Source organism: Shouchella oshimensis (assembly GCF_004375095.1).
Lineage (GTDB): Bacteria > Bacillota > Bacilli > Bacillales > Bacillaceae_D > Shouchella > Shouchella oshimensis.
The window spans coordinates 115344-173014 of sequence record NZ_SNUX01000001.1; the positions used below are offsets into that span (position 1 = coordinate 115344).

Genomic DNA, 57671 nt, shown 5'->3' on the forward strand with positions numbered 1-57671 from the left:
CTCATCATCAAGGTCTTTTACGTACTGATAAACTTGCTTTAGCATGTCATATGACGTAAAAAGTACAAGTGCTTTTTTATTCGTTGATTCAGTTAAGCGCCATAATTTAATCGCCACATCTTGAATAAACAACTGATCATTATGACCGCGTATGTCTGGTATGTCGGTTGGTATAAATACTTTCAACTGTTTTTCATAAGAAAATGGAGAGGGGATTTTTTTTGTCCGAACGCCAAAATCCTCTAATCCAAGTCGTTTTTGCGCATAGTCGAATGATTGATTAACGGTTAATGTTGCAGACGTCAACACCACACTCTGTTTCGTTGCAAAAAAGTCATCCGCTAACCTCTCGTTCACTCGTATAGGCTTTGCATATAAATAGATTGCATTTTTGGCGCCTTTTGGCTCAGCTTCTATCCAATAAACAAATTCTTCGTCATACTCTAGAAGTAATTCGTAGAGCTGTGTCACTTCCTCTTCAAATAAGGCGACCATTGATTTCACGTTTGCGATAAAGGAACGTTCTTCATAAGCAGGCTCATTGTCTTTTTCTTTATCGATTGCCGAATAAAGCTGTTCAATAACAGAAGAGCTATTCATTTGCACCCGCATGGCACATTCCAAAATACCTTGCCATAAAACGCCCTCTTCTTGAAAACTACGATACACATAGCTCATGCGCCCAACGTCTGTCGCTTCCGTTTGTCGTTCACTTACAAACGCATGAAGCATTCTAAATAATTCTTCCACATCTTCCTTTATCTCATTTAACACGCTAATAAACCCTTCTGACTCATTCATAAACGACTTATTCTGAGTAACAGATTGGACTAAGCGAGACAAAGAAAAGCCAATGGATAAATAATTCACTGCCAAGCCAAAATAATCAATGGCTGTTTCCTCTAAATGATGTGCTTCATCTATAACAGCATGGCTATACGTTGGAATAATGGCTCTACGTTGATGTACATCCGTCATTAATAAAGCATGATTGACAATAATAATATCTGCTTCTTTCGCTTGTTTACGCGATCGATGATAAAAACAGCGTGTAAACCAAGGATTAAATCGACCTAAATCCGATGAAGCATCACTCTGTATCGTTTGCCAGAATAATTGTCCTCCGCTAGATAAGTTTAATTCTTCTACGTCTCCCGTTTGCGTTTCCAACAACCAAATTAAAATTTGAGCTTTTGTTAGCTGTACATCGTATGAACCTTCTTCACTATACAATGCTGCCTCTTCAAATTTTCTTAAATCTAAATAATGTTGTCTTCCTTTTAATACTGCCACACGGACCTGTATACCTGACGCTTGCTTCATTAGCGCTAAATCTTTACGGAGTAATTGCTCTTGTAATGGTATAGAATACGTTGAAAGCACAACCTTTTGATTTGTTTGCTTCGCATAATACACACTGGGAATTAGATAGCCGAGGGTTTTCCCAGTACCTGTTCCTGCTTCTATAAGTGTATGGGCGTGATCGGAAAAGGCTTCATATACAGCTGAAGCCATTTCTTTTTGGCCTTCACGTATTTCATATTGCTCGAATTGAGACGCTAGTTTTCCTTTTTCAGAAAAATACGCTTGCTCAAAGACTGAATAGGTTTCAGGCAGCTCTTCTTCAATGAATTCTTCTTCCTCGTCTTCAATGCGCTTTAACGCGAGCTGTCGAAACACATCTATTGATGCATCCTCAAACTGTGATTTTTTAAGAGCTTGTTGAATCCCTTCTTCAATCAAGAAATCCCAGTCACTCTTTAACGATGCCGTAATTTTCTTTAGCGCTTGAAGAGTGGGCAACGGCAGTTGAAGGATTTTATTATGTAAATAAATAAACAGCTCAGCTGTCATTTCAGCATCACTGTCTGCTTGATGTGGTCGAGAATGATCCATATCAAAGTAAACAGTTAGATCTGAAAGCTTGTAGCTATCTAATGTAGGTAGCAAGCCTCGACTTAACTCTACCGTATCAAAAGAATAGCAGTTCGGAAACTGGTAGCCAGCAAGCGCTAACTGTTTCTTTAAGAAACCTTTATCAAATGGGACATTATGAGCCACAAAATGACTACCATCTAAAAAGGTCAATACCTCTTCAGCAACCTCTTCAAATAGTGGTGCGCCACTAACATCCTTTTCTGTTATACCGGTTAATTCTGTGATAAAAGGCGGAATCTCACATTGAGGATCGACAAATGTTGAAAATCGATCCGTTATTTTGTGACCTTCCACCTTAACCGCTCCAATTTGAATAATTCGCGCGCCTTGCTCTGGAGCGTTTCCTGTTGTCTCCAAATCAAGCACAACATAAGATTGTGACACACTGACACCCCGTTCTTACTTTACTGTTGCTTGTATCCATTCAAATGATTTTTTTGCTTCTGGATCCGTTTGACCAAGCTCCTCTAATAAGTGAATCGCTCTTTTGTCTCCCGCTAATGCTTTATTCCATGCAAATCCATGTAGCCAGCGTGGGGTTTTACCTGTTAGCAACATTAAATGCTCGTAGGCATAACAGGCGAGTTCATGTTCCCCAATCCACTCTACTAACTGGGCAACAGCTAGTAAATCAGCCTCTTGCTCAACGGATTCAATCACCTCTAAAAATGCGGCTCTAGCTTCTTCGATTTCACCCGTTTGCAAAAGCGCTAACCCTAATGCATAAAGACCATCACTGTCGTCTTTAACGTACGCATATCGCCTAAAACACGTAACCGCATACGTGTAATTTTCTAGTGTAAAATAACAGACACCTAAATTATACATGACTTCGTGGTTTTCTGCTAAGGGTTGTGCTTTTTCTAAATACTGAATCGCTAATTCCAATTTATTTTGAAGCATAGCAACTAAACCTAAACCTTGGTAAACAAGATGAAGAATCAACGGTTGCGTACTGATGAACTGTACATAGCGGAAGTATTCTTCACTTCCAATGAAATCATTTGTATAAAGTAAAGCATATCCAAGATATAAACAGCGAACGGCCTCTTGTTTTTCTTCACCCTGTTCTTGTTTTAATTGTAAACAAGCTTGATCAAATTCACCTTGATCAAATAAATACGTCCCTTGTGACTGGTATGCATAGGGACCATTTTCAGCTTTCAACTTCTTTTTCAACTGTTGAAGCGCCTCATCTAACGATCCCCACGTCATGAGTAATTCCTGTGTTTTATTCTCTAATACCTCTACCTGATTATCAAGCGGTAGTTCCCAAACAGCTTGGTAAAGGCTGTACCACTCATCTATCCATTCCTTCAAAAAATCCCCTCCCATTTTCATGCGTTACTAACAGTTTGCATGTTTCGAGGAGGGAATATTCGAATTAGTAAACGGTAGAAGCTGGTTCTGTTCCTAACATTTCTACAATCTGATTACGTTCGTCTAGAATGGCCACTTTTGGCGAATGTTCATGGGCTTCTTCGTTGCTAAGAAGAACATAGCTTAAAATAATGATGACATCACCAGGCTGTACTTTTCTAGCTGCAGCGCCATTCAAACAAATGGCGCCGCTTCCTCGCTCTCCTTTAATTATATATGTTTCAAACCGTTCACCATTATTGTTGTTAACAATTTGAACCTTTTCGTTTTCTAACAAGTCAACTGCATCAAGTAAATCTTCATCAATGGTAATACTACCAACATAATTTAAATTAGATTCGGTTACTCGAGCGCGATGTAATTTCGCTTTCATCATTGTTCTGAACATGGTGTTTCACCTCAGTTGTTAAAATCAATTACAATATGATCAATTAGTCGTGCTTTTTGAAACTGATACGCTAACGCCACAATCACAAGGGCATTGGCTTCATTTACTTTCTTTAGTGATGGGTATTCGTAGGCTTCCACATAATCAATCTCGCCAACCGGAATAGACGTAAGCGTAGCGAGAACATCGGATACGAGTACCGATGTATCTCTTTTCCTAGATGCTTTTGCTTTTTGTAATGCCTTATAAAGCACAGGCGCATAACGACGCTCTTCTGCTGTTAAGTTAACGTTTCGAGAACTTTTTGCCAACCCATCCTCTTCTCGGACTGTAGGGCAACCTGTTACGATTATTGGTAAGAAAAATTCTTTTACAAGTTGCTTAATAATGGCAAGCTGCTGGGCATCTTTTTCACCAAAAAATGCTTCATTCGGTTGGATAAGAGAAAACAATTTTAAAACAACCGTCGCTACTCCATCAAAATGACCAGGGCGACTTCTTCCGCACATCACGTCTGCTCCTTGCTTAACATGAACCACTTGTGGATAGCCACTAGGATACATTTCCTTAACAGTTGGGCAGAATAACACATCACAACCGCTCTCTTTTGCTACTTGTTCGTCAAGGGATTGCTGCCTTGGATACGTTTCATAATCTTCCCCTGGTCCAAATTGAAGCGGATTAACAAAGATGGACACAACCACAACATCATGACGCTCTCTAGCCGCAGAGAAGAGGGATTGGTGCCCTGCATGCAAAGCTCCCATCGTTGGAACAAAGCCAATCGTTTGATTGGTAGAACGATACCGAGCAAGTACTTGCGTTAATTCCTTTATGGTGGTCACAACAAGCATTACTTCGTTCCCCCATAGAGTGTTAACCAGGCATCATCTTTCATTGTGTACTGATGCTCTGGTGCCGGAAAATCTCTTCCTTTTACTTCACGTACGTACTGACTAAGTCCATCCTCAATAACCGATGATATAGACACATACTGTTTAACAAATTTCGGTACACGAGGTGATTCGTATCCAATGACGTCGTGATAAACGAGCACCTGTCCATCTGTTTGATTTCCAGCCCCGATACCAATAATTGGTGCTGTTACTTGTTTTGATAAAATTGTACCTAGCTGATGAGGAATACATTCTGCAACAATGGCAAAGGCACCTGCTTCAGCAATCGCTTTTGCGTCTTCCACTAACTGCTCTGCCGTTTCTTGATCTTTTCCTTGCACTTTGTAGCCGCCTAGTACACCAACCGATTGAGGCGTTAGGCCAATATGACCGACAACAGGCACACCAGCTTGCACAAGTAAGCGAACCGTCTCAACGATTTCTTTTCCACCTTCAAGTTTAACAGCATCTGCACCTGCTTCTTGCATTAATCTACGTACGTTGGCAGCTGTTTCTGAAAACGTACTATGGTACGCAAAGAACGGTAAATCAGTCACGACAAAGGTATCTTTCGCGCCCCTTTTAACCGCTTTTGTGTGTAGTACCATATCATCCATTGTCACTGGAACCGTAGAATCATAACCAAGCATTACCATGCCTAAGGAGTCACCAACTAAGATCATATCAACTCCAGCACGTTCAGCAAGCTTAGCAGAAGGAGCGTCATATGCCGTAAGCATCGCAATAGGTTCGTGATCTTTCTTCATCTGTAAAAAGTGTGTTGTTGTTTTCATGTCTCATCCTCCGGTTTCATGTGTTCAGATGTTGAACTGCATGAAACGGCGTAACCCCCCTTGCAATAGCAAGGGGGGTTAAAAAGCATCGTTATTGTCCCCGTTCTTAAAAGAATCGAAGCAACAGACGCTTTTTTGCCCATCCGTTATTGGGTGCCGTTCTCGCAGATACAGCCCTTGCTCCAACAGTATAACAAGGGTTAAGAGGTTGTGTCGAGTTCAATGTCTGCAGAATAGATCAAATGTTCTTGTCCATTTTCTTCCCGTAATCGTAACTGGCCTTCATCTGTAATACCGTAAGCAAATCCTGAAATCGTTCCTTTTGGGGTACGAGCAATCACTCGTTGCTGTAACGAAATGGCCCTTGCTTCCCATAATGTTTTTATCGCTTGAAAACCATCATCCACGTAGCTTTCATAAAGCCATTCAAATTCGTTCATCACTTCCGCAATCAATGTGGATCGGTTTATCTTTTGTTTGCTTTCCGCATAAATAGACGTTGCAACGTCTTTCACTTCATCGTGAAAATCCGTATCCCCTTGATGACAGTTTATTCCCATTCCAACAATAACATAATGAAGTTGATCTGGATCTGCTGCCATTTCCGTTAGAATACCAACAAGCTTTTTCCCATTCACCATTAAATCGTTCGGCCATTTTATTTCACACTCAAGAGGTGCTACCTTTTCAATAGCACGTGCAACAGCAACAGCAGCAACAAGAGTCAGTTGAGGAGCACGGGTAAGTGGAATTGTCGGTCGTAAAATAAGAGACATTGATATGCTCTGTCCTTTTTCGACTACCCATTCTCTTCCTAAGCGCCCTCTTCCTTCTGTCTGTTCATTTGCTACAATTAGCGTGCCTTCATGACGACCATTTGTTGCAGCTTGGTGTCCCTTAGGTTGAGTCGATGATACGGATTCGTACGCAATCACTTCTTTGCCAAAGGTTTTTGTCTGAACTCTTGCTTCAATATCGTGTGCTTTGACTGTGTCTGGGGCCTGCAGTAGTTTATAGCCTTTATTGGTAGTTGATTGAATCATGTACCCTTGTTCTTTTAATGCGTTAATTTGCTTCCAGACTGCCGTGCGACTTACATGTAACTGTTCACTAATGGCTTCGCCGGATACATAATCACCTGCTAATAGCAGTCGCAAAAGTAATGACTTCATTTTATTCACTCTCTCGCTTATAGTAATGGATTAGAGCGTCTTGTTCATTTGGAACAACTCGTTCAATTACAGCCTTTTCTAGCTGTTCTAAAGCTCTTTTTACCCAGGGACCTGGCTTTTTGTTTTCCACCTCAATTAAGTCTTTTCCTGTTAGTTGTAAATCTGATTTTGATTGAATAGGCAATTCTCGAAAGCGACTCTTTATGTTCTCCGTTGTTTCACATTCCATTTCTCGGTCTTCCCTAATCTTTTCGACTTCTATTGCCGAGCTTAGTCCAGCCTGATACAACGTCCAATTCGTCCAGTGTTGATTTAGACGATTATGATACAAACGATAAAGCTGCTTCACTTGTTTTTTAATCTGATTTGAAAACGGGAGAGCAGTTAGTACATCTACTGTTCCAGCAATTAAGCAATATTCCGTTAGCGCTCTTACGTCCGAATCCCATGAAATAGACTTATTTGATTTGAATACATGATAGACGAATGGAGAAAGGGTAAAAAAAGGCAGTACTTCTTCTAATCGAATCGCTTCCAAAAAGGAAAATGCTTTTTGTTTATAACGACCTTTTAATAATCCAATCCATTCCGTTACTATTCGCTCCTTTGCAACACTGCGAAGGCCATTGGCATACGTTTGACATGCTTGTAATGTTGCTTCTTCGACTTCAAAGCCAAATGTACTAATAAATCGTGCTGCTCGAAAAATGCGGAGCGGGTCAGACTGCATCGTCGCATCTGGACGATAGGAACGAATACAATGATTGGACAAGTCAGTTGTTCCATTTACCAAGTCTATTACGCCTTCTTCATGACTGTACGCTAAACTATTTATAGTAAAATCACGGGCTTCAACATCGTCGAGAAGAGTGTCTCCTTTAAACGTCGATACTTCTATTTGCCGATTGCTCTGATACACAAGCACCGTTTGAAATCGCTCATTGATTCGTGTCGTTTTTTGAAAACACGCTTCAATTTGTTCAGGTGAAGCATTAGTGGTAATATCAAAGTCTTTTGGCTCAAGCCCTAGTAGATGATCACGGACGGCTCCTCCAATGAGGTATGCCTCAAACCCCTTTTCATGTAGTTTTTGCAGGCATTGTTCAACATGCTTATTCATCCAAGGTTCCATCTTCCTGCAACATCTTTTCGTACAATCGCTCGTATTCACTAACAATTCGTTGCGAGTAAAATTCGTGCTTTACCCGCTTTAACCCACGCTCTCGAAAGCGTTGGTGCATTGTTTGATCTTGTAGCAACCGAAGCACTCGATCTGCAACAGCTTCTACGTCTCCTACAGGAACGAGGTAACCACTCTCTCCATCTTCAATAACTTCTGGAATACCACCTATTGCAGTTCCGACTACAGGGACACCACAAGCCATGGCTTCTAATGCCACAAGCCCAAAGCTTTCTTTTTCACTTAATAAAAGCATCACGTCACTCATTGATAAAAGCTCGGCGATATGTTTTTGATTACCTAACACAAGAACATGTTTCTCAAGTCCATGTTCTTTTATGTATTGTCTTGCAATTGGTAATTCTGGTCCGTTTCCAATGAGCAGTAATTTCGCTTTTGTTTTCTTTAGAATGAGGGAGAAGCTTTTTAACACATCGAGTATACGTTTAACTGGTCGAAAGTTTGAAATGTGAATAAGAACGCGTTCATCCTTTGAAATACCGTAATGAGCAGCGAGCCCTTCCACCGGTTTAGGATAATACACGTCTTCATCCACAAAATTGTATACCGTTTCAATGGTTTTCGTCGTTTCCACTAATTCTTTCGTTTGACGAACTAAATCATGCGAGACTGCAGTTACACAATCTGATTGTTCAATCCCAAAACGAATTAACGGTTGAAGAGACGGGTCAAAACCTAGTACGGTAATATCTGTGCCATGCAACGTCGTCATAATTTTAATCCCTCTTCCACTCATTTGTTTTGCCAAAATGGCGCAAACAGCGTGCGGAACAGCATAGTGAACATGTAAGAAGTCAAGTTCATGAGTGCGAATGACTTCTGCCAATTTACTTGCTGCCGATAAATCGTGAGGAGGATGCTTAAAAACAGCATATTGATTCACTTCAACTTCATGAAAAAAGATGTTTGGATAAACTTTATCGTCAAGACGAAACGGGATTTCTGTTGTTATAAAGTGAACTTCGTGTCCCCTTGAGGCGAGCTGCTTGCCTAATTCTGTTGCAACTACTCCTGAACCACCAACTGTAGGGTAACAGCTAATGCCAATTTTCTTTGGTTTCAATGTCCATTCACCTTTCAAATAAATTTGCCATTTTTAGAGGCTGATCCGTTTTGAACCCCTCTGCATAGGTTAAACCAACTTCTTTTGCAAACAAGCGATCTCGCGCCATGACTGATTCAAGATACTCATCGGTTAACGGTGTTAAAACGCCATCTTGTGGATGGAACTGACTTTGATAGGCTTGTAGAGCAGTCATTTTCTCTTCATAGACTGAGCCAACATCAATCACAAAATCCGGCTTAGCAAAGCCATTTATAAAATAGCTAAAGCAAGCATCAATTTTGTGCGGTTCGCTATCTGGTAAGCGATTTTTAATCCCAGCATCAAAAATAGCTTCCTTCATAATCGTTGCACACTCACCATGGTCCGGATGACGATCTGCTAAAGGAACAAAAATAAAGCGTGGTCTGCATGCTCGAATTAGTCTCACTAGCTCCTCTTTGTCTGCTTCAGTTATGCTTTTTAATCCCCGGTCCTTTACGTTCAATTGCAAGCGATGTTGAACACCAAGTATGCTTGCTGCTGCCTCTGCTTCCTTTTGCCTTGTATGAACATCACCATTGGAGGATAGTTCTGCTCGTGTTAACGTTAAAAAATGACACTGATAGCCTTTCTTTACATATGTTGCAATTGTCCCACCCATGCCAATTTCGATGTCGTCTGGATGAGCACCTACTGCTAATAAATCACAATGATACTCGGCCATGCTATTCTTCCTTTCTATCGTCATGAAAAAAAGGGAAGAGCGTATCTATCCCTTTTTCTTACAAATGGAAACATTACAATGTTGGTCGATTGTTTTTTTGAACAGATCGAAACTCAAAATCACCACGCTCAAGTCCTTTTATAAGTACTTCTGCTGTACCAATATTAGTTGCAAGCGGAACGGCTTTCACGTCACAAAGCCGAATCAGAGCGGTTACGTCTGGCTCGTGAGGCTGGGCCGTTAACGGGTCACGGAAAAAAAGGATTAGATCAAATTCATCTTCTGCGACAAGTGCTCCAATCTGCTGATCACCACCAAGGGGACCAGATTTAAAGCGCGTCACGTGTAGCTGTGTAGCTTCCATAATTCGTGTACCAGTTGTACCCGTTCCATAAAGCTCATGATTTCCTAGGATGGGTTCATACGCAACGCAAAAGTTAACCATGTCTTGCTTTTTTTTATCGTGAGCAATTAACGCAACTTTCAACTCTATCACCTCTTAGTCAATTAAATTTTCCAGTCCGTAAACAAGGGTATCTAGTTTGAGCACATGCTCGATGGAGAGCTTTACTCCAGGCATAAAGCTTCGACGATTTAACGAATCATGCTTAATAGACAATAGTTGACCCTCGCCGCCAAACAGCACTTCTTGGTGTGCGACTCTACCAGGAAGCCTAACGCTGTGTATTCGCATGCCTTCAAAATTTGCTCCACGAGCACCAGCTAGATCTTCTTTTTCGTCTTTATGCCCTTGCTGCTTCTCTTTTCTTTCAGTTGCAATCAGTTGAGCGGTTTTGATTGCTGTTCCAGAAGGGGCGTCTAATTTTTGATCGTGATGCTGTTCAATAATTTCAACATCGGTTAAGTAACGAGCAGCTAATTGAGAAAACTTCATCATTAAAATCGCTCCGATGGCAAAGTTTGGTGCAATGATCGCTCCCAACTCTTTCTCTTCAGCAAGCCGTGTTAATTCTTGAATGTCTTTGTCTGTAAATCCGGTTGTACCGACTACTGGTCGTACGCCGTGAGTAAGAGCAATCTCCATATGTTTTTTACCGAAAGCCGGGGTAGTTAGATCAACCAACACATCGACTTTATGATCGCTAAAGCACTCTTCCATATCGGAATAAATCGGTACCTCCTGATTACCAAAGCCTTCTAGCTCATTTAACGTTCTTCCATTATGTTTTGAATCAACGACTGCAACAAGATGTAAGTCTTGATCTCTTTCACAAAGCTGAACAGCCTCATAGCCCATTTTTCCTCTCGGTCCAGCTACAACAATATTAATCATTTTGTTGATCTCCTTCTTCTATCTTTGTCCAACGATCTGCATCGCGAGTCGTAAATTTATTCATGACACGTGTATGTGCTTCCTCTAAATCAATGTTCAACGAGTTGGCGAGGCAAATCAAAACAAACATCACGTCGCCTAACTCCTCTTCCATTGCTTTTTCTTTTTCTGTGTCTTTTTTCGGCTTCTCACCATATGTATGGTTTACTTCTCGTGCTAGTTCACCAAGTTCTTCTGTTAGCCTCGCCATCATAGCGAGTGGACTAAAATAACCTTCTTTAAATTGGCTAATATAGGCATCGACTTCTTGCTGCATGTGGGCCATTGTTTTTTGATTATCCATACGTCCACTTCCCTTCTACCTTATCCTAGCGAATTCGCGCTAAATCCGCAATTAAAATTCATTGCCTGCTATCTTTTTTTCCTTCGTTTGAGTACACTAGTAGAGCACCGATTGTAAAGGAGACTGTTTTATGGGTAAGCACATTAAGAACATTGTATTTATCTTGCTCGGCACAGCATTAATGGCGTTTGGACTCGTTTATTTTAATATGCAGTACAATTTAGCTGATGGAGGCGTTACAGGCATTACGCTTCTTCTTTACTTTTTGTTTCAGTTTAATCCCGCTATTTCAAACATACTTATTAACATCCCGTTGTTTTTTATTGGTTGGAAAATGCTTGGTCGGACAACATTCTTTTACACCCTCATTGGCACGTTTAGTTTATCGCTTTTTTTAGACTTATTTCAACGTATTTCTTTCTCCGTAGCACTAGCTGATGATCTCATGCTGGCTGCTTTATTTGCAGGCGCGATTGTTGGAGTTGGTCTTGGTATCGTTTTTCGTTTCGGTGGAACAACAGGTGGAGCTGATATTATTGCAAAGCTATGCTTGCGCTATTTTGGTTGGAGCATTGGCAGAACTTTCTTAGTATTTGATTCCTGTGTTATTGTCATTTCTCTTCTATATCTTGATCTTAGAGAAGCCATGTATACAATCGTTTATGTTTTTATCGCTGCTAAAGTGATTGACTTCATACAACAAGGGTCGTACTCCGCTAAGGCTGCTTTTATTATATCAGATGATTTAGAACAAATATCGGAAGCGATTCTGCGAGAGATGGGGAGAGGCGCTACCGCATTAAAAGGAAAAGGCTCGTTTACTGGGAACGATAAAGAAATCTTGTATTGTGTTGTTGCACGAAATGAAACCGTTCGCTTACGTACGATCGTTCATCGCATCGATCCTCATGCGTTTATGGCAATAAATGATGTAACGGAAGCAGCTGGTGAAGGGTTTACCCTCGACGATAACAAGATGCCTTTACGAGTGGACTAAAAGACGCTAGCGACAGTCGCTAGCGTCTTTTTCTTAGCATCTTTAAAATTAATCTCGCTGTGCCAAATAAATTAAAATGAGACGAGCAAGTTCCATAACTGCTACAAGTGCTGCAGCAACATACGTCATCGCTGCGGCATTTAATACTTTCTTTGTCTCCCGCTCTTCATCATTACGAATAATACCGCTTGATACCATTTGAGCCATTGCTTGGTTAGAAGCATTAAATTCAACTGGCAACGTCACAATTTGAAACAGCACAGCAGCTGAAAACATGACGATCCCTGCTAGTAAAATGGTTGGTGATGCTGATCCAAAAAGGGTGATGAGCAACCCAATCATAATAAGCCATTGTCCTAAGCTCGTTCCAAGTTGAGCTGCTGGTACGAGGGCGCTACGAAATTTCAAAAAAGCATACTCCTCGGCATCTTGGATAGCGTGTCCCACTTCATGAGCCGCTATTGCCGCTGCAGCAACAGAAGGTTTATGATAATTATTTGTAGACAATCGAACGGTTTTCGCTTTCGGATCATAATGATCAGAAAGTTCCCCTTTGGTTTCTTCAATGGCTACATCATGTAATCCGTTATCGTTCAAAATTTTTCTTGCTACTTCTGCCCCTGTCATTCCAGACGAATTACGAATTTTTGAATACTTATTGTATGCACTTTTCACTTTTCCTTGTGCGATCATCGGAATAATAAGAAGAAGAGCGAGGTATATTAAATAACCACCTAAACTCACTATGAAATCACCTCTTTAGCTTAATAAATATAGTTCTATCATAAAATGAACGTCAAAATAAGTCAAACTAGACGCTCACTCTATTCGTTCTGTTTTACTTTCTTACGTTGCCCCCTAAATTTCCGAAATCCAACATAGCTAAGTGTTAAGAATACCGGTGTGCCGATCATAAACATCACGACATATAAACCTGGGTCAACGGTTTCAACTGAGGAGAAAGCAAATAACGTTAAGTACTCATGGCGCATTGCATCGAGATGATTGTCAATTTCAACTTGAGACAGCTGTTGCTCTTGAAGCTTATAGTGCATGGCATCAAGCTCACTTACTTGCTCATACCCCTTCGAAATTAATACAGCAGGACGTACTGTTTCATATAGTTGCAACGTACGATTGACCTCATACATGTATTGTTGCGATTGAAATGGGTCATTCACTGCACTAATTCGATCTAAACTATCCAGCAATTGTCGATCCATTTGATTCCACAACGGTTGATTTACTTGTTGAACAGCATCGGTGCTAAGCCTGAGAGCCATTGCTAAGCGCACTTGCTCCTCCGTGGTGACATCCTCTGCAAACAGCGCCTCATAAGCAGATTCAAATGTCGTTACTAGTGTGCGCATTGATGAAAGAGTCCATTCTTCTTCAGAAAAAGGATAGACATTCATTTCATTTGACAGCACTAAAGCGGTTTGCTTCGCGTTATCTATATCTCCTTGCTTTAGTTGTTGAAGTAATTGACCGGCTAAGCCATCAAACTCATTCCAAGTTGGGTTCTTGTCCTCTACCGCATCACTAAATACAGGCACCAACAAGACGCTCAAGATCACTGCTACTAACATTCTTCGCCACATCGCTCGTTCCCTCCTCTGATTGTTAGTCTATGAGAAGAGGGACAAGAGTAGACCAGTTGTGTTAAGGCAAGTTTAACCGAAAGGCACCTTTGCGAACATTTAAAAAGTAAACAAGCATAACCGAAGCCAACCCTAATAAAAATGTAAATACACCAATTTGATCTATATAAGGCATAATGACACGGCTAATCCATGGATGCATCCCAAATACATAGTCAATCACGTCATTCCATACTGTCCAAGTAAGAGCAACTCCAAGGTGCCAAGCTTTAATCCGCATAAACGGTAAGAAAAGAAGTGCTTGAAGGGCCATACCAGCGTGAGAAAAATTGAGCATGATAATTTGCCAATGCATCGGTGCGCCTTCCATTACTTGAAACGTATTCATCGCAACCGCCCAAATCCCATATTTCAACAATGTAACTGCGGCTAACGCTTCTATGAGACCTACGTTCTTTTTCATTAGAAATGCAACTAGTACTACTACAAAAAACAGGCTGGCTGTTGGACTATCTGGTACAAATGGGATAAAGTGCCAAGGTGTTTGTGCCAGTTGATTCCCATACCAGTAAAAGCCGTAGATCGTCCCAAGAGCATTTACGACCAATAATAGTAGCAACGTGGATCTTTTTGTTAACCATCCAAATAAATACGCAAGCATCTTTACACCCCTATGTAAAAAGAGCCACCTCTAAGGTGGCTCTCTCTAATCTTATTCCTCAGAATCTTGTCCGTGGTTCGCAATGAATTCTGCTAAAATTTCGAGCTCTTCATCGGTTCCTTCAAACAAGTCACCTGGCATAGCGCCTTGACCATTTACAATAACGTCCATCACTTCTTCAGCAGATTTCTCTGTCTCTAAGAGGTTTGGAGCACCTGCACCACCAGTCATTTGATCACCATGACAACTGATACAAGATTCGTTATTTGTATAGATTTCATACCCTTCAGCCTCGGTATCAAAATCAACATCTTCCGCAATAACAAGCTGCCCTTGTTGTGCTGCTGTTTCCCAATCGTGCTGATCAACAGACTCCCACGTTAAAAAGATGACAGATGCAACACCAAGCAACATTAACGCTGTTGCAATTGGGCGTTTGTGCGGACGACGCTCTTTTGATGTGTCCAGCCATGGCGCAAGCATTAAGGCACCAAATGCAATACCAGGAATGACAACCGTTCCTAATGTATTAAAACTTCCAGAAGCAAATTCATATTTAAGTAATTGATACAAAAATAAGAAATACCAGTCCGGTAACGGTATGTATGCTTCTAACGGGTCGGCAATTGCCTCAAGAGGAGCTGGGTGGGCTAGGGTTAAACAAAGAAACCCCATGAGAAAAACAGCACCAACCATCCATTCTCGAAGTAAAAAGTTCGGCCAAAACGCTTCCGTCTTACCCGGATATTCCGAGTAATCCTTTGGCACATTCACTTTACGTCCGTCTGATTTTACACGAGAATCGCCGACAAATTTCATCCCTTTGCCTCGATGCATGAAATTCCCTCCTTTTTTATCAAATATGGGTTCTCTTATAGAGGTCCAGAGATTCCCTGTCTACGAATCATAATAAAGTGGGCACCTAATAGTCCAAGTAGTGCCGCTGGTAAGAAGAATACATGAATGGCAAAGAAACGCGTTAACGTCGCAGCACCAACGATGTCACCACCAGCAAGTAACGCTTTTGTGAAATCACCGATAATCGGTACACTTTCTGCAATTTCAAGTGTTACAACAGTTGCGAAGTATGCTTTCATATCCCAAGGTAACAAGTAACCTGTTAAACCAAGCGCAAGCATAACGAAGAAAATCAACACACCAACAACCCAGTTTAACTCACGTGGTTTTTTATACGAACCAGTGAAGAATACACGTAAAGTATGTAGAAACATCATGACAATAACTAAACTCGCACCCCAGTGATGCATACCGCGAACAATTTGCCCCATTGCTACATCATTTTGTAAGAAATATACGGATGCATGGGCATTAACAATATCTGGTACGTAATACATTGTCAGAAACATTCCTGACAAGATTTGAATGACCGTTACGAAGAATGTTAATCCACCGAAACAGTATATGAACGCCGAAAAGTGATGAGCCGGGTTAACGTGCTCAGGCACCTCGTGATCCGCAATATCACGCCACATAGGAGTAATATCTAGACGCTCGTCCACATAATCATAAATTTTTTGCAGCATTTTCGCGTCCCTCCTAGTCTCTTCGGTTTACCTCTCCAAGGTATACGGTTCCATTTTCAACACTAACTTCAAACACATCTAATGGTCGACGTGGTGGTGTACCAGGTACATTTGTACCATCCTCTGTAAATCGACCACCGTGGCATGGACATGCGAATTCGCTATCATCTTCATTATAAGCAATTGTACAACCTAAGTGTGTACAAACGGATGAAAGCGCAACAACGTCGTCACCATCTAAATAGATGTAAGCTTCTTGCTCAACAGTTGATTCATACCAAGAATCCTGTTGGTTAAAGCTCCATGTGAATCGCTGAGGCGTATCTGTTAAATCGTCCAGCTCGCATACCGCTTCTAACGAAGACTCAGCGCCTGCTTTTAATGCAGGATCAAGGGCAAAACGAACCATAGGCATTAACATACCTGCAGCCATAAATCCACCTACTCCTGTGAGCGTGTACGATAAAAATTGCCGTCTCGAAACTTTGTGCTCTCTTTCGCTCACTTCTAAACCTCCTAACAGTTCAAAATCGACCAAGTTTAGCTTGGTATCATACAGATTAATACTAGGACGTTACTATCATACTATAACCTCATACATTAAGCAATATGAGTTAGAATAGCGCTTTCAGCGTTTTTTTTGCCATAACCCTGTAATTAACGGCAAAATTTGTTGCATTTGATCATCCATGACTTTTTTTCTGTTTTTTTGTTCAATGTATTCAAGGGCAATGGATGGCACGTACACTAATTGCAACGGCTCTAATGCTTGTTCATCCTTCTTCCAATTCGCATCTGATGTTAACAAAACGATATAGTGAAATCCAGCATCCCCTAATTCGGTTTGCCAGATCTGTAGACGCTCTCTTTTTGCTTCAGCTGATTCGGTATCATTGTAGCTAAATGGCGGAAACAGCATGACCCGTCCTCGAAATTGACGTTCCATTTCCTCACTTAAAATTGTTGTAAATTCAGTCGCTTGAATAGTTGACTTAATGTCTGCCGTTAACGATACCTTTACAAGGGGTACAATGGCTGTGTCGACGTAATCTCGGGATTGTAAATATGTATCGGTGTCTTCGGTTCTAAAGCGCATCTGACCACTTCCTTCCTCTTTTTTAGTATACCAAAAAAAACAGAGCCTTCGGGCTCTGTTTTAGGAGTTTTTTAATAAATGATTTAGTTTTTCTGTTAAAGCGAGAAACGCTTCTTTATCATGTGCATCTAACGCTTGATTAATTTCATCATTTATTTTGTTCAACTGAAATTGGCGAATGCTCTCAGATAAGACAACGTTGGCCTCTGATTCAAAGCGTTGCTTTCGTTCTTTTGTTTCTGGTAAATATGGGTTGTCTTCGAGTACCGCTAGGTACTGCGCATGAAGTTCTTGATCCTTAAAATGAAGTTCAATGTAAATCTCTTCTGTATGATTTAAGCGAATATCGTGAAACGCTTTTTCACAGTCTGTTGTCACGTGGTGCTGCTTTCGAAACGAAAATGGAACGGTGTCGATTCCTTGAGTAGAAATGATAAGTGCCTTTGGCGTTTCATCGGAACGGTCTAAAAAATGCACTCGTTCCATTAAGCCATCATCGTTCATTAAATAATTTAGCAACCAAGCACACTCACGGCGTTTTAATTGATGTCGTTTGAGGAAACTACGCAAAAAAGACTTTTTATCCATTACAGGAATAATACTACCCAATTGCTTTCTCCCCTTTCCTTTTATAAAAGCACCAAATAAGATTCTCTTGTACATTTCGCCTTAAGATACAGCATTCCCTTTTCTATTGACTTGAATTCTTTTCAACAAATCTTGTCATTCCTCGTGTTGGAGCTGGTCAATCAGCTCAATTAAGTCTGTTCTTGTCGGATCAACGTGAAGCGCTTGTCCAAATAACTCAGCTGCTTTCGTTCGTTTCCCTTCTTCAAGGAGAAAATAGCCGTATTCAATTAAAAAGTCGGCATCCTCCTTAAAAAACGGTTCAGCTTCTTCATATAACAAACGAGCTTCTTCATAAGACTCCAATTGTGCTTTCGAAAAAGCGTGGTACCACGTTAGTACAGGGTCATGTTCTCCATACTCTTGAACGTGTTCAACAAGCTCTTGTAGTTCTTCAGCTCTCTCGTCTTCTTTTAACAGTGCAGCAAGTGCTTGAATACTAGTCATATTCGAGGGATTTAGTGCCAAAGCCTGACGAAAGTACTGCTCAGCACCGACAAGATCGTTCATTTTTGTCAGCACTTGACCAGCCATCATTGGGAGCTGGTCATTAAATTCATCCATTCGAATCCCATCTTTTAACGTCTCGAATGCCTCATCTAGACGATTTTCGGCTTCGTAAGCTTTTGCAAGTGGCATATAAACACTTGTAAAATCAGCGTCCAAACTTTTTACTGCACCGAGCTGTTCAATTACAACTGGGTAATCACCCTGTTGATAAGCAGTAAAGCCAAAGCTGAATAATTGGTCAGGGGTCATTTTATTTGTTTCTTGTTGATGGTATAAGTGTAATGCCTCTTCAAATTGTCCATTCCCACTATATGCTTCTGCCAGTGATAACCCAACGTTCACTTCACCTAATTGAGCGTGAAGAGATTGTTTTAAATACGGTATTGCCTTATTATATGCCCCTTGATTTAGATAAAATTCACCTAGCGCATAGATAAGGATCATTTCTTCAGGGTCTTTTTGTAATGCCGCAAGTAACTTTTGTTCGGCGACTTCATCAAGAGCTTGTAATTGATACAAATCGGCAAGTAAAAGTTGCGCTTGTACAAAGCTGTCATCCTTTGCGCCAACTTCTAGTAATAATTCAATTGCTTCATCCTCTTGATCTTCATCAATCATCATTTCCGCTGAAAGAATGGCTAAGGAGCCTTCATCTGGATAAAGGGAACGAAGCTCTTCAACAATGGTTCGTGCTTCTCGAATATGCCCAAGTTCGTAATAGAGCTCAGCCGCTTCAAACCGAATTTGATGGTTATCTGATAAAGCATGTTCGGCTATATACGCTAAGGCAGCTTCAATGTTTCCAGCCTCTATTTTAGAAAAAACATGTTCTTTCAACATAAATGTTCTTGCTCCTTTTCATAACAAACGGTATACGTATATTTTATATGATCATTCGTCATACGGGCAACCTTTCTGTTTCAGAAAAAAAACAAAAGATTTTTATGAATAGTATTGACTTTGTAAGCGTTTTCTTTTATTATCTAATTAGCGTATGGTTTCTCTCCACTCCTATCCATACATTTTAGCTTTAATAGCTAAACCCCCTTGAAAAGCGTAAGCGTTTTCAAGGGGGTTTTTTTATACAAACGCCTGACCTGTTCAATCAGACGCTTCTTACTATTGTTCGTAAATTTGGTAATGGCGTTCTATTAAAACTGTTCGAGCGTGCGTTCGATCTTCTTCTGAGCGGAAGCTTAACCGTAAAACACCCATAATGTCTTCTCTTGCTTCGAGAATGCGAATGTTGGTCAAATGAATTTTATTTTCTGCAAGAACATAGGTCACGTCTGATACTACTCCGAGGTGATCGGGAACATCAACATATAAGTCATAAAACGCTGGAATTGCTCCACGAGATTTCTGCGGTAACCCCTCACGAATTTGACGAGCTCCTGCAAAAAATGAATAAATGCTCTCATGATCTTCTTCTTCAATGAATTCACGGATTTCATCCATCTCTCGCTGCCACTCATTCATTAATCGAATCATTTCTTCTTTATTATGTACTAAAATATCACGCCACATAATAGGACTTGCTGAAGCAATTCTTGTAATGTCTTTAAAGCCGCCAGCAGCAAGCGCGGTCACTTGATCATCTGTTGCTTGCATCTTTTCAAGTTGATGAACGAGTCCGGCTGCTACAATATGTGGAAAATGACTGACAACACCAACAAGTCGATCGTGTCGCTTTGCATCAAGTTCAATAAAGCGCGCTTTCGTCAATTTCAAAATATTTTTTAACGATATCATTTGGTCCCTAGGTGTCTTTGCCGTTGGTGTTAAGAGGTAGAACGCATTTTCAAATAAATGTTCTTGTGCTGCCGTCACTCCTGATTTATGTGAACCAGCCATTGGATGCCCACCAATAAAGCACACAGATGGTAAAAGCTGCTCAGCTTGCTCAACGATCGTTCGTTTCGTCGAGCCTACATCTGTTAAAATAACACCCTTTTTCAAGGACATTGTGCTTAGCTGCTCTATGATCTTTATGGTCACACCTACTGGCGTGGCAATAATAATAACGTCAGCACGTTCAGCCCCATCCTCTAAACGTGTTACACGCTCATCAATAATCCCTAACTGATGAGCCATATTCGTTTCATCCTCTGAAATATCAAAGCCTATTCGATGAAAAGTTAAATCCTGTTTCAAAGCAAGGGACAATGACCCCCCAATTAGGCCCATACCAATTATAAAGATGTTCGTCATGCTGTGGTCCTCCCTGCACTACTTCATTACGTTTTACATGTGTTAAAAATGGTCGGTGCCACTTCTAAGAAAGCATCATTTTCTTCTTTACTACCAATAGAAATACGAATACCGGTTGGATACCCTAGCGCTTCACCAGAACGAAGAATAAACCCTTTTTCAAGGAATGCTTGAAAAAGTTGATTCCCTGGAATGCCTGTCTCAACTAAAAGGAAATTCGTTTCGGAGGGATACACAAAGAAACCCTCTTTCTCAAAATACGCTCTTAAACGCTGCTTTTCTTGCTGATTTTTTTCTTTACACAATCGAATAAACGCTTCGTCCTCTAGTGCGGCTAGAGCAGCTTGATGCGCAATCGCATTGTTATTAAACGGAGGTCTAACAGGGTCAATCGCTTGTGCAACGCTCTCACTCGCAATGCCATATCCTACTCGTAAACCAGCTAATCCATACGCTTTTGAGAACGTACGTAACACAACTAATTGTGGATAGTGAGAAAGCAATGATACGCTATCAGGATAATCATCGGTTGTCACATATTCGTAGTAAGCCTCATCTGAAACGACTAAACACTCTCTTGGAACACGATCTAAAAAGTGTCTAAATGCTTCACGACTTAACGCGACACCGTTAGGATTATTTGGATTACAGATCCAAACAATACGCGTTTGCTCGTTAATCGCAGCAAGCATCGCTTCTAAGTCATGATCTCCACTGCTTGTAACAGGAACCTCTATAATTTGAGCATCTTCAATGGTTGCATTTAATTTATATTGTGAAAAAGAAGGCGTCGCCATAACCGTATTGGTATTAGACGATAAAAACCCACGACATAGAAATTGTATCACTTCGTCGGATCCATTCCCTAACATAATTTGCTTTTCACTTACTTGATGCTTCGATGCTAAAGCTTCTCGTAACTCTGTTCCATAGCCGTCAGGGTAAATAGCCGTTTCGCTTGCAACCATCGCAATTCTTTCTGCTACTTTTGGTGACGCTCCGTATGGATTTTCATTTGAAGCCATTTTTATGACATGATCTAATCCATATTCGCGCTTCACCTCAGCAATTGGTTTGCCCGGTGCATACGCAGGTAGACCACGAATTTGTTTTTTAACGAGCATGTCCACACCTACTTTCAATAATCTTACTAGTTATCCTACGAAAAAAGAGCTTTTTCTTCAACATTTTTTTAACGAGATACTGTATTTATTCCTTGAAGCTCACCAATATAGTGTTCAATCTCCGCAAGAGCCTTTTCTTTTTCTCTTTCAATTAGAAGTTGTTTTCCCCGCTTTTCTATTTCTTTCACAATCGCACTTCCAATTACAACTCCGTCAGCGTACTGTTGAATAGCTTCTACTTGCTCACGTTTATGAATACCGAATCCAACCACACAAGGAACCTGAGCGTGCTGCTTTACTGTATCAATAAACTTTTTTAAATCAGCAGGCAATTGGTCACGAGCACCGGTCACCCCGGTCGTTGATACACAATATAAAAAACCACTTGCAGATGAAGCAATTTTTTTAATCCGCTCTCTTGAAGTGGGGGCTACCATTGATATAAAAGACAAGCCATTTGCTTTACATAATGTGGCCAATGTCTGGGCTTCTTCAAATGGTAAATCTGGAACGAGAACACCGTCTACTTCAAACGTCGATGCCTGTTCAACAAAAGTTTCGAATCCGTATTGATAAAGAGGATTTGCATACGTAAACAAAATAATGGGTACATGGACACCTTTGCTTCGAGCTAATGGAATCATCTTTAAAATTTGCGGTAGTGTGGTTCCTGCTTTAATAGCTCGAATAGAAGCTGCTTGTATAGTAGGTCCATCCGCTAAAGGATCAGAGTACGGCACACCTAGTTCAATAACATCGGCCCCTTGCTTTTGTAATGAAAGCAGTAGCTCAATCGTCACGTCAAGAGAAGGATCTCCCGCCGTTATAAACGGAATGAACAAATCATCCTTTTGTAAAACTTGCGCCAACCTATTCATGGGAAGAACCTCCTTCAACATTTTTGTAAATGGTATGCATGTCCTTGTCGCCGCGTCCGGATAAACAGATTAAAATTGTTTCATTTTCTCCTACTTTACTTTGTTTAATCGCTTGAGCAACAGCATGTGCTGATTCCAGGGCACAAATAATGCCCTCGTGTTCAGCGAGCATACGCAGAGCAGAGAGAGCCTCTTCATCTGTTACCGCTTCATACGTAACACGACCTGAATCTGCTAAATAGGCATGCTCTGGACCAATTCCAGGATAATCAAGACCAGCTGAAATAGAATATGGCTCTATAATTTGACCTACCTCGTCTTGAAGTAAATACGTTAGAGAACCGTGAATGATCCCTTTTGTTCCTTTTGTTAACGTTGCAGCGTGATGAGAAGAATCGACGCCAAGGCCGGCTGCCTCCACACCAACTAACGTAACATCGTCTTCAATAAATGGATAAAACATGCCAATCGCATTACTTCCTCCACCAACGCACGCAATAATAGTATCAGGCAATTTTCCGTAATCAGTGAGCATTTGCTCTTTTGCTTCATCACCAATAATACGTTGAAATTGACGAACCATTTTTGGATAAGGGTGAGGACCCACTACAGAACCAATAATGTAAAACGTATCGTCGGCATTCGTTACCCAATGGCGAATGGCTTCATTTGTTGCATCTTTTAACGTTTTACTTCCACTCTTAGCTGGGATCACTTTCGCACCAAGAAGCTCCATTCGAAACACATTTAACTGCTGTCGCTCCATATCGGTTTCGCCCATATAAATTAAACAGTCCATGCCAAACTTCGCGGCTACAGTTGCCGTCGCTACACCATGCTGACCCGCGCCTGTCTCAGCGACAATTTTCTTTTTACCCATTCGCTTTGCTAACAATACTTGTCCGAGGGCATTGTTCAGCTTATGTGCGCCTGTGTGCACTAAATCTTCTCGTTTTAAATAAATCGAGACATTTCCTAATGCTTTACTAAGCTGGTCGGCATATGTGATCGGAGTTTTTCGGCCTGCATACTGTGTTAACAATGTTGTTAATTCACTTGTAAATGCAGGATCTGCTAGTGCTTCATCCAAAGCCGCCTCTAATTCCTCTAGTGCACTCATAATTGTTTCTGGTACATATTGCCCGCCGTACTCACCGAAACGACCTTGTTCAGTTGGATAAAGATCCGTTTTCATCTCTTTTGATCACCTCTTCAAGCTCTTCCACTGCTCGTTTATTTTTTCGTCCGTTTTGCTCTATCCCACTGGATAGATCTAAACCAAACACGTTATAGTGTTGTGCATCTTGGATGTTGTCTTTGTTTATTCCACCAGCAATAAACAGAGGCGTGTCATAACGGTTTGCAATTTCGATAAACGTAGGAATATGCCTCCACTCAAATGTTTGCCCTGTTCCACCCCACGCTTGTGCGCTTTTTGTGTCAAGCAGAAGAGCATCTACATAAGGAGCATAACAGTGAAGCTGCTCAACTGTACGATCATCAACATGGATGGCTTTCCAAAGATCAATAGTTGGATAAGCATGTCGAATGGCTTTAACAGTGTCCACTGACTCACTTCCATGAAGTTGAAGAACGTGGAAAATATTCGCTTCGAAAAGGGGTTTTATTTGTTCTATTGTTGCGTTTACAACGAGAGCGACATTTTTCTTTTGATGAGGAACAGACTGAATCCAACCCATTACATCATCAAGAAACACTTGACGTTTACTTTTCGCAAAAACGTATCCAATGTAATCACATAATGAGTGAGCGACAACTTCTAAATCTTCTTTCGATTGAATGCCACAATATTTCGTCTTCATCTCACTGTCCGCTCATTTGCAAACAGGCTTTCAATGGCTTTAGAACGATCTGTCGTTTTCATTAATGTCTCACCCATTAACACACCATGAACACCTAAATTTTTTAAGTAAATAAGGTCATCCTTTGTACGGATACCACTTTCCGACACAATAACCGCTTCTTTTGAAAGGGATGGTAAAATCAATTCTGTTTGGTTAATACTCGTTTGAAACGTTTTTAAATTTCGGTTATTCACACCAACAATTTCTGGTTTGATATATTGAAGCAATGTGTGCGCTTCTTCTTCATCATGTACCTCTACTAGACATTCAAGCCCTAATTCATACGCTTGTTCATAGAGCTCTCGTAGCTGATTGTATTCCATAACGCCTGCAATCAGCAAGATCGCATCCGCTCCAAGTCGATAGGACTCTTCCACTTGCTTGGCATCAATAATAAAGTCTTTCCGTAAGACTGGAAGGTCAACGGCGTCTTTTACTTGCTTGATATATTCTTTCTTGCCTTTAAAATAGGGGTAATCGGTTAGCACACTAATAGCAGACGCACCAGCCATTTGGTACGACCGGGCAATCCCTTTAACATCGAGGGTCTTAACTAACAGACCTTTTGAAGGAGACGCTTGCTTAATTTCTGCAATTAAACCTAGGTCAAAAGTTGACTCCAATAAAGCTTGTTTTAAACTGACTCGCTTTACCGCTACAGGAGCCGGCATTTCTAACAGACGGACTTCTTCTTTTTTGGTTGCAATAATCTGATCAAGCATGTTTTATCCCTCTCTTCTTAGATTGTAGCGAGGTCAAATAAAGTTGGGATTGACCATTTGCAATAGTCCGCTTTGCTTCTTCTATACCAACATGAATGGAAGATACATAATCACCTGCGTATAGAGCAACACCTGCATTAAACGCTACAATATCAATTGCTTCTTGTGGCGCCTCATTTAGGAGTACTTGATGAATTAAAGCAGCACTCTCAGCAGGGGTCTGGACTCGGATGGACGCTAAAGATCCACAGGTAAAACCAACGTCTTCAGGCTTTATAGTAATGGCATCAATTGTATCTTCCTTCACATCAACAAGGTACGTTTCACCATGAATCGCACATTCATCAAGTCCATCGGCACCACTAACAATAACCGAGTGTGTTGTACCGAGTCGCTGCAATACGTGTCCAAATTGATCAGCGGTTGCACGGCTATTAACGCCTACCAACTGATGTTTAGCGCCCGCTGGATTTGTTAGCGGACCTAAAAGATTAAAAATGCTTCGAAAGCCTAGCTCTTTTCTCGTTTTCATTACATGTTTCATAGAAGGGTGATACAGAGGGGCAAACATAAAGCATAGTGATTGCTCTGTTAGCATAGTTGCTGCTTCTGTCACAGATGTTTGAATATCAATATGAAGCGCTTCAAACACATCGGCACTTCCTGTTTTTGAAGACACAGAGCGGTTGCCGTGTTTCGTTACAGGTATATTCATTGATCCAAGGACAATGGCAGTTGCAGTGGAAATATTAAACGTTCCAAGTCCATCCCCACCAGTCCCACATGTATCAATCGTCCGTTCTAATTGAACAGGAAATGGTTCAGCCATCCCTCGCATTGCCCGAGCAAAGCCAACTAGTTCATCTGTTGTTTCTCCTCTAAATCGAAGCAACGTCATAAAACTAGCAATCTGGCTGTCTGCTAATCGTCCATGCATGATTTCGCCCATAAGCAACTCTGCTTCTTGTTCGCTTAGTGTACCATTGTCTAAACAGCGGTGTAACATCGCTTTAATCATGGCATACACCTACTTTTGTAAACGCAACAAGGTGATACCTACATACATAGCGAGTGCGCGACATGAAATTGGATAGTGGAATAAAAGAAAGGTGAAGCATTGGCATATCTTGATTACCCGTCTGCTTCTTACTTGTTGTACGTTTCTTCACTTGATCATTAAGGGGATTTATTTTCTTCATTTACCACTCACTCCTTGTGACGTGAAAATGAAGAGCGGTTGGAGGATTGACGCATCTCCAAATATATTTATAGGAAGGGTTTTTTACTTCGTCTACATTCTCTCCGCTCTGCTCATTCTCAACTAATCTCTACTCTAAACTCTACTCATCTAATCTTGCTTGCACGTAGTCTAACGCAAAAAACCATTGACGTCAACCCATTAAGTACCTAGCCCTTTTGCAGAAGATCTGGTCGAAGCGTGATCGCCTGATTTAAGAAAGTATGACAAACATCTTGCTGATCTTGATCGGTTTGTGCAGTCATCATCACCCGAATGCAACGAGGCAAACTTCCTTTCACAGGAATTTCTTGGGCACACATAACTGGTACAAAATCAAACCCTTTTAAATTACGTAAAGCTTTGGCTGGGAAGCAAGCATCAATATCATCTGTTACAGTGACAAGCACTTGCGCAATATGCTCTGGTTGAATCTCATTATCTGCTACCATTTTTCGAAGGAGGCGTTCAGTCTCACGTTCAATTTCTGTTGCTTCATTTTTTTCAACTGTCGTCGCCCCACGAATGCCTCGCATCATAATCAATGATCTCCTTTTTCTACTGTTAATTCTGCTACTAACTCTTCTGCAGTAATCGGTTCAATTGTCGCTTTACCTAATGCGTTTAATAATACGTAATGAAGCGTACCGTGACGTGCTTTTTTATCTTTCATCATACGCGAAATTAAATCCTCTACCCCTAACGAAGTAGGAATTTCAACAGTATACCCAAGAGATTGAATCCACGCTACGTACCGATCAGAAGCAAGATCAATGCTGTGGTAACGTTCACTAAACTTCAATGCAAAAGCCATTCCGACCATAACAGCTTCACCATGTGTCACCTTACCGTAACCTAGCTCTGCTTCAATGGCATGACCTAATGTATGACCAAAATTCAAAATCCCACGAATGCCCAGCTCTTGTTCATCCTGCTGCACAATGCGCGCTTTTAACGCTATGGCTCGTTCAATCATACGTTCAAGCACCTCGTCGCTAATAGACGCCAGCGAATCAATCTCCTCTTCTAGCCATACTAAGAAATCATGATCCGCGATAAATCCCATTTTGACAATTTCAGCAAAGCCTGAACGCCATTCTTTTTCAGGGAGTGTTTTTAGAAGCTGGGGATCATAGAGAACCAGCTCCGGCTGGTGAAACAGCCCAACCATATTCTTACCCTTCTCTAAATTAATGGCTACCTTACCGCCAACACTTGAATCATGGGCTAATAATGTCGTTGGTACTTGTACAAAAGAAATACCACGCATATAGGTACCTGCTACAAAGCCAGCTAAATCACCAATAACTCCGCCTCCAAATGCGATAATGACCGATGAGCGATCAAGCTGATAGTTAAAACAATCATTTAATAAATCTTCATATTGAGCAAACGATTTAGACTGTTCTCCACTTGGAACAATTGACACATGTACAGCTGTGTGTGTGAACGTTTGAAGAAACGTTTGAAGATAATGAGTCGCGACCTGTTCATCGACAATGAGCATGTAACGCGAAGCAGGGGCAACTTTTTCAATAATCGATCCGGCTTGATTTAGGATGCCTTGTTCAATTATGACATCGTAGCTTTTATGCTCTGTTTGCACATGGACCTTCATGATTAAAACAGCCTTGCTTTTTCATTGTGTCGCTCTATAGCCGCTTGAAGATCTGAAAGTTGATCTGCCGGGAACGTGTCTAGCAGGCTGTTTGCAATTTCCCAAGCCACGACATTTTCACACACCACTGAAGCGGCTGGCACTGCGCAACTATCAGATCGCTCAACACCTGCATCAAACGCCTCTTTTGAATCAATATCCACACTTTTCAGTGGTTTGTATAAGGTCGGTATCGGCTTCATGACACCTTTTACAACGACTGGCATACCGTTCGTCATTCCACCTTCAAAACCACCTAAACGGTTCGTTTTCCGACTATAACCTGTTTGTTCATCCCAAATGATTTCATCATGAACTTGACTACCAGGTTTTCGCGCCGCTTCAAAACCTAGACCGATCTCAACACCTTTAAAGGCATTTATGCTCATGACCGCTCCGGCAATTTTCCCGTCTAGTTTTCGGTCATAATGAACATGGCTTCCTAATCCGATTGGCAATCCTTCGACCACTACTTCCACAACGCCACCAATACTATCACCATCTTGCTTTGCTTGATCAATGGCTGCCATCATTTTCGTGCCCGCTTCTTCATCAAGACAGCGAACCGGAGACGCTTCCGAACGTTCTTGAATCGTTTTAATAGGAAGGGACTCTCCCACTTTAGCTTCGATACCACCAATTATTCGAACGTGACCAGCTACTTCAATGCCAATGGCCTTTAAAATAACTTTTGCAAGCGCCCCACAAGCTACACGAACGGTGGTCTCTCTTGCTGAAGAACGCTCTAATACATCACGCATGTCGCGATGACCGTATTTGATTGCTCCATTCAAATCTGCATGTCCTGGTCGGGGACGGGTTAAGCGACGTCTCATCTTCTCTTCTTCTTCTTTGGAAATAGGCGCTGACCCCATAATTTTTGTCCAGTTTTTCCAATCATTGTTTTCAACAACGAACGTAATCGGAGCACCAGTTGTATAGCCGTGTCGAACCCCGCTCATAATTTTCACTTGATCCTTTTCGATTTGCATCCGGCGACCTCGACCATATCCACCTTGCCTGCGTGAAAGCTCACGATTAATATCCTCTTCCACCAGACGTATTTGAGCAGGAACACCTTCTATAATAGTTGTTAATTGCGGGCCGTGGGATTCACCAGCTGTAAGAAATCTCATTTTGTCCACTCCTTCTACCAATTGCTTTATCACTTTTACGCGCTAAATTATAATCGATTATACCAACTATATCGCAATTTTTCAATTTGTTTTCTGATAAAAAAAAGGAGCTATCGCTGTTAATCCATATGTATGAGGGTGAAAAATTTGCTCTGTACTTCCTACAAACAGAAGCCCTCCTTCTTTTAAAGCATCACTTAGTTTCATAAAAATACGTTCTTTCGTTTCTTCTGTAAAATAAATGCATACATTTCGACAAATAACCATATCCATCTGTTTTGGGAAATCGTCATGGATCAAATCTAAAGTAGAAAATGAAACCATTTCTTTAATCTCGTCTACGACGCAAAAATCAACGTCTTCTTTTTGAAAAAAGCGACTTAGCATCTCTTCTCCTAAAACGGTTTGTGCTGCTTGCGCCGAGTAACGGCCACTTTTAGCTTTACGAATCATCTGTTCATCTAAGTCTGTTGCTTGCACCTGATTATTCTCTAGGGGTAAACCGTTTCGCTTACATAGCATCGCTACAGTATATGCCTCTTCACCTGAAGAGCAGGCAGCACTCCAAATAGCTAATGGTTTTTTTGTCAACTGGTGGCGAGTAGATAGCCAATCTGTTACACGTTCCCAGCGATCTGCATTTCGAAAGAAAGAAGTAACATTAATTGTCATTTTTTCTTTACATTCAGACAAAAGAGCCGGGTCTTTTTTAAGTGCCTCTCCATATGCCTTCATGCTACTCATTCCATGTTTTACACTTAATGACCGTAAACGGCGTTCCATTTGCGAGCGTTTATACGCTTGTAAGTGAATGCCTGTTAACGTTGCGAAAAGATCAGAAAAGGCTTCGTAATCATCTTGATCGTGCATATTCAAACGCTCCATCTCTTTCATTTTTCCTATTAGTGTACCACGAAAATGCTTAAATCGGGTACATTCGACCTTTTAGAAGGATCTTGTCTAACATAAAAAAGTACGGAAGGATGAAAAGACATCCTTCCGTACCCTCTAACGCTTGTGCATGACACTTACACCCAAACGTTTGTATTTTTTTCATATGTTGAAAGCTCTTCTTCGGAAAAGAATATGCCAATTTCACGATCAGCACTTTCAGTAGAATCAGAGCCGTGAATCACATTCATACCAACTTGAATGGCGTAATCCCCACGAATAGAACCTGGTGTAGCTTCAGCAGGATTCGTCGCGCCGATTAAATGGCGAGAGATTTTCACAGCTTGTTCACCTTCCCAAACCATTGCAAACACTGGACCCGATGTAATAAAGGTAACAAGCTCATTAAAAAAGGGCTTTTCACGGTGTTCACCGTAATGAGTCTCAGCTGTTTCTTTACTTAACGTTACAAGTTTACCCGCCACAAGTTTAAATCCTTTTTGCTCAAAACGAGAAACGATTGGTCCAATTAAATTACGTTGAACTCCATCAGGCTTAATCATCACATATGTACGTTCCAACATTCCAACCCCACTTTATCTAGTTTATTCGTTAACTCTTTTAGTATAGCAAATGAAGTAAGCGCTAACAATAAAAATAGCGAAAATATTCGTTTTTCCTCGCACGTTGACACTTTTCTAGTAAAGAGAATATTCCCACTATTATCCACAAAAAAACCGGATGAGGAAGGTTCTCAACCGGCTTTTTATAACGTGACTCAATACTTCCGTCGACCAATATAAGCGGCAACTTGTTTTAAATGGGTCTTCGCCTCACAATTAGGGAATTCATTTAGCAGCGCATACGCTTTGCTTAAATAACGGTCACTTAAGTCTTGCGCATACTCGATTCCGCCAGAGTTACGTACATCATTCAGGAACGGTTCCATCGTTATCATTTTCGCTGTGTCTTTCGTTAATTCTTTCCTGAGCTTTTCTTTAAACGATGGATTCGTATCCATCGCATACAATGCAGGAAGGGTTACATTCCCTTGACGTAAATCCCCACCAGCTGGTTTTCCGAGTTGTTCTTTTGTCCCGACAAAATCTAATATATCATCCATAATTTGATAAGACATGCCGAGGAAATAAGCAAAATAATACATTTGTTGTTGTAGCTCTTCTTCTACATTCGCTGCAATCGCACCTAACTGAGAGCTAACCGCAATTAAAAGAGCAGTTTTTCGTTTTATTCTCCTAAAGTATGTGCGAATGGTTTGATCCCAATTGTATTGATCTCTAATTTGTTCAACTTCGCCAAGACACATTTGATGCATTGCATCGGAAATAATTACATGTACACGCTTATCTTGAAACGCTTTCGTTGTTTCAATGGCATGACCAAAAATATAATCTCCTGTATACATGGCAACACGATTATCCCATCTTGCCATAACCGTCTCATTTCCTCTTCTTAATGAAGCATTATCAATTACATCGTCGTGAACTAAAGAACCCATATGAATTAACTCTAGCGATGCAGCGATATGCTTTAATTTTTCCAAGTCGTAGTTTCCAAACTTTCCAGCTAAAAGAACAAGAACTGGACGAATTCTTTTACCACCCGCTTTTAAGAGATCCGTCGATGCTTCGTTTAAAACGGGGTGTTCAGCTGAAAGTGTACGTTCTAATATGGATTCAATGTATTCAATATCTGTTTGAAACTCTTTATATATTTCTGCTAACTTCATGAACGCCACCCTTATGCAGCCTAAAGGTCTGCTCGTTTTATAAATGGTTTTCTTTTTTCTCACTAGTGATACGGGATGGTTACGCCCCTCTCTATCGTATAAGAGAAAGTTTTTTTCATTCTTTCCTAAATCTATCTGCCTTCGTCAGCCCGTTTTTTAAAAATATCGCAAAAACAACATATCAACAAAAGCGAAGGCAAACAGCATGACAGAAAGGGTACCATTCATCGGAAAAAATGCAAGTTGCACTTTAGATAAATCATCCTTCTTCACTATGGAGTGCTGATAAATCATGATCATGCCTGCAACAAGTACGCCGATTAAATAAAACCAACTAAGTGGAGAATAGAAAAAGAGTAAAACAAAAAAAAGAAAACTAACAATGTGAAAACCTCTCGCGATTACAAGAGCTTTTGCAACCCCAAAACGGCTTGGTATTGAATACAACCCGTTTGAAGCGTCATAGTCGGCATCCTGAGTGGCATAAACGGTATCAAATCCAGCTAACCAAAAAAGGACGGCGCCAAACAACACGAAAGGCATCAATGATAATTCACCTGTAACGGCAACCCAGCCACCAAGCGGAGCAATTCCAATTGTCACACCTAGTACAACATGACATAGCCATGTAAATCGTTTCGTGTAAGAGTAGAATACGAGAAAAAAAACAGCAATTGGTAATAGATATACAGATAATAGATTAAGATTAAACGCAGCAAGAAATAGAAGGGCAAACGATACGGTAATAAAGATCCATACATCTGCTTTCGAAAGTAATCCTGCTGGTATCTCACGATTTGCGGTTCTTGGATTATGTTTATCAATTGTAGCGTCAATCACACGGTTCAACGACATAGCTGCACTTCTAGCCCCGATCATGGCAATCGTTACCCAAAACCATTGTACAAACGTTGGAAAATGGCCGTTCACTACAAGACTGCCTAATAACATAGCAAAAAATGCAAATGGAAGTGCAAAAATCGTATGTTCGATTTTAATCATTCGCATAAACGTTTTTGTTTTAGATCCTACTGCTATCCCCATTAATGATAACTCCTTCTACGAGTCCTTTTGCGGCTTTTGTCCTAAATGCATAGAGGCAACACCGCCAGTATAACTCTTGACTTCAACGTTTATCATGCCTGCTTCACGAAACATACTCGCTAACTTCTCTCGATTGGGGAATGCTAACGTTGATTCATGTAGCCACGCGTATTCATCGTATTTTTTAACTAGCAGTTTTCCAGCAAGAGGCATGACATGTTTAAAGTAAAAGAAATAGAGTTGTTTAAAACCTGGAATAGTCGGCTGAGATGTTTCCAGACACACAATTCTTCCACCTGGTTTCGTTACACGTACCATTTCCTTCAAGACTTGCATGTAATCTGGTACATTTCGAAGTCCGAACCCAATTGTGACATAGTCAAATGTATTGTCTTCAAACGGTAGATCCATGGCGTTCCCTTGAATCAATTCAATGTTTTTCATGCCGTATTGCTTTACTTTTTCCTTGCCAACTTCTAACATGTTTTCACTAAAGTCTAAACCCACTACTCGTCCACCGTCTCCAACAGCTTCACTTAAAGCAATGGACCAATCGGCTGTCCCACAGCAAACATCTAGAGCAGAATTGTTTTTTTGAACAGCCATGCGTTTCATTGTATCTTTACGCCATGCTTTATGCCGTTGCAAGCTAATGACAGAGTTCATCAAATCGTATCTCTTATGAATAGACTGAAAAACGCTGTGAACGCGCTCCTCCTTAGACTGACTCATGTTGTAAGCCTCCCATAAAAAAACTGATCGAGAATATCATTGCGTTGGCTATTGAGGAACGACTGTAGTGATTGCTCCGTCTGGACAAGCTTTTTCTGTAACACGTTGATTGTTTCTTTATCGACAGTCGCTTGTAATTCCCTCTTCACTCTTTTAGTTAAAAAGAATCTCTCCAGTCGCTTTACATACGCTTCATCCGTCTCTTTTTGAATAATTCTTAGCAAGAGTAAAGCATCGACCGTTGCTTTTTGATCATATAGTACTTCTACTGTTAACGACTTGTCCATGTAATGAGCCATTTTCAATTCGTAAATCTCTTGAAGCGTGCTTCCAAATAATTCAACCATATCGACTGCATTCACACCTGCTAGCGATTGATAGTAACGCGCACTATAAAAATCTCCAGCAAGTACATTTAGCTGCCTTCTCTTTTTTAACCGATCGTCGTCCTCATTATGTAACGAAACAAGATCATGAATCATGACACCAGCATGAACAAAGCCCCAAGCCAGCGATATGGCCAGAGCTCGTTCTTCTGGCTCCACTTCACGAATGAGTTGGTAAGCAAGCCACAATTCATCTTGGTCCGGTCGAGTGTCGTCAATATATTGTTGTAAATAATCATGTTGCACTAGTTGGTCAAAATGCTGTTTTAATTCAGTAGCAGTTGAAATATCGACCGCTCCTTTATCTCTCATACAAACTTTCCTTTCTTTCGCCTGCTATACAGATGATCTCTATCAAGTATAGCACAGCAACCATTCATAAACACTACATCCTGCTAATTTACTCTTCATCTGTGTCCATAGTGCCATGACTTGTTTGAATAACAGCTTTTCCTCTTATTTTCACCGCAGACGTATGCTCTGTAAATTGCCCAATCATGACTTCACCTTTGTCAAGTTTTTCCGAGTGATGAAAACGTGTATCAGAACCACGTGTTAAACCAATGACTTGTACACCATTTTCCCTTGCTTTAATAACAAAAAAATCAGCGTTTTGACTCATCTTTTCCCCTCCACTATTAAACGAATTTTTTGCGTTGCATATGAACGAATAAAACCAACCATCTCTTATTAGAGGTTCTCACTTAAATAAATGACAAAACTTCTTGTCTTGCTATTGGGTCGTCTTTGAAAACACCGCGAGCAGCTGTTGTAACTGTTTTAGAGCCAGGTTTTTTAATACCTCTCATCGACATACACATATGTTCAGCTGAAACAACTACCATGACACCTTTTGCCCCTAACGTTTCTTCAAGTGCGTCAGCAAGTGTTTTCGTCATTCTCTCTTGAACTTGAGGCTGTCTCGCAATACCATCTACGGTACGAGCGAGTTTGCTAAGCCCTGTCACTTTTCCTTCATTTGGAAGGTACGCAATATGAGCTTTTCCGAAAAAAGGAACTAAATGATGCTCACACATAGAATAGAACGTTATGTCTTTAACAAGCACAAGCTCTTCGTGATCTTCCGTAAAGACCGTTTGCAAATGGGTTTTCGGATCTTCGCGCAATCCACTAAACATTTCTTCATACATTTTTGCAACGCGTCTCGGTGTATCAATAAGCCCTTCTCTCTCTGGGTCTTCACCTACTGCCTCTAGAATCATTCTTACTGCGGTTTCTATTTTATGTTGATCAACCATTCTTGTCCCTCCATCATCGTGCTATCCACTTCGAATCTCTTATAAAGATTAGCAAAAGTATCAAGGAAAAGCAAAAAGAACTCACTCCTAAGGGAGAGAGTTCTTTTATTCACAAAATAATCGCAATTAACCCACCAGAACCTTCGTTTATAATTCTCTCTAGGGTTTCTTGTAACTTATAACGCGCATTTTCTGGCATTAACGAGAGCTTTGCCGAAATCCCCTCACGTACAATCGAATTAAGTGATCGCCCGAAGATGTCGGAATTCCAAATTGAAAGTGGATTTTCTTCAAAGTCTTGCATGAGATAGCGGACGAGTTCTTCACTTTGCTTTTCGGTTCCAATAATAGGGGCAAATTCTGATTCTACGTCCACTTTCACCATATGAATAGACGGCGCTACAGCTTTTAACCGAACACCGAAACGTGACCCTTGACGAATAATTTCAGGTTCATCTAAACTCATATCGGCTAGTGACGGTGCAGCAATGCCATAACCGGTTTGCTTAACCATTCGCAAGGCATCAGCCACTTGATCATATTCGGTTTTTGCATGAGCAAAGTCTTGCATTAAAGATAAAAGATGGTCCTTACCACGTATTTCTACACCGACTACTTCTTTTAATACTTGATCGTACAGCTCATCCGGGGCATACAAATCAATTTCGGCAATACCTTGCCCCATTTCGATACCGGCTAGTTTGGCTTGATCAATAAATTCGAGTTCTGTAAATTGGCTAACAACACGATCAACGTCTCGCAAACGTTTGATATCTTTAACCGTTTCACGAACCGACTCTTCATAACTTTCTCGAAGCCAATGGTCGTTCTTCAGTACCATTACCCAGCTAGGTAAATTCACATTCACTTCATGTACTGGGAACTCAAACAGAACCTCTCTTAATACACTATTAATATCATGCTCGTTCATGCCTTCAACACTCATAGCCAGTACCGGAATATCGTATTCTTCTGAAAGCGAAGACCGAAGCTGCTCTGTTTCTGGGTGATGTGGTCTTACACTGTTAACGATCATAATAAATGGTTTACCAACTTCTTTAAGCTCTTCCACAACTCGTGATTCTGATTCAACGTAATCGCTCCTTGGAATGTCCCCAATTGTGCCATCAGTTGTCACAACAACACCAAGTGTAGAGTGCTCTTGAATTACTTTCCTCGTCCCAATTTCTGCTGCCTCTTGAAATGGAATCGGTTCTTCATACCAAGGTGTATGAATCATGCGAGGTCCATTTTCATCTTCGTAGCCTTTTGCTCCAGGTACAGCATAACCAACACAGTCAACGAGGCGAATATTTACATCAAGCCCTTCATCAACATGGATGGAAACGGCTTGGTTTGGTACAAATTTTGGCTCCGTCGTCATGATTTGTTTACCTGCTGCGGACTGTGGAAGCTCATCTTGAGCCCTGTTCTTATCTGCTTCATTTTCGATGTTAGGAAGCACCACAAGTTCCATGAATTTCTTAATAAAGGTCGATTTTCCCGTGCGAACCGCTCCAACGACACCGAGATAAATGTCGCCACCTGTTCGCTCCGCGATATCTTTGAAGATATCTACTTTTTCCAACAAGATCATTCCCCTCCCGGTCAAGTAAAATATGATGCAGCCGAGTCTTATACCTCTAACCACTACCAATTCTATGACATTGTCCTATTAATATGACTGACTACGGTGAATATTTTTCTGCATCCACTCTTGAAAGGGGAGACGATAAAGATAATGCCCCTTCCAATTCTATCTTACGAGTGGAAAGGGCAATCTAGACCTATTTTATTCATTTTCATAGAATTTTGTATCGTATTGAATCCCGTCAGCTTCTGAATACGTATACGGAACAGAGAACACAGGAACAAATGGTGCATCTTCATACAGATAAGTTCGCAAATCCGTTTCAGTCGCAAAAGATCCATCCATCTCTGATTGTAATTCAATTAAATCCAATCGATAGTCGATCATAATGTCACCACTATTTGTATAAAGCAATGGCAAGCGAGTTTGATTATAAGGACTATCAATATAAGGCTCTTCTTTATAACCAAGCGCTTCAAAATCCAATGTAAACAAGTCATAATCAAGAGATTCTTTAATAGGCGCATAGGTATGCTCGCGTCGATAATCATTAATTCGTTGAGTTAACCTATTGATCTCATTCATAATACGCACATCAATAACTTTTACCTCAGGCTCTTCTTCTACATTTACTAGGACATATTGATAAACTCCTCCATTTTCAAACGAAGACCCTGGTGCATCTTGCATATAGGTTGGGATAAGCTGCCTAAAATCAATGACATAGCGCTGATATAAGTTCGTGCTTTCGTCGAAAGTTTTAATTGGCAATACCCCAGTTTCCTCTTGAAATTGATCAATTGCTGCTTGTACACTTGCCATTTGATCGGCATAAGGCACTTGATTTTCAACTCGCTGTTCGTTGGGTAGCATACAGCCCGCTAACAAAAACACAATGGCAACACTATAAATGGTCAAGCGTTTCATTCTATAACCCCTTTATCTCATGAAGTTTGACGTGGGTCCACCAATTACAATATAGGCGACAATTAAACCAGCCACAACCATACAGATAAATGAAAACGCTAAAACAATTCTCGCTAAAAATCCACTTAATTTTGTTCTAGCCAAAAAGGCTGTGCCGGCTGATACAAACATTAAAATAATTCCACCAAATGATATGTACATATTTAGCATAGCTAAGGACATTTTATACACCTCTCTTATCCTTCCATCCTTTCAAGTATAGCATATCAAATTCTGTGACAACAGCTAAAAAGCTAGACAGGAGTGGGGCTCTCCTCTCTAGCTTGACTAAATCCTTTTTCTTGCCCTTATAATAGTAGGTGTTCTATTGCAGTATATGCAGGCTTCGAATTTTTGTTTGGATGTTTGACTATTTTCTCTACTTTTTGTTGTTAAACATTTTTGTCAAAGACGACAAATCCGTTGGCATGTTATTATTTAAAATCGCAGAAACAATCTGATCTTCTTTTTCTTTTGAAACAGGTTTGTTTGCCATTGCAGCAACACGACTAATTAAATCACGCAACGTTGCTTCGTCTTTTAAGTTTGATTGACTAACAGAGTTTGCTAGTTTTAAAAGCTCATCCGGGCGAACCTTTGTGTTTTTTTGAACTTGATCAAAAAATGAATCATTTTTCTTAAACATCCAATCCCTCCTCATGCTTACGTTCCTTTCATCGTATGCATGGGGGAGAAAAAATGTGCGAACGTGGAAGCCGTTAATCGAGATGGTACAATTCCTCTACTTCATTTCGCTTCACACGACCCATCAAATCTTCAGCCGCTTTAATTGGATCAACGCCATTAAACAACACAGCGTAAAGCGCCTCTGTTAACGGCATGTTAATGTTTTCTTTTTTGGCGAGTTCATAAGCAGCTTGCGTTGTCCGTATCCCTTCAACAACCATTCCCATTTCCTCAAGAACCTCTTCCATTGATTTTCCTTTTCCTAACATATGTCCAGCACGCCAGTTTCGAGAATGTACGCTTGTACAGGTAACAATTAAATCGCCTAATCCTGTTAAACCTGAAAACGTAAGAGGCTGCGCGCCCATATGAACACCAAGTCGAGAAATTTCGGTTAAGCCTCTAGTCATAATGGCTGCTTTTGTATTATCTCCATATCCAAGACCGTTTGTCACACCACAAACTAAGGCGATAATGTTCTTTAAAGCGCCACCAATTTCGACGCCAATTAAATCAGGATTTGTATACACTCTAAACTGCTGATTCATAAACAACTTTTGCGCGTACGCAGCAGCCGATTCAGTACGTGATGCTACCGTTACCGTGGTCGGTTGACGAAGGGCTACTTCTTCTGCATGACTCGGACCTGATAATACCGTTATAGAAGCCAGATGAGGTGATCCTCCTGCAGCATCTTCAATAACTTCTGACACTCGTTTATATGTATTTGGTTCAATTCCTTTGCTCGCATGAATAATAGGAACTGGTTGTTCTAGAATTGCGACAAGCCCTTGAACCGTTTCGCGCATCGCTTTTGATGGAACGACGAGAATGATGGCATCTGCATCCCTTACCGCTTCTTCCATCTCAAGATAAGCCGTTAATGACTCAGGTAACTGTACTTGTCCTAAATATTTCTCATTCGTATGAAGTTGATTAATCTCATCTACTTGACTTTGTCTTCTTGCAACTAATCGAACATCGTGTCCATTATCAGCAAGAACGACAGCTAGGGCAGTACCCCAGCTCCCTGCACCAATTACAGCTAGTTTTTGCTTCATTTTTATCTACTCCTATGCATGCTTTCTGCCAATTTTATTTTCTGTCCCTGATAAAAGTCGGCTCACGTTCGTGCGATGACGCCACAGCGACATAACCGCCAATATAACGGTAAACAACATGTATTCAAATGGATAGGAAAAGCTTGGGATAAGCATTAATAATACGAGTGCTACAGGAGTTAGTACAGCAAATAATAAGGAACCTAGCGACACATATCTAGTAATGAAAATACTCGCAATGGCCACAACTCCTGCAAGCAAAGCTGGAAGGAATACAAGACTAACGAGTACACCCATGGAGGTTGCTACTCCCTTACCGCCTCTAAAACCGAAATAAATAGGCCAATTGTGTCCGAGAATAGCAGCAAAGCCCGTGAGTACGTGAACAAACGCAGCATCAGTGAAGAGCATAGCCAGTAGAACTGGTAAAACACCCTTCACCACATCGAGCAAAAGCACTGTAATAGCGGGTCCTACCCCTAAAACCCGCAACGTATTCGTTGCTCCTGCATTCCCACTTCCTTCTTTACGAATATCAATTTTTTTAATTTTCTTCGCAATAAGGTAACTAAAACTTACTGAACCGAGTAAATAACTGAACAACACGAAAAAAATGGTTGTGATAATCATGTGCTTCCCCCTTTACACACACCATTAATCATTTTTCTTACGAGAAATAATATGAATCGGCGTTCCTTCAAAGTTAAACGTAGCTCGCAAACGGTTTTCTAGAAAGCGACGGTACGAAAAATGCATAAGTTCCGGTTCATTCACAAAAAAGACAAATGTTGGTGGTTGAACAGCTACTTGCGTTACGTAATTAATCTTTAAACGTTTTCCTTTATCTGTTGGCGTTGGGTTCATTGCTACTGCATCCATAATCATATCGTTCAATACATGTGTTGACACACGTAAGTGGTGATTCTCTGACACTTTCTTCACTTCTGGTAATAATAAATGAAGGCGTTGCTTTGTTTTTGCAGATAAAAAGACAATGGGTGCATACGAAAGGAACTGAAATTCCTGACGAATGTCTTCAACAAAACGTTGCATCGTTTTGTGGTCTTTTTCTAAAGCATCCCATTTATTCACAACAATCACAATTGCTCGTCCCGCTTCATGGGCGTAACCGGCAATTTTTTTGTCTTGTTCAATGATGCCTTCTTCTCCGTTAATCACGACTAAAATGACATCAGAACGATCAATTGCTTTTAATGAACGAAGAACACTATATTTTTCTGTTGCCTCATACACTTTTCCTCTTTTTCTCATTCCAGCAGTATCAATCACGACATACTCTTGCTCATCTTTTGTAAACGATGTATCAATTGCGTCCCGAGTTGTACCTGGAATTTGACTGACGATGACTCGCTCTTCACCAAGTAAAGCATTTACGAGAGAAGACTTCCCAACATTTGGACGGCCAATTAATGCCATCTTAATCGCTTCTTCTCCATATGCCACTTCTAAGTCAGTAGGGAAATGATCAACAACAGCATCAAGTAAATCTCCTAAGCCTAATCCATGTGCGCCAGATATGGGAAACGGCTCACCAATACCTAAGCCATAAAATTCGTAAAGCTGGTCACGCATTTCAGGGTTATCCACTTTATTTACACCTAAAACGACTGGCTTTTTAGAACGGAATAACATATTCACCACTTCTTGATCGGCTGCAGTAATTCCTTCTTTTGCGCTTACTAAGAAAATAATGACATGGGCTTCATCAATAGCAATTTCCGCCTGTTGGCGCATTTGCGCAAGCAACGGCTCGTCTCCAAGTTCAATTCCACCTGTATCAATTATATTAAACTCATGATTTAACCATTCCGCTTTATTATAAAGTCGATCTCTCGTTACGCCTGGCATGTCCTCCACTATCGCAACGCGTTCCCCGACAATCCGGTTAAAAATCGTAGACTTTCCTACGTTTGGTCTTCCAACGATTGCAACGACTGGTTTTGTCACAATCTCACACCCTTCCTACTTCGTGCTTCTATAAATTTTGTCTAACTCAATTAGTTTACTAAACTCATGCATGCTTGTCTATCCTATTTCCGATGGATGATGGCGGAATATGACGTCTAACAGTTCGCTTTTCAAGCTGCTGAATGACCACTGTAATCCACGTGATACTCACACTGAAAATAAAAGAAAAGGCAACAAGGTCCCAGAAAGCCAGTGATCCGATTAAAACTGGCATTCCCTGAGACTGTTGAATTTGTACAAAAACCTCTCCGTGCATCATCCCGATTACAAGAACAATGGACCTTTTATACCCACGAAGTAGAAGAAGCGCTACACAAACTGGTAGAATAAGTTGAACGACATAAGGTCCAACTAATAAAACAACTGGATCCATTCGGATAAAAGCTTGAACACCAAAATAAACGGCTGCAATAACAATCGAAACAAATAGAGGATAGATCAGCTGTTTCATTGCTCTTTGACCAATTGCCGCGTAGCAACAAACGAGCAAAAAGACAAAGCCAACACTGAAAGAATAGTGGGCATACGTCCATGTTAATGGTACGAATAGCAACAACGCTAAGACAATCACGCTACCAATGGCGCGAAAGATGGTTTTTGGCATAAAAAACGTCATAAGTCCAAACACGATCCACCCAAGCCAATAAAAATAAAAACCGTCCATTATAAATCACCTCTATGATGATTATGGACGGATTTTTACTAGATTAGACATGCAGCCGTTTCGATCATTCACGAAAATGAACGATTACGGGCGATAGTTTTTTAATTGATCACCAATCATGTCTGCTAAAGAGAATCCAGATGACTCTTCTTGGTGCTCTTTTTCATATGCTTTCGTTTCGTTGCGAATTTCTTGTTCCTGCGCTTCTCGGATGCTTAGTGAAATCCGCTTGTCCGCTTCATTAATTTCAAGAATTTTCACTTCAACTGTCTGTCCAACTTCAAGTACCTCAGCCGGGTTTCCGATGTGACGAGTTGAAATTTGTGAAATATGAACAAGCCCTTCCACACCAGGAAGTACTTCGACAAAAGCTCCAAAATTAGCAAGACGCTTTACTTTTCCAGACACGATATCGTTCACGTTTAATGATGTACCAACATTCGCCCATGGTCCAGGAAGTGTCTCTTTAATAGATAGCGAGATTCGTTCGTTATCAAGATCAACAGAAAGCACTTTAACCGTTACCGTCTCACCTTCACTTAAAACGTCTTGAGGACTTTCGACACGTTCGTGAGCAAGTTGTGAAATATGAACTAACCCATCAACGCCACCAATATCGACAAATGCACCAAATGTCGCTAAGCGTTGGACCGTTCCCGTTACAGTTGAACCCACTTCAATAGATTGTAGCGTTTCTTTCTTCTTCTGTTCGACTTCATCTTCTTGTACTGCACGTTGGGAGAGGATAAGCTTGTTGTTAGCTCTATCCAATTCAATGATTTTCAATTGAAGCTTTTGACCAATATAAGTGGAAAAATCCTCTACATAATGACGCTCAACGTGAGAAGCAGGAACAAAGCCACGGACACCAACATCGACAACAAGTCCACCCTTTACAACCTCTGCAACAGTGGCTTCCATTTGTTCATCTTTTTGTTGGATCTCTTCTAAATGCTGCCATGCTTTTTCAGCTTGCACTGCTTTTTTAGACAGAACCAACTCATCATCATCCACTTTTGTCACTTGTAATTCTAATTCATCGTTAACAGCGACAACATCACCTGCTTTTTCAATATGCAGCGCCGCCAATTCACTAATTGGTACAATCCCGTCTACTTTAAAACCAACGTCCACAAAGACTTGTTTATCTTCAACTTTTGTTACTGTTCCTTTTACAAGGTCTCCTACTGAAAACACATTCATTTCTTCAGCCATTGCCAATTCCTCCTCATAGGGTTTATTCTACCAGCCCACGATTCATTACTGGTGTATGTCTTTTAAACGCTGAATTTCAGTCATAATGGTGTCTGTTATTTCTTGTGCGGATACTCGCTGCTGACGATACGCTTCCATATCTATTGGTTCCCCGTATGCTAAAATAACACGTTTACGAAATCGATAAGGACCAATGATGACGCAAGGAATAACGTATGCTTCGCTTTTTCCTGCAAAAAAACCAGCGCCTGCTAATCCATTCCCGATTTCACCTGTTTTGGAACGTGTTCCTTCAGGAAATAACCCAACCATGTCGCCTTCTTTTAAAATTCGTAAAGCCGTACGCAATGATTCCCGATCATTTCCACCACGTTTAACAGGAAAAGCGCCTAAGCCTTTTAATAATTTCCCAATTCCTTTTTTATCAAACAATTCTTTCTTCGCCATGTAGCGCACTTGTCGATGGATAAACGCACCTAATAGAGGAGGATCAAAATTGCTAATGTGATTCGAGCAAAGAAGGACACCGCCTTCGGATGGGATATGTTCCTTCCCTCTAATCTCCACCTTAAATAGTGTTCGCAAAACAAGACGACAAACTGCTTGTCCAAAACGATACAGCTTCATTTAAACCGAGTGCTCCTTTACAAGATCAAGAATAGCGCCTGTCACTTGATTAATATCCATACATGTTGTATCAAGAACTTCTGCATCGTCTGCTTGTTTAAGCGGTGCAAATGCACGATTCGAATCTAACTCATCTCTTTTTTCAATATCTCGCTTAATAGCTTCTAAATCAGATGTAAGCCCCTTGTTTAATTGTTCGGTATGACGGCGTTTTGCTCGTTCCTCAACAGAAGCTGTAAGAAATACCTTTACGTCAGCGTCTGGAAGGACGTGGGTACCGATGTCCCTGCCATCAAGCACAGCATTTTTTTCACTAGCTAGCTTCTGTTGCTTTTCCATCATATATAAACGTATTTGCTTATAGCTAGAAACAAGCGATACGGTTTGATTTACTTTGTTTGAACGTATGTCTTCTGTAATATCTTCTCCATCCCAATAGACGGTGGTGCCAGTAGAGGATGGCGCCAGTTCAAGATTGCTGTTTCTCAACAATTGAATTAAAGCCTCTTCATCCTTTACATCGATTTCTCGTGCCAAAGCAGCTTGTGTTAATGCTCGGTACATAGCTCCTGTATCGATATAAAGAAATCCTAGTTTCTCGGCTACCTGCTTTGCTACCGTACTTTTTCCCGCACCTGCAGGACCATCAATCGCCACATTAAAACTCGTCATGAATCGTTCACACACTTTCTTTTAAAACTTGTTTTTTATCTGCCCCTATTATCTCATACTTTTAAAAGATGGCAAGCATCCTGTAAAGAAAAGAACCCCCGTAACATACCGAGAGTTCGATCTTTTTATTCGTTACTATAATCAGGTTCTGTATCTTTCATTCGTTCTACTTTTTCTTCATCACCAGTTTGGGCATTAATGAAAATGCGGTACGTATCGTTGTTTTTTGTTCCATAAAACTCATAGACAAGGACGTCTTCATTTAAATCTGTTTCAATTACTGCTAGATGGTCTTCCATAACCTCAATTCGTGGATTAATCATCCCTTGAGCATCGGCTTTCGAAATAGCTGGATTTGGCAAGTTTCTTGAGTCAAGATGGTGTATAATATGCCCACGCCCAACATAGGATACGATGTCCCCATCATCTAAAGCTACTTCAAGGGTTATGGAATCTGGGTAAATTCGGACTCCATCCTCTTCATAAGCATACTCAAGAACAGCGCGATTATTGTATTGCGTACTCTCTACGAGCACCATACCTTCTTTATTTGCACGCTCTAAAAACGCATCTGCTTTTTGAACAGCTTCATTTAAACCGATGGTTTGTTTATCAATTTTGCGGCTTTGCATAAACCATATTGGCTCGCCGCCCTCAACGCTCATGTCCATATTGTAATTGGCTTTATTTTCTGGATCATCAATTATAAGAGAATAAGCAGGGTAGTCAAGAGCATCACTGGCATCATCAACTCTAACCGTTGCTTCTTTACCTAACTGAAGTAGCTCAAGAGCAGCTTGCTTCGCTTCTTCTTTTGATATCTCTTCTCGTCCCTCTAGTGCATCCTTTAACTCGCCATTTAAATTACGAATCGCCGAGTCTGTTGCTCCCCACTCTACTTCGCTAAAGCCTTGAACAGATTTATTCATTCGTTCAAAATGATCCGCAAATGAATTTTGAGCTGGCTCACTATCTTCTCTTTCTCGCTCAGCTAACCAGTGCATATCTGTATTCATCATCATGGCTTGTGTTTCGCGCATTGATTGGCGAATGGAAGCAGATTGCTCATAAAGTTGCTCTAGTGTTTTATACTCTTTATCAGTCAATGGGTCTTGGTTTAAGTCTCTTACAGAAGTCCGGTAAGAGAAGTCAGCTATTTTGTATAAGTATTTTTCTGTATCTTCCATGCTTAACCCTTGTACAGGAAGCTCTGCTAAACTTTTTTCAGCTAAACTAGTTACTCGCCATACGTCTGCTAAAGCTGGAGATAACTGCCTCTGACTATTCATCGCCAACGTCTTGCCTAATTCATCTTCAATTTGATCAATATGAAAGCTTAAATCATGATACGCACGTTGATACATATTCTCTGCTGCTTGCGCTAAATGCTCTTTATCGTTTTTTTGTTGGTAACCCCATACACCTGTTCCGACTACCGCAACGGCAAGGGCTCCAATCATTAGATTTCGAATCACTTATTCCACCTCCGAAAAAAATTAGTAACAAAAGATATGTTTGCCAATGCGTTTAATTTGTGGTCTCGTCCAAATCCACGCTGATGTGGCGGTATCCGGGTTAAAATAGTACAGGGCGTTATTAGACGGATCTTGACCGTTTAAAGCATCAAGTACAGCGTTTCGGGAAGACTCATCTGCACCTAAATTAATTTGTCCATCTGCAACGGCGGTAAACGCACGTTCTTCATAAATAACTCCAGCAACAGTATCTGGAAAAGTAGGTGAATTCAAACGGTTCACAATGACAGCAGCAACGGCTACTTGCCCTTCATATGGTTCTCCTCGAGCTTCACCATAAACCGCTTGTGCCATTAGTTGAATATCATTACTTGAATAACCTGACGGAACGTTCTGTGCCTTTTCAATAATTGGTTCACCATTATCGCTTCCTGCTTGCTCATTCGAACCATTATTTGACGTACCATTATTAGATTGATTTCCTTTTTGTTTTTCTAATGAAGTGCCACCATAATGTGTAACAGAACGCCCTTCATTAAGTGCATTTGTCACAAACTGCTTATCAAAATTCGTTGTTTCTACCAGCTTTGCTTTCATATTTTCGCCAACTAAACCATCAATATCAATACCATATTCATATTGATAATTGCGAACAGCCCAGTATGTACCCCATCCGAACACACCATCAATGTTCCCATTGTAGTACCCTACATATTGAAGTCTAGCTTGTAATTCAACGACATCTTCTCCCGTTGCGCCTTTTTGGATTACCTGTTCTGAGAACGCATCTGCATCTGACGCTGGAGTCAGGAAAGAGAGTAGTCCGATAACAATGATAAGACTGGTTTTTAAAACTGTATTCTTACGCATATGCTAGGTTCATCCTCCTTTGTTATGTGTATTGATTTCTTCTAGCTACCGCTAGTCTTTGTTATTCCTTTTATTTTATACAGCAGAAATTTCTACTAATGTTGGGCTCCTTGCAATGAACGTTAGAGAGCGTTAACCCTCTATCCATACCTTTTATTCAGAACATTCATCACTGTTGCGTTCTTGAATGATTGGATGTGGTAACACAAAAAAGTAGTACACACTAGTCGTCTAGTATGTACTACTTCTCTGTAAATCGATTATGTTTTGCATCTATAGTACGTTAAAATAACGTCCTTCCGGATGAGAAAAAACAAGTGCCGTCACGCTAGCTTCTGGCTCCATCATACATTCTTCGGTTAGTTCAATTCCAATTTTCTCTGGTTTTAATAGATCAAATAGCTTTCGTTGATCATCTAAATTTGGACAGGCTGGGTAGCCAAAGGAAACACGAATTCCTTGGTATTTTGCAGAAAAACGGTCTGACATCGACATTTCTGGTGTATCAGGGAATCCCCAACGATCGCGCATCTGTTCATGAATTCGTTCAGCCAACCCTTCTGCCGTCTCTAGTGCAGCAGCTTGCACTAAATGGCTTTTTAAAAATTCGCCGCTTGCCTTCGCCGCTTCTCCTAATTCTCGCACACCTTTGCCTGCAGTTACTGCTAGAAAGCCCACATAATCCATTTCTCCACCAACCGGCCGAACAAAATCAGCTAAACATAAGAAAGGCTTTACTTGCTGTCTTGGAAACGAGAACCGCTCTAACTCCGTTGTTGGATTCATAGGGTCATAAATAATCAAATCATTTCCATCTGATTGAGCAGGAAAGAATTGATACATAGCGTTTGCCTGTAACGTTTTTAATTGATTCGCATCAGAAAATAAAGCGTCGACTTTTTCTTTTAATTCAACTGTTTTTTCATGACCTTCTGCCAGCAATTTTTCCACTTTTCCTTGAACGCCTAAATGCCTACCTAGAAGCATTTGCATATTCACGTAAGGAAAAATATGTTCAATATTATACTGTTTTATAATATGAGGCTCTAAATCTGCTGGTTTTACTACTGGGTGTGTATGTTTTATGGATGATTGAATCGGTTCAGACGATTGAACCATTTCTTTTTTTATTCGTTTTGCTACATAATCTTTTTTTAACTGGCGTTGCTCATTTAGCTCTAGTGCCAGTCGTTCACGCTTTTCATCTGTCGTAATTCGATTAGCCAGCTCTAACCCATTCATTGCATCTTTCGCATAAATCACAAGACCTTCATATTCTGGCGCAATGCGCGTGTCCACAAATTTTCTCGTTAAAGCGGCACCGCCTACTAGTACAGGAATCGAGATATCTTGTGATTTCAAATCTTGGGCCGTTAATACCATTTGCTGAGCGGATTTAACTAATAGCCCGGATAATCCAATAGCAGTCGGCTGTTCTTTTTTTATTGCATCAATTAATTCATTTGATGTTACTTTGATGCCTAGATTAACAATGTCAAAGCCGTTGTTACTTAAAATGATATCGACTAGATTTTTACCGATATCATGTACGTCTCCTTTCACTGTTGCTAATAAAATTTTTCCTTTTCGAGATTCATTTTCACTCTTTTCCATATGCGGTTCAAGAAATGAAACGGCCGCTTTCATCACTTCCGCACTTTGCAATACTTCAGCAACAATTAATTCATTGTTATTAAACAATCTCCCTACTTCGTCCATCCCATTCATTAAAGGACCATTTATGATGTCTAATGGCTCTGCATAGCTTTGCAAGGCGAGTGTTAAGTCTTGCTCTAAGCGTTGCTTTGTACCTTCCACTACATAAATCGCTAATCGTTCTTCTAAACTTAGCCCTTCGTACTCAATCGTTTTTTTTGCGCTTTTACCACGGTAATGGGCTGTAAATTCAGCAAGAGTTGCGTCATCCGTTTTAAAAAGCAGTTGTTCTGCTAATCGTTTTTCATGCTCAGAAATACTCGCAAATCGTTCTAATTTCTCCGTATTAACGATGGCATAATCAAGACCAGCTTGTGTACAGTGGTATAGATAAACCGAATTTAACACTTCCCGCCCTACAGGAGGCAAGCCAAACGACACATTGCTAACCCCTAAAATAGTTAAGCAATGGGGTAAATGCTCTTTAATAAGTTTTATTCCTTCCACTGTTGCCTTTGCTGAACCAATATACTGTTCATCACCTGTACCGACTGGGAATACAAGAGGGTCAAATATAATGTCATGAGCTGGAATTCCGTGTTTTTCAGTTAACAGCTTAAACGAGCGTACGGCAATCTCTAGTTTTCGCTCAGCGGAAACTGCCATACCCGTTTCATCAATGGTGCCAACAACAAGGGCTGCTCCATATTGTTTAACAAGCGGTAAAATGGCTTCAAACCGCTCTTCACCATCTTCTAAATTAATGGAATTAATAATGGCCTTCCCTTGTGAGTAAGTAAGAGCCTCTTGAATAACTGCTTCGTCGGTAGAATCAATCATTAATGGCACTTTCACCTTATTCGTAACAAATGATAAAAAAGCAGCCATATCTGTTGCTTCGCCACGATCCGGATCAGCCAAACAAATATCAATTACATGAGCACCTTTTTTCACTTGCGACCGAGCAATTTCTGAAGCTTCTTCGTATTTCCCTTCCTCAATAAGTCGCTTAAATTTACGTGATCCAATCACATTTGTTCGTTCGCCGACAAATAGTGGCCGCATTGAATCTTCGTAGAAAAGTGCCTCTAAGCCTGAGACCGCATGCTGTTCCCTTGTCGTTTCTTCTCTTGATTCATAGTGATTGACCATATCTTTAAGCGCCCGAACGTGAGCAGGTGTCGTCCCACAGCACCCACCGATGACATTTAACCAACCCTTTTGCACAAAGCCTTCTAATTTCTTTGCTAATGATTGTGGGGTTTCATGGTAATGTCCTTCTTCGTCAGGTAAACCTGCGTTGGGATAACAGCTTACATAGCTCTCTGCCATTTCCGCTAACGAACGAATATGGTCACGCATAAATTCTGGTCCTGTTGCACAGTTCAAGCCTACAACTAATGGTTTTAAGTGCTCGATGGAAAGGTAAAACGCTTCAACCGTTTGTCCTGCTAACGTCGTCCCCATCGGCTCAATTGTGCCAGAAATCATTAATGGAAGCTTTGTTTTCGTTTGAACAAATGCGTTCTCAATACCAATTGATGCTGCCTTTACGTTACGCATATCTTGGCTAGTTTCTAGAAGCAAAAGATCGGCTCCACCATCAATTAAACCTCTTGCTTGCTCTTCATAAGTGCCAATAAGCTCTTGAAAGGTTGTGCCACCTGTAACGGAAAGAGACTTTGTTGTTGGACCCATTGCACCAGCAACAAATCGAGGCTCATCAGCTGTAGACCATTTATCGGCCTCTTTCTTAGCCAGTTCCGCTGCTTTACGGCTAATTTCATAAGCAAGATGTCCAAGCTCATAGTCATCAAGAACAATACTCGATGACCCGAATGTGTTCGTACTAATAATATCTGCTCCAGCTTGTAAATAAGCCTGGTGAATCTTTGTTATCACGTGCGGAGAAGTAAGGTTTAAATACTCATTACAGCCATCAAAGTCTGCACCACCAAAATCATCTTCATGTAAGTCCGCATCTTGAATCATCGTTCCCATTGCACCGTCAAGCACAATAATTTTTTTCTTTAGTTGTTCAATTAATCCATTCTGTCTCATTGTAACTTCCTCTCTTTAGACAACGGAGCTGTTGTGTGTGTGCGTAAGTAACGGGTTAATTCTACCGTCAATCGATAGCGTAAAAACGGTGTAATTAAATACAGACCATTAAAATAAGTAGCCGCTGCATCTGCTAATGATTTGGCCATAGCAAGCCCTTCTTGTTCTGCTTTCACTTTATCTTCACCTGCTCGTGCCATACGTACCCTTGTATCATCTGACAAAGATATACCCGGTACTTCATTGTGCAAAAACTCAGCGTTTCGACTACTTGTTAACGGCATGATGCCGACAAATATCGGTACAGATAAATGTTTGGTCGCTTCATAGACCTCCTCAAACTGTTTTTCGTCAAAAATCGGCTGTGTAAGAAAATAATGAGCACCAGCCTCAATCTTTTTCTCTAAGCGACGAACAGCCTTATCCAGATGTTTCACATTCGGATTAAATGCAGCTGCTGTTGTAAAGTTTGTTGCTCTTCCTAATGACTTACCTGAAAACGAAATCCCTTCATTCATTTGTTTAATCAGTGGCAAAAGCTTCGTTGATGATACATCATATACCGAAGTGGCTCCTGGAAAATCACCAATTTTGCTCGGGTCACCTGTAATGACTAAAAGATCATTTAGTTCTGCTAAATCAAGCCCCATTAAATGGGATTGTAAACCAATTAAATTGCGATCACGACACGTTAAATGAACAAGACTTCGAATGCCTTCTTCTTTCAACAACATCGCTAATGTTTGATTATCAATACGCGGACTTGCTAGCGAGTTATCTGCAAGTGTTAATGCATCTGCCCCTGCATCTCGAATTGCTTTTGCCCCTTCAATAAAAGGATCAATATGCAATTTCTTTGGAGGATCTAGTTCAACGATAATGGTCTGCTTTTCTTCTACTAAATCTTTAATTGATGGACGTTGCTCGTGGAAACGTTCAATCGTTTCTGTTTTTAATGACTGTAGCCGAATTTTACGTTTTACTGGTTTTCGACCGCTTGCTGCTTCTTTTATTGCTTTTATATGAGCCGGTGTTGTTCCACAACAACCTCCAATAAGATGGACACCTTCGTTAATAAACCGTTCAGACATTGATGTAAAATAGTCTGTATTTGAAGCGTACACAAACCGACCATCACGATAACCTGGTAAACTTGCATTTGGGTAGCATGCAAGCGGAATGTCATACGGGAGCTCAAGCTCTTCAATGGATCGTAACATGTGGTATGGACCCATTCGGCAATTTAACCCTGTAACATCAGCACCTACCTCATATAATTCTGTTAGCGCATCGCTTAATCGAATACCTCCTTTTAAGACACCAATATCACCAAGAGACACATTTGCAATAATAGGTAGCTGCGTTCGTTTTCTCGACTCAATAACTAGTTGTTTAATTTCCGAGAAATCATAGAACGTTTCGAACAAAAGACCATCTACCTCTGCTTGTAAGAGTAGGTCTACTTGCTCCACTAATGCTTGCATACTTTCTTTATGATCAAGCTGCTCCGATTGGAAGCCTTGAATGCCACCTACAGTTCCGAGCACGAATACCTGTTTCTTCCCGCTATCTTGAACCGCTTTACGGGCTAGCTGAACAGATGCCTGATTTATGGCCCCTACACTCTCTTGGAGACCGTAACGTTTAAGCTTTTGTGCATTAGCAGCATAGGAATTTGTTTGAATAATGGTTGCACCAGCTTCTATATAGGCTTGATGAATCGCATAAATCTCTTCTGGCTTCGTTACGTTTAGCTCTTCAAAACATAAATCATAGCCTGCTTCATACAACAAAGTCCCTATCGCTCCATCTGCTACTGTCACAGAGGATGTTAATAGTTTTTTTAAATCCAATCGACTCATCCCTTCTTATTTTCCGCTGCCTGAAAAGCTTGTTGTATATCATTTATTAAATCTTCACAATGCTCTATGCCGACGGAGAAGCGGAGTAATGTATTATCAACACCTTTAGCGATTCGAATTTCTTCAGGAATATCCGCGTGGGTTTGAGTTGCTGGATAGGTCATTAAACTTTCAACACCACCAAGACTTTCCGCAAAAGAAATGAGCTTTAACGATTGTAAAATTGGATTAATAAGAGCTTCATCCCTTACCCTAAACGACACCATTCCACCTTTACCAGGGTACAGAACTTCTTTTACAATGGATTCCTCATTTAAAACCTCCACCAACCGTTTTGCGTTTTCTTCGTGTTGTTTCATTCGTAACGCTAATGTTTTCATGCCGCGCATTAAGAGCCAGGAGTCAAATGCACCAAGGATAAACCCCGCACCATTATGAAAATAAGCGAGCTGTTCGCTTATTTGTGTGCTTTTGGCAACGACAAGCCCTGCCACTACATCATTGTGGCCTCCTAAGTATTTTGTTGCTGAATGAACAACAATGTCTGCTCCTTCTTCTAACGGTTTTAACAATAGAGGCGTTAGAAATGTATTATCAACAATTAAAAGCAGGTTATGGATTCTACAATATGCCGCTAGATCTGCAATGGAAGCCTCTTTCATCAGTGGATTGGTAGGTGTTTCGACAAAAATGGCTTTTGTATTAGCTGTTCGTAATGCTTGAACGGCCTCTAAATCGGACATATCAACATAATCAAACGTTAAGCCCCACTTTTTCCAGCCACCTTCAAAAAGTCGATATGTACCACCGTATAAGTCATCTGAACATAGAATATGGTCACCTTGTTCAAAGAGTGAGAAAACAAGCTGAATTGCCGACATCCCAGAACTTGTGGCAAAGCCTCTTTCTCCATGCTCAAGACTTGCAATTGCTTGTTCCAGAACTTCTCGAGTCGGATTTCCTGTCCGTGCATAATCATAACCAGTTGATTCCTGTATACCCGAATGTCGAAAAGCCGTTGAAAAATAGACCGGTGTATTAACCGCCCCTGTTTCATCTTTTCGGCGATTACCAATTTGCGCGAGTATTGATTGATCATGTGTCATGTTGCCATCCCCTTTTTCCCTCTTATAAAACAATAAAAAACCTTTCTTCAAGATAATAAGAAGAAAGGTTGCTGACATTTCTCTTATCTTGCAGATTACTGCTGGATTTAGCACCTTGCCTATAAGGCTGGTTGCTGAGACTTCACAGGGCCATATCCCTCCGTCTCTCTTGATAAGATCTATTAAGTTTTTTTGTATTGTCACAACTTTAACGCAAAAGATACGATTCTGCAAGTCATTCATTTTATTTTTATCGAATAAAAAAACGTACGGCTATTGTAGCCGTACGTTTTCTCATGTTTATTCAGGAGACGCTTCAATAATTAATTGATCTTCGTTCCCACATACACACTGCTTAAATCCTGTTTCATAGTCTCCGTTCTCATTGCGTTTTCCACGTAAAATATATTTTTCTCCACATAAAGGGCAACGAATGACAATTCGATAGCGATTCGCTGTTGTCACGCTATACTCCTCCTTTAGTCCATCTGACTCTTCTCATTTTCATTGAGCTTGTTCGCTTTTTTGATTTTCCATATTGCCAATAGCCAAAGACCAACCATAAAAGGAATCATTAAAAGTAAAAAATAATGTCCAAAATCCATTAGAATATAGTCATAGCTTCCGTGTAAGATCATTGGAAGAACAGCTGCGAATCCAAGAAAAAGCAGCCTTTTAGATCGATGGTATTTTGCCCTTCCAATATAGTAGCCCATTACAATTCCATACACAGCATGAGCAGTCGTTGGCAATAAAGTACGTGGCAGGACATGATCGAAACCGTAAGCAATCATATATAAGCTGTTTTCAACTGTTGCAAATCCAAGTGACAGCGCTACACCAAAAACAATTCCATCTAAGGGTTGTCTTAACTGACCGTGTTGATAGGCAAATATGAACAACATCAGCCATTTTAACCCTTCTTCAATCAATCCGTAAAGCAAAAAAGCTTTTACAAACGGTTCCGTAATCATTTCTTCTTCCGTTAACGCAAATTGAATGACGGATATCGGAAGAACGAGGAGAGCACCAATAATAAAAATTCGCAGAACTAAAAACATAGCCCCTCTGCTAAAAGAATCACGCAAGTAAACATAGGAGAACAACGCCATGGCTGGTGCCAGAGCTGCAATCACAAAAGAAATCAAGGCTTGTCGACCCACTCTCTAAAAAGGAAGTCCACTAATTACTCACAGTATACGCCTCACACTGATGAGACTCAAGTAACATCCCTTATGAAAAGCCAAGCATAACATCTTTCTTAGCAGCAGTTAATACGAGGGTTTTTACCCTTGCTTTTTTACTATCATAATCTGAACCTAAAACAACACCGAGTTGCTCAAGATGATGTGCACTTCCTTTATAATCGTACGTTGGATACACTTTCCCTTCTTCCGATGATGTTGTTAAAATAATTGGTTTTCCCGCGAGAATGGCCTCTTCAATCGGCGCCACTAGTTGCGGGGGAACTTGTCCACGTCCTACAGCTTCCAATACAAGTCCATCAACTGTTGCGATGATTGCACGTAGTGTTTTCTCAGACATACCTAAATATATTTTAGCAATACCAATCTCTTTAAAGCGAGGTTCCGTTAATTCATACATTTCCCGACGAATTGGTTTTTGATACGTAAAAATAACATCATTGTCAATAATTCCTAAGTATCCAAAACCAAACGCATTAAAACCTTGAATATTTGATGCATGTTCCTTTTTCACATAACGAGCAGAAAAGATGCGCTCATTAAAAACAACAACACAACCTGTCCCTTTTAAATCTGGTTCACATGCTGCATAAATGGCATGTCGTAGATTCATAAAAGCATCGCTACCCGTTTCTTCTGGTCCTCGCTGCGACCCTGTTACAACAACAGGCCTTTCATCTGTATTTGTTAAATCCACATAATAAGCTGTTTCCTCTAACGTATCTGTGCCATGTGTAACGACAACGCCATCCACCTCTTCCGATTGAAAGGCTTGTTTAATTTCTGTTTCCAGTATATGCCAATCCTCTGGTATAAGATGCACACTTGGTTTTTGTAAAACAGACCGCACCGTTACCTGTATATCCGTTGGCAAGCCACATAGCTCTGCAAGCTCTTCCCCTGTTAATTCACCTGCCACTAGCTTGCCGTTTTCACTAGTTGTGCTCGCAATTGTTCCACCTGTAGTTAAAAGTACGACGTGCCTCACTGCATTTCCTCCATTTTCTGCTTTTGGATAATAGCGGCAGCAATCTGCTTCCCATGCTCTCTGCCATTTTCAATAAAAATCTCATTGGCGTTATTCCCTGCTGCTATAACGCCAGCGATAAATAGACAGGCAACATTCGTTTCCATTGTTTCGCTTTGAAAGCTCGGGCGTCCTGTTGCTTCGTCTACTTCTACTCCCATACTTCGAATAAATGAATGATCTGGGTGGTAGCCTGTCATGGCAAAGACGAAATCTGCCTTCACAATACGATCTAGTCCATTTTGTTTATAATGAACGGCTTTCTCCGTAATCTTTGTAATATGTGCACCAAACTCTAGTTGAATACGACCATTATGAACGAGAGAAATCACTTCGGGTAGAATCCAAGGCTTCACGCTTTTCGAGTACTCATCTCCACGGTAAAGCATTGTAACGCGAGCCCCTGCTTTTTCAAGCTCTAAGGCTGCATCTACAGCCGAGTTTTTCCCGCCAATCACTACAACGTCATGATCAAAGAAAGGGTGAGCTTCTTTAAAATAATGCATCACATGCTTACTCGTTTCCCCTGGAACATTCATATAATTAGGGGAATCATAGTAGCCAGTAGCCACAACAATATTTTGAGCTTTATACTGTTGCTTTGTTGTTTTTACAGTAAATACATTGTTCTCTTTTCCTACATGTAGTACTTCCTCATAAGCGTGAACGTTTACCTTTTTACGCTTCGCAACCATGCGATAATACACTAGCGCTTGGTTACGTACTGGTTTTCTCTCTTCTGTAATAAAAGGTACGTCTCCAATTTCCAATCGTTCACTCGTACTGAAAAAAGTTTGATGTGTAGGGTACCGATAAATGGCATTTACAATATTATCTTTTTCAATGATTAAGGTGGACAACCCTTTTTTATCACACTCAATTGCTGCTGATAATCCACATGGTCCTGCTCCAATAATAATTACATCATACATACACTGATCAACCTCTTTTCAACGCTCATTCATAGCCAAAACCCTTGTGCGCAAAAAAACGATCACAAGGGTTCTCATAGGAAAAGTATATCAAATTAAACCCAACCACGAAAACGAGATGCTTCTGCCATTCGGCGAACCCCGACCATATAGGCGGCCAATCGCATATCTACTTTGCGCCTTTTCGCTAATTGATAAATATGGTCAAATGCTTCTACTAATACGGTTTGAAGTTTTCCTTCTACTTCTTCCGCTGACCAATAAAAACCTTGATTGTTTTGCACCCATTCAAAGTAGGAAACCGTTACCCCTCCAGCACTTGCTAAAACATCAGGAACAAGAAGAATGCCACGTTCCGATAAAATCTTCGTTGCTTCTAGTGTTGTTGGTCCATTTGCAGCTTCCACAACAATGGATGCCTTAATGTTCCCAGCATTACGAGCTGTAATTTGATTTTCAATTGCAGCAGGTACTAAAATATCGCATTCCATTTCTAGCAATTCTTCATTCGTAATCGTATCTTTAAACAGCTTAGTCACTGTTCCAAAACTATCTCGTCGATCAAGTAAATAGTCAATATCAAGTCCCTCTGCATCATACAAGGCTCCATATGCATCCGCAATCCCTACAACAAGCGCGCCTGCATCAGACATAAATTTTGCTAAAAAGCTACCTGCATTTCCAAACCCTTGAATAATGACTTTCGCTCCGTCCATATCAATGCCTTGCTTTTTCGCTGCTTCGTTTACACAAATAGTTACACCTTTAGCCGTAGCAGACTCTCTTCCGTGTGAACCACCAAGTACTAGTGGTTTACCTGTAATAAATCCTGGTGAATCAAACTCGCGAATGCGACTATATTCATCAAGCATCCAAGCCATGATTTGAGAATTCGTAAACAC

At 40.7% G+C, this 57671-nt stretch carries 62 protein-coding genes and 1 riboswitch (2 of these 63 cut by a window edge); of the genes, 1 reads left to right on the forward strand and 61 read right to left on the reverse strand.

All coding sequences use genetic code 11. The annotated features are described in order from the left end of the window. From dinG to E2L03_RS00630, 12 genes are all read right to left on the reverse strand, one after another. Positions 1-2322, reverse strand: the 5' portion of a protein-coding gene (gene dinG / locus E2L03_RS00575; RefSeq protein ID WP_134258419.1) for an ATP-dependent DNA helicase DinG, 3'-5' exoribonuclease type. 465 nt of this gene lie to the left of the window's left edge; 2322 of the gene's 2787 nt are visible here — the first part of the coding sequence; it begins with the start codon at positions 2320-2322; its stop codon lies off the left edge, out of view. A gap of 15 nt (positions 2323-2337) precedes the next feature. Beyond that, positions 2338-3258 (reverse strand): tetratricopeptide repeat protein, encoded by a 921-nt coding sequence (locus tag E2L03_RS00580; RefSeq protein ID WP_095150316.1) that lies wholly within the window; start codon positions 3256-3258, stop codon positions 2338-2340. Between the two features lie 64 nt (positions 3259-3322). Continuing rightward, a complete protein-coding gene (panD, locus tag E2L03_RS00585) occupies positions 3323-3706 on the reverse strand; it encodes an aspartate 1-decarboxylase (protein WP_038480173.1) in 384 nt (127 codons plus the stop codon). Positions 3707-3717: 11 nt separating this feature from the next. After that, positions 3718-4560, reverse strand: coding sequence for a pantoate--beta-alanine ligase (gene panC / locus E2L03_RS00590; RefSeq protein ID WP_124742133.1), 843 nt, complete (start codon positions 4558-4560; stop codon positions 3718-3720). After that, entirely contained in the window at positions 4560-5396 is an 837-nt protein-coding gene (panB, locus tag E2L03_RS00595; RefSeq protein ID WP_134258420.1) for a 3-methyl-2-oxobutanoate hydroxymethyltransferase, read from the reverse strand. The genes panC and panB overlap by 1 nt, the downstream gene beginning before the upstream one ends. A 200-nt stretch (positions 5397-5596) precedes the next feature. Further along, the gene (locus E2L03_RS00600) at positions 5597-6568 is read right to left on the reverse strand and encodes a biotin--[acetyl-CoA-carboxylase] ligase (protein ID WP_134258421.1); all 972 of its coding nucleotides are present in this window, start codon (positions 6566-6568) and stop codon (positions 5597-5599) included. Position 6569: 1 nt separating this feature from the next. Next, on the reverse strand, positions 6570-7700 hold the full coding sequence (locus E2L03_RS00605; RefSeq protein WP_134258422.1) for a CCA tRNA nucleotidyltransferase: 1131 nt from the start codon (positions 7698-7700) through the stop codon (positions 6570-6572). Continuing rightward, on the reverse strand, positions 7681-8832 hold the full coding sequence (gene bshA, locus E2L03_RS00610) for an N-acetyl-alpha-D-glucosaminyl L-malate synthase BshA (RefSeq protein ID WP_124742136.1): 1152 nt from the start codon (positions 8830-8832) through the stop codon (positions 7681-7683). Before bshA ends, E2L03_RS00605 begins: the two co-directional genes overlap by 20 nt. Positions 8833-8839: 7 nt before the next feature. Continuing rightward, positions 8840-9562: a bacillithiol biosynthesis deacetylase BshB1 gene (bshB1, locus tag E2L03_RS00615; protein ID WP_243839495.1), complete on the reverse strand. Its 723-nt coding sequence runs from the start codon at positions 9560-9562 to the stop codon at positions 8840-8842. 49 nt (positions 9563-9611) lie between these two features. Continuing rightward, a complete protein-coding gene (locus E2L03_RS00620; protein ID WP_038480193.1) occupies positions 9612-10025 on the reverse strand; it encodes a methylglyoxal synthase in 414 nt (137 codons plus the stop codon). 12 nt (positions 10026-10037) lie between these two features. Further along, positions 10038-10832, reverse strand: a complete 795-nt coding sequence (gene dapB / locus E2L03_RS00625; protein WP_134258424.1) for a 4-hydroxy-tetrahydrodipicolinate reductase — start codon at positions 10830-10832, stop codon at positions 10038-10040. Beyond that, on the reverse strand, positions 10825-11175 hold the full coding sequence (locus E2L03_RS00630) for a nucleotide pyrophosphohydrolase (protein ID WP_038480199.1): 351 nt from the start codon (positions 11173-11175) through the stop codon (positions 10825-10827). Before E2L03_RS00630 ends, dapB begins: the two co-directional genes overlap by 8 nt. A 130-nt stretch (positions 11176-11305) precedes the next feature. Between E2L03_RS00630 and E2L03_RS00635 the strand changes: the two genes are divergently transcribed. Beyond that, positions 11306-12172: a YitT family protein gene (locus E2L03_RS00635; protein WP_055737664.1), complete on the forward strand. Its 867-nt coding sequence runs from the start codon at positions 11306-11308 to the stop codon at positions 12170-12172. Positions 12173-12220: 48 nt separating this feature from the next. Here the strand turns inward: E2L03_RS00635 and E2L03_RS00640 are convergent, their stop codons facing one another. The 49 genes from E2L03_RS00640 to E2L03_RS00875 form a co-directional block, all read right to left on the reverse strand. Further along, the gene (locus tag E2L03_RS00640) at positions 12221-12916 is read right to left on the reverse strand and encodes a zinc metallopeptidase (protein ID WP_134258425.1); all 696 of its coding nucleotides are present in this window, start codon (positions 12914-12916) and stop codon (positions 12221-12223) included. An 80-nt stretch (positions 12917-12996) separates the two neighbouring features. Continuing rightward, positions 12997-13773, reverse strand: coding sequence for a sporulation protein YpjB (locus tag E2L03_RS00645; protein WP_051667523.1), 777 nt, complete (start codon positions 13771-13773; stop codon positions 12997-12999). A 61-nt stretch (positions 13774-13834) separates the two neighbouring features. Then, the gene (locus E2L03_RS00650; protein WP_134258426.1) at positions 13835-14434 is read right to left on the reverse strand and encodes a DUF1405 domain-containing protein; all 600 of its coding nucleotides are present in this window, start codon (positions 14432-14434) and stop codon (positions 13835-13837) included. Between the two features lie 51 nt (positions 14435-14485). Then, positions 14486-15271, reverse strand: a complete 786-nt coding sequence (locus E2L03_RS00655; RefSeq protein ID WP_134258427.1) for a menaquinol-cytochrome c reductase cytochrome b/c subunit — start codon at positions 15269-15271, stop codon at positions 14486-14488. 35 nt (positions 15272-15306) lie between these two features. Then, the gene (gene qcrB, locus E2L03_RS00660; RefSeq protein WP_035398380.1) at positions 15307-15978 is read right to left on the reverse strand and encodes a menaquinol-cytochrome c reductase cytochrome b subunit; all 672 of its coding nucleotides are present in this window, start codon (positions 15976-15978) and stop codon (positions 15307-15309) included. Positions 15979-15991: 13 nt separating this feature from the next. Then, positions 15992-16483, reverse strand: a complete 492-nt coding sequence (locus tag E2L03_RS00665; protein ID WP_134258428.1) for a Rieske (2Fe-2S) protein — start codon at positions 16481-16483, stop codon at positions 15992-15994. 123 nt (positions 16484-16606) lie between these two features. Continuing rightward, positions 16607-17074, reverse strand: coding sequence for a YpiF family protein (locus E2L03_RS00670; protein WP_124742142.1), 468 nt, complete (start codon positions 17072-17074; stop codon positions 16607-16609). Positions 17075-17134: 60 nt separating this feature from the next. Beyond that, a complete protein-coding gene (locus E2L03_RS00675; RefSeq protein ID WP_367613679.1) occupies positions 17135-17737 on the reverse strand; it encodes a ReoY family proteolytic degradation factor in 603 nt (200 codons plus the stop codon). A 60-nt stretch (positions 17738-17797) separates the two neighbouring features. Beyond that, the gene (locus tag E2L03_RS00680; protein WP_134258429.1) at positions 17798-19051 is read right to left on the reverse strand and encodes a tetratricopeptide repeat protein; all 1254 of its coding nucleotides are present in this window, start codon (positions 19049-19051) and stop codon (positions 17798-17800) included. Between the two features lie 279 nt (positions 19052-19330). Next, positions 19331-20422 (reverse strand): prephenate dehydrogenase, encoded by a 1092-nt coding sequence (locus E2L03_RS00685; RefSeq protein WP_134258430.1) that lies wholly within the window; start codon positions 20420-20422, stop codon positions 19331-19333. A 26-nt stretch (positions 20423-20448) separates the two neighbouring features. Then, positions 20449-21546 (reverse strand): histidinol-phosphate transaminase, encoded by a 1098-nt coding sequence (gene hisC / locus E2L03_RS00690; protein ID WP_134258431.1) that lies wholly within the window; start codon positions 21544-21546, stop codon positions 20449-20451. A gap of 68 nt (positions 21547-21614) precedes the next feature. Continuing rightward, positions 21615-22424, reverse strand: coding sequence for a tryptophan synthase subunit alpha (trpA, locus tag E2L03_RS00695; protein WP_134258432.1), 810 nt, complete (start codon positions 22422-22424; stop codon positions 21615-21617). After that, positions 22417-23619 carry a tryptophan synthase subunit beta gene (trpB, locus tag E2L03_RS00700; protein WP_055737655.1) on the reverse strand — a complete coding sequence of 401 codons (1203 nt, stop codon included), beginning with the start codon at positions 23617-23619 and terminating at the stop codon, positions 22417-22419. The genes trpA and trpB overlap by 8 nt, the downstream gene beginning before the upstream one ends. Next, positions 23594-24247 carry a phosphoribosylanthranilate isomerase gene (locus E2L03_RS00705; protein WP_134258433.1) on the reverse strand — a complete coding sequence of 218 codons (654 nt, stop codon included), beginning with the start codon at positions 24245-24247 and terminating at the stop codon, positions 23594-23596. The genes trpB and E2L03_RS00705 overlap by 26 nt, the downstream gene beginning before the upstream one ends. Then, positions 24244-25011, reverse strand: coding sequence for an indole-3-glycerol phosphate synthase TrpC (gene trpC / locus E2L03_RS00710; RefSeq protein ID WP_134258434.1), 768 nt, complete (start codon positions 25009-25011; stop codon positions 24244-24246). The genes E2L03_RS00705 and trpC overlap by 4 nt, the downstream gene beginning before the upstream one ends. Continuing rightward, positions 25004-26029: an anthranilate phosphoribosyltransferase gene (gene trpD, locus E2L03_RS00715; protein ID WP_055737652.1), complete on the reverse strand. Its 1026-nt coding sequence runs from the start codon at positions 26027-26029 to the stop codon at positions 25004-25006. Before trpD ends, trpC begins: the two co-directional genes overlap by 8 nt. Further along, the gene (locus E2L03_RS00720; protein ID WP_038480243.1) at positions 26022-26210 is read right to left on the reverse strand and encodes a hypothetical protein; all 189 of its coding nucleotides are present in this window, start codon (positions 26208-26210) and stop codon (positions 26022-26024) included. The genes trpD and E2L03_RS00720 overlap by 8 nt, the downstream gene beginning before the upstream one ends. Before the next feature lie 208 nt (positions 26211-26418). Further along, positions 26419-26787 (reverse strand): chorismate mutase, encoded by a 369-nt coding sequence (gene aroH / locus E2L03_RS00725; protein ID WP_134258435.1) that lies wholly within the window; start codon positions 26785-26787, stop codon positions 26419-26421. A gap of 2 nt (positions 26788-26789) precedes the next feature. Next, positions 26790-27866, reverse strand: a complete 1077-nt coding sequence (gene aroB / locus E2L03_RS00730; protein WP_051667524.1) for a 3-dehydroquinate synthase — start codon at positions 27864-27866, stop codon at positions 26790-26792. Positions 27867-27868: 2 nt separating this feature from the next. Next, the gene (aroC, locus tag E2L03_RS00735; RefSeq protein WP_038480252.1) at positions 27869-29041 is read right to left on the reverse strand and encodes a chorismate synthase; all 1173 of its coding nucleotides are present in this window, start codon (positions 29039-29041) and stop codon (positions 27869-27871) included. 81 nt (positions 29042-29122) lie between these two features. Then, positions 29123-29911, reverse strand: coding sequence for a CheR family methyltransferase (locus E2L03_RS00740; protein WP_055737650.1), 789 nt, complete (start codon positions 29909-29911; stop codon positions 29123-29125). Between the two features lie 158 nt (positions 29912-30069). Continuing rightward, positions 30070-30513, reverse strand: coding sequence for a nucleoside-diphosphate kinase (ndk, locus tag E2L03_RS00745; RefSeq protein ID WP_038485682.1), 444 nt, complete (start codon positions 30511-30513; stop codon positions 30070-30072). 197 nt (positions 30514-30710) lie between these two features. Next, complete coding sequence (hepT, locus tag E2L03_RS00750) at positions 30711-31682, reverse strand: heptaprenyl diphosphate synthase component II (protein ID WP_038480258.1); 972 nt, start codon at positions 31680-31682, stop codon at positions 30711-30713. Between the two features lie 156 nt (positions 31683-31838). Then, a complete protein-coding gene (locus tag E2L03_RS00755) occupies positions 31839-32726 on the reverse strand; it encodes a UbiA-like polyprenyltransferase (protein ID WP_038480261.1) in 888 nt (295 codons plus the stop codon). A 15-nt stretch (positions 32727-32741) separates the two neighbouring features. Next, a complete protein-coding gene (locus E2L03_RS00760; protein WP_038480262.1) occupies positions 32742-33458 on the reverse strand; it encodes a demethylmenaquinone methyltransferase in 717 nt (238 codons plus the stop codon). Next, positions 33455-34156, reverse strand: coding sequence for a heptaprenyl diphosphate synthase component 1 (locus E2L03_RS00765; protein ID WP_038480265.1), 702 nt, complete (start codon positions 34154-34156; stop codon positions 33455-33457). Before E2L03_RS00765 ends, E2L03_RS00760 begins: the two co-directional genes overlap by 4 nt. A gap of 88 nt (positions 34157-34244) precedes the next feature. Continuing rightward, a complete protein-coding gene (gene mtrB, locus E2L03_RS00770; protein WP_051667525.1) occupies positions 34245-34466 on the reverse strand; it encodes a trp RNA-binding attenuation protein MtrB in 222 nt (73 codons plus the stop codon). Between the two features lie 82 nt (positions 34467-34548). Then, positions 34549-35103 carry a GTP cyclohydrolase I FolE gene (gene folE, locus E2L03_RS00775; protein ID WP_038480271.1) on the reverse strand — a complete coding sequence of 185 codons (555 nt, stop codon included), beginning with the start codon at positions 35101-35103 and terminating at the stop codon, positions 34549-34551. A gap of 109 nt (positions 35104-35212) precedes the next feature. After that, positions 35213-36691: a stage IV sporulation protein A gene (spoIVA, locus tag E2L03_RS00780; RefSeq protein WP_038485685.1), complete on the reverse strand. Its 1479-nt coding sequence runs from the start codon at positions 36689-36691 to the stop codon at positions 35213-35215. A gap of 204 nt (positions 36692-36895) precedes the next feature. Further along, positions 36896-37621: a YphF family lipoprotein gene (locus tag E2L03_RS00785; RefSeq protein ID WP_095150331.1), complete on the reverse strand. Its 726-nt coding sequence runs from the start codon at positions 37619-37621 to the stop codon at positions 36896-36898. A gap of 12 nt (positions 37622-37633) precedes the next feature. Further along, positions 37634-37822: a DUF2768 domain-containing protein gene (locus E2L03_RS00790; protein WP_367613680.1), complete on the reverse strand. Its 189-nt coding sequence runs from the start codon at positions 37820-37822 to the stop codon at positions 37634-37636. A gap of 217 nt (positions 37823-38039) precedes the next feature. Then, positions 38040-38306: a stage VI sporulation protein F gene (locus tag E2L03_RS00795; protein ID WP_035398737.1), complete on the reverse strand. Its 267-nt coding sequence runs from the start codon at positions 38304-38306 to the stop codon at positions 38040-38042. A gap of 73 nt (positions 38307-38379) precedes the next feature. After that, on the reverse strand, positions 38380-39408 hold the full coding sequence (locus E2L03_RS00800) for an NAD(P)H-dependent glycerol-3-phosphate dehydrogenase (RefSeq protein ID WP_134258436.1): 1029 nt from the start codon (positions 39406-39408) through the stop codon (positions 38380-38382). 12 nt (positions 39409-39420) lie between these two features. After that, complete coding sequence (plsY, locus tag E2L03_RS00805; RefSeq protein ID WP_134258437.1) at positions 39421-40038, reverse strand: glycerol-3-phosphate 1-O-acyltransferase PlsY; 618 nt, start codon at positions 40036-40038, stop codon at positions 39421-39423. Positions 40039-40062: 24 nt separating this feature from the next. Beyond that, a complete protein-coding gene (der, locus tag E2L03_RS00810) occupies positions 40063-41376 on the reverse strand; it encodes a ribosome biogenesis GTPase Der (RefSeq protein ID WP_038480286.1) in 1314 nt (437 codons plus the stop codon). Positions 41377-41440: 64 nt separating this feature from the next. After that, entirely contained in the window at positions 41441-42061 is a 621-nt protein-coding gene (locus tag E2L03_RS00815) for a YphA family membrane protein (RefSeq protein WP_038480289.1), read from the reverse strand. Positions 42062-42145: 84 nt separating this feature from the next. Then, entirely contained in the window at positions 42146-43276 is a 1131-nt protein-coding gene (rpsA, locus tag E2L03_RS00820; RefSeq protein ID WP_124742153.1) for a 30S ribosomal protein S1, read from the reverse strand. Between the two features lie 45 nt (positions 43277-43321). Then, on the reverse strand, positions 43322-43903 hold the full coding sequence (locus E2L03_RS00825; RefSeq protein WP_134258438.1) for a lysophospholipid acyltransferase family protein: 582 nt from the start codon (positions 43901-43903) through the stop codon (positions 43322-43324). Next, the gene (cmk, locus tag E2L03_RS00830) at positions 43904-44575 is read right to left on the reverse strand and encodes a (d)CMP kinase (RefSeq protein WP_095150333.1); all 672 of its coding nucleotides are present in this window, start codon (positions 44573-44575) and stop codon (positions 43904-43906) included. It lies immediately after the preceding gene. A 125-nt stretch (positions 44576-44700) separates the two neighbouring features. Beyond that, positions 44701-46050, reverse strand: a complete 1350-nt coding sequence (gene ypeB, locus E2L03_RS00835; RefSeq protein WP_134258439.1) for a germination protein YpeB — start codon at positions 46048-46050, stop codon at positions 44701-44703. A 21-nt stretch (positions 46051-46071) separates the two neighbouring features. Next, positions 46072-46920: a spore cortex-lytic enzyme gene (gene sleB, locus E2L03_RS00840; RefSeq protein ID WP_038480305.1), complete on the reverse strand. Its 849-nt coding sequence runs from the start codon at positions 46918-46920 to the stop codon at positions 46072-46074. 273 nt (positions 46921-47193) lie between these two features. Then, entirely contained in the window at positions 47194-50637 is a 3444-nt protein-coding gene (gene metH, locus E2L03_RS00845; RefSeq protein ID WP_134258440.1) for a methionine synthase, read from the reverse strand. Then, positions 50634-52490 (reverse strand): bifunctional homocysteine S-methyltransferase/methylenetetrahydrofolate reductase, encoded by a 1857-nt coding sequence (locus E2L03_RS00850; protein ID WP_437183216.1) that lies wholly within the window; start codon positions 52488-52490, stop codon positions 50634-50636. Before E2L03_RS00850 ends, metH begins: the two co-directional genes overlap by 4 nt. 5 nt (positions 52491-52495) lie before the next feature. After that, positions 52496-53605 carry a methionine biosynthesis PLP-dependent protein gene (locus E2L03_RS00855; RefSeq protein ID WP_038480315.1) on the reverse strand — a complete coding sequence of 370 codons (1110 nt, stop codon included), beginning with the start codon at positions 53603-53605 and terminating at the stop codon, positions 52496-52498. 80 nt (positions 53606-53685) lie between these two features. After that, a riboswitch (SAM riboswitch) is annotated at positions 53686-53784 on the reverse strand. A 121-nt stretch (positions 53785-53905) separates the two neighbouring features. Beyond that, positions 53906-54070: a hypothetical protein gene (locus tag E2L03_RS20165; protein ID WP_164468425.1), complete on the reverse strand. Its 165-nt coding sequence runs from the start codon at positions 54068-54070 to the stop codon at positions 53906-53908. Between the two features lie 14 nt (positions 54071-54084). Beyond that, the gene (gene prsW / locus E2L03_RS00860; protein ID WP_038485688.1) at positions 54085-54753 is read right to left on the reverse strand and encodes a glutamic-type intramembrane protease PrsW; all 669 of its coding nucleotides are present in this window, start codon (positions 54751-54753) and stop codon (positions 54085-54087) included. A gap of 85 nt (positions 54754-54838) precedes the next feature. After that, positions 54839-55798 carry an asparaginase gene (locus E2L03_RS00865; protein WP_134258442.1) on the reverse strand — a complete coding sequence of 320 codons (960 nt, stop codon included), beginning with the start codon at positions 55796-55798 and terminating at the stop codon, positions 54839-54841. Then, complete coding sequence (locus E2L03_RS00870; protein WP_134258443.1) at positions 55795-56769, reverse strand: YpdA family putative bacillithiol disulfide reductase; 975 nt, start codon at positions 56767-56769, stop codon at positions 55795-55797. Before E2L03_RS00870 ends, E2L03_RS00865 begins: the two co-directional genes overlap by 4 nt. 95 nt (positions 56770-56864) lie before the next feature. Further along, positions 56865-57671, reverse strand: partial view of a Glu/Leu/Phe/Val family dehydrogenase gene (locus tag E2L03_RS00875; protein ID WP_038485691.1) — the 3' portion only. The gene runs 456 nt beyond the window's last position; the window shows 807 of its 1263 coding nt (coding positions 457-1263); the start codon falls outside the window, past its right edge — the gene reads right to left on this strand; the stop codon is at positions 56865-56867.

Coding starts and splice junctions, on each gene's coding strand:
- panD (WP_038480173.1), bottom strand. CDS start 3,706: ATGTTCAGAACAATGATGAAAGCGAAATTACATCGCGCTCGAGTAACC.
- panC (WP_124742133.1), bottom strand. CDS start 4,560: ATGCTTGTTGTGACCACCATAAAGGAATTAACGCAAGTACTTGCTCGG.
- panB (WP_134258420.1), bottom strand. CDS start 5,396: ATGAAAACAACAACACACTTTTTACAGATGAAGAAAGATCACGAACCT.
- E2L03_RS00600 (WP_134258421.1), bottom strand. CDS start 6,568: ATGAAGTCATTACTTTTGCGACTGCTATTAGCAGGTGATTATGTATCC.
- E2L03_RS00605 (WP_134258422.1), bottom strand. CDS start 7,700: ATGGAACCTTGGATGAATAAGCATGTTGAACAATGCCTGCAAAAACTA.
- bshB1 (WP_243839495.1), bottom strand. CDS start 9,562: ATGACGATAGAAAGGAAGAATAGCATGGCCGAGTATCATTGTGATTTA.
- dapB (WP_134258424.1), bottom strand. CDS start 10,832: ATGATTAATATTGTTGTAGCTGGACCGAGAGGAAAAATGGGCTATGAG.
- E2L03_RS00630 (WP_038480199.1), bottom strand. CDS start 11,175: ATGGATAATCAAAAAACAATGGCCCACATGCAGCAAGAAGTCGATGCC.
- E2L03_RS00635 (WP_055737664.1), top strand. CDS start 11,306: ATGGGTAAGCACATTAAGAACATTGTATTTATCTTGCTCGGCACAGCA.
- E2L03_RS00645 (WP_051667523.1), bottom strand. CDS start 13,773: ATGTGGCGAAGAATGTTAGTAGCAGTGATCTTGAGCGTCTTGTTGGTG.
- E2L03_RS00650 (WP_134258426.1), bottom strand. CDS start 14,434: ATGCTTGCGTATTTATTTGGATGGTTAACAAAAAGATCCACGTTGCTA.
- E2L03_RS00655 (WP_134258427.1), bottom strand. CDS start 15,271: ATGCATCGAGGCAAAGGGATGAAATTTGTCGGCGATTCTCGTGTAAAA.
- qcrB (WP_035398380.1), bottom strand. CDS start 15,978: ATGCTGCAAAAAATTTATGATTATGTGGACGAGCGTCTAGATATTACT.
- E2L03_RS00670 (WP_124742142.1), bottom strand. CDS start 17,074: ATGCGCTTTAGAACCGAAGACACCGATACATATTTACAATCCCGAGAT.
- E2L03_RS00675 (WP_367613679.1), bottom strand. CDS start 17,737: ATGTACAAGAGAATCTTATTTGGTGCTTTTATAAAAGGAAAGGGGAGA.
- E2L03_RS00680 (WP_134258429.1), bottom strand. CDS start 19,051: ATGTTGAAAGAACATGTTTTTTCTAAAATAGAGGCTGGAAACATTGAA.
- E2L03_RS00685 (WP_134258430.1), bottom strand. CDS start 20,422: ATGACGAACATCTTTATAATTGGTATGGGCCTAATTGGGGGGTCATTG.
- hisC (WP_134258431.1), bottom strand. CDS start 21,546: ATGCTCGTTAAAAAACAAATTCGTGGTCTACCTGCGTATGCACCGGGC.
- trpA (WP_134258432.1), bottom strand. CDS start 22,424: ATGAATAGGTTGGCGCAAGTTTTACAAAAGGATGATTTGTTCATTCCG.
- trpB (WP_055737655.1), bottom strand. CDS start 23,619: ATGAAAACGGATCTTTATCCAACTGAACAAGGTCGTTTCGGTGAGTAC.
- E2L03_RS00705 (WP_134258433.1), bottom strand. CDS start 24,247: ATGAAGACGAAATATTGTGGCATTCAATCGAAAGAAGATTTAGAAGTT.
- trpC (WP_134258434.1), bottom strand. CDS start 25,011: ATGCTTGATCAGATTATTGCAACCAAAAAAGAAGAAGTCCGTCTGTTA.
- trpD (WP_055737652.1), bottom strand. CDS start 26,029: ATGATTAAAGCGATGTTACACCGCTGTTTAGACAATGGTACACTAAGC.
- E2L03_RS00720 (WP_038480243.1), bottom strand. CDS start 26,210: ATGAAGAAAATAAATCCCCTTAATGATCAAGTGAAGAAACGTACAACA.
- aroH (WP_134258435.1), bottom strand. CDS start 26,787: ATGATGCGAGGCATTCGTGGGGCGACGACAGTTGAAAAAAATGAAGCA.
- aroB (WP_051667524.1), bottom strand. CDS start 27,866: ATGAAGGTCCATGTGCAAACAGAGCATAAAAGCTACGATGTCATAATT.
- aroC (WP_038480252.1), bottom strand. CDS start 29,041: ATGAGATTTCTTACAGCTGGTGAATCCCACGGCCCGCAATTAACAACT.
- E2L03_RS00740 (WP_055737650.1), bottom strand. CDS start 29,911: ATGCACGATCAAGATGATTACGAAGCCTTTTCTGATCTTTTCGCAACG.
- hepT (WP_038480258.1), bottom strand. CDS start 31,682: ATGAAGTTAGCAGAAATATATAAAGAGTTTCAAACAGATATTGAATAC.
- E2L03_RS00755 (WP_038480261.1), bottom strand. CDS start 32,726: ATGGGGATAGCAGTAGGATCTAAAACAAAAACGTTTATGCGAATGATT.
- E2L03_RS00760 (WP_038480262.1), bottom strand. CDS start 33,458: ATGAGTCAGTCTAAGGAGGAGCGCGTTCACAGCGTTTTTCAGTCTATT.
- E2L03_RS00765 (WP_038480265.1), bottom strand. CDS start 34,156: ATGAGAGATAAAGGAGCGGTCGATATTTCAACTGCTACTGAATTAAAA.
- mtrB (WP_051667525.1), bottom strand. CDS start 34,466: ATGAGTCAAAACGCTGATTTTTTTGTTATTAAAGCAAGGGAAAATGGT.
- folE (WP_038480271.1), bottom strand. CDS start 35,103: ATGGTTGATCAACATAAAATAGAAACCGCAGTAAGAATGATTCTAGAG.
- E2L03_RS00785 (WP_095150331.1), bottom strand. CDS start 37,621: ATGAAACGCTTGACCATTTATAGTGTTGCCATTGTGTTTTTGTTAGCG.
- E2L03_RS00790 (WP_367613680.1), bottom strand. CDS start 37,822: ATGTACATATCATTTGGTGGAATTATTTTAATGTTTGTATCAGCCGGC.
- E2L03_RS00795 (WP_035398737.1), bottom strand. CDS start 38,306: ATGTTTAAGAAAAATGATTCATTTTTTGATCAAGTTCAAAAAAACACA.
- E2L03_RS00800 (WP_134258436.1), bottom strand. CDS start 39,408: ATGAAGCAAAAACTAGCTGTAATTGGTGCAGGGAGCTGGGGTACTGCC.
- plsY (WP_134258437.1), bottom strand. CDS start 40,038: ATGATTATCACAACCATTTTTTTCGTGTTGTTCAGTTATTTACTCGGT.
- E2L03_RS00815 (WP_038480289.1), bottom strand. CDS start 42,061: ATGGACGGTTTTTATTTTTATTGGCTTGGGTGGATCGTGTTTGGACTT.
- rpsA (WP_124742153.1), bottom strand. CDS start 43,276: ATGGCTGAAGAAATGAATGTGTTTTCAGTAGGAGACCTTGTAAAAGGA.
- E2L03_RS00825 (WP_134258438.1), bottom strand. CDS start 43,903: ATGAAGCTGTATCGTTTTGGACAAGCAGTTTGTCGTCTTGTTTTGCGA.
- cmk (WP_095150333.1), bottom strand. CDS start 44,575: ATGACGAGTTTTAATGTGGCGATTGATGGTCCTGCAGGTGCGGGAAAA.
- sleB (WP_038480305.1), bottom strand. CDS start 46,920: ATGCGTAAGAATACAGTTTTAAAAACCAGTCTTATCATTGTTATCGGA.
- metH (WP_134258440.1), bottom strand. CDS start 50,637: ATGAGACAGAATGGATTAATTGAACAACTAAAGAAAAAAATTATTGTG.
- E2L03_RS00855 (WP_038480315.1), bottom strand. CDS start 53,605: ATGACACATGATCAATCAATACTCGCGCAAATTGGTAATCGCCGAAAA.
- E2L03_RS00870 (WP_134258443.1), bottom strand. CDS start 56,769: ATGTATGATGTAATTATTATTGGAGCAGGACCATGTGGATTATCAGCA.